General features: G+C 73.5%; 51 protein-coding genes and 1 riboswitch (1 of these 52 running past the window's edge). Of the genes, 33 read left to right on the forward strand and 18 right to left on the reverse strand.

Translation table 11 applies throughout. From position 1 onward, the window contains the following. Positions 1 to 279 precede the first annotated feature (279 nt). The 5 genes from nrdR to ASG49_RS04295 all read left to right on the forward strand — a co-directional run bounded on the left by nrdR (position 280) and on the right by ASG49_RS04295 (position 6,725). Positions 280 to 795, forward strand: a complete 516-nt coding sequence (gene nrdR, locus ASG49_RS04280; RefSeq protein ID WP_056537479.1) for a transcriptional regulator NrdR — start codon at positions 280 to 282, stop codon at positions 793 to 795. Between the two features lie 88 nt (positions 796 to 883). After that, entirely contained in the window at positions 884 to 3,808 is a 2,925-nt protein-coding gene (locus ASG49_RS04285; RefSeq protein ID WP_056539762.1) for a vitamin B12-dependent ribonucleotide reductase, read from the forward strand. 348 nt (positions 3,809 to 4,156) lie between these two features. After that, on the forward strand, positions 4,157 to 4,297 hold the full coding sequence (locus tag ASG49_RS19035; RefSeq protein ID WP_200936194.1) for a hypothetical protein: 141 nt from the start codon (positions 4,157 to 4,159) through the stop codon (positions 4,295 to 4,297). A gap of 233 nt (positions 4,298 to 4,530) precedes the next feature. Next, complete coding sequence (locus ASG49_RS04290; RefSeq protein ID WP_056537482.1) at positions 4,531 to 6,261, forward strand: ThiF family adenylyltransferase; 1,731 nt, start codon at positions 4,531 to 4,533, stop codon at positions 6,259 to 6,261. After that, a complete protein-coding gene (locus tag ASG49_RS04295) occupies positions 6,258 to 6,725 on the forward strand; it encodes a Mov34/MPN/PAD-1 family protein (RefSeq protein WP_056537485.1) in 468 nt (155 codons plus the stop codon). The genes ASG49_RS04290 and ASG49_RS04295 overlap by 4 nt, the downstream gene beginning before the upstream one ends. Positions 6,726 to 7,308: 583 nt before the next feature. Here the strand turns inward: ASG49_RS04295 and ASG49_RS18510 are convergent. Then, positions 7,309 to 7,464, reverse strand: coding sequence for a hypothetical protein (locus ASG49_RS18510; protein ID WP_156384178.1), 156 nt, complete (start codon positions 7,462 to 7,464; stop codon positions 7,309 to 7,311). Positions 7,465 to 7,540: 76 nt separating this feature from the next. Next, complete coding sequence (locus ASG49_RS04300; protein WP_056537488.1) at positions 7,541 to 8,320, reverse strand: GAF domain-containing protein; 780 nt, start codon at positions 8,318 to 8,320, stop codon at positions 7,541 to 7,543. A 192-nt stretch (positions 8,321 to 8,512) separates the two neighbouring features. Between ASG49_RS04300 and ASG49_RS04305 the strand changes: the two genes are divergently transcribed. Both ASG49_RS04305 and ASG49_RS04310 read left to right on the forward strand, forming a co-directional pair. Beyond that, the gene (locus tag ASG49_RS04305; protein ID WP_056537491.1) at positions 8,513 to 10,039 is read left to right on the forward strand and encodes an AbgT family transporter; all 1,527 of its coding nucleotides are present in this window, start codon (positions 8,513 to 8,515) and stop codon (positions 10,037 to 10,039) included. A gap of 26 nt (positions 10,040 to 10,065) precedes the next feature. Continuing rightward, positions 10,066 to 11,316, forward strand: a complete 1,251-nt coding sequence (locus ASG49_RS04310) for an amidohydrolase (protein WP_056537494.1) — start codon at positions 10,066 to 10,068, stop codon at positions 11,314 to 11,316. A 5-nt stretch (positions 11,317 to 11,321) separates the two neighbouring features. On the opposite strand, the gene ASG49_RS04315 is transcribed toward ASG49_RS04310, so the two are convergent. Next, the gene (locus ASG49_RS04315; protein WP_056537497.1) at positions 11,322 to 11,906 is read right to left on the reverse strand and encodes a hypothetical protein; all 585 of its coding nucleotides are present in this window, start codon (positions 11,904 to 11,906) and stop codon (positions 11,322 to 11,324) included. A 182-nt stretch (positions 11,907 to 12,088) separates the two neighbouring features. Between ASG49_RS04315 and ASG49_RS04320 the strand changes: the two genes are divergently transcribed. From ASG49_RS04320 to ASG49_RS04340, 5 genes are all read left to right on the forward strand, one after another. Further along, positions 12,089 to 13,450, forward strand: coding sequence for a HupE/UreJ family protein (locus ASG49_RS04320; protein ID WP_056537500.1), 1,362 nt, complete (start codon positions 12,089 to 12,091; stop codon positions 13,448 to 13,450). Then, positions 13,372 to 14,589 carry a threonine synthase gene (locus tag ASG49_RS04325; RefSeq protein WP_056537503.1) on the forward strand — a complete coding sequence of 406 codons (1,218 nt, stop codon included), beginning with the start codon at positions 13,372 to 13,374 and terminating at the stop codon, positions 14,587 to 14,589. Before ASG49_RS04320 ends, ASG49_RS04325 begins: the two co-directional genes overlap by 79 nt. 84 nt (positions 14,590 to 14,673) lie before the next feature. Further along, positions 14,674 to 15,471, forward strand: coding sequence for a hypothetical protein (locus ASG49_RS04330; protein WP_156384180.1), 798 nt, complete (start codon positions 14,674 to 14,676; stop codon positions 15,469 to 15,471). A gap of 96 nt (positions 15,472 to 15,567) precedes the next feature. Then, complete coding sequence (locus ASG49_RS04335) at positions 15,568 to 16,494, forward strand: hypothetical protein (protein WP_056537508.1); 927 nt, start codon at positions 15,568 to 15,570, stop codon at positions 16,492 to 16,494. A 58-nt stretch (positions 16,495 to 16,552) separates the two neighbouring features. Next, positions 16,553 to 18,025 carry a hypothetical protein gene (locus ASG49_RS04340; RefSeq protein ID WP_056537511.1) on the forward strand — a complete coding sequence of 491 codons (1,473 nt, stop codon included), beginning with the start codon at positions 16,553 to 16,555 and terminating at the stop codon, positions 18,023 to 18,025. Positions 18,026 to 18,066: 41 nt separating this feature from the next. On the opposite strand, the gene ASG49_RS04345 is transcribed toward ASG49_RS04340, so the two are convergent. Next, a complete protein-coding gene (locus tag ASG49_RS04345) occupies positions 18,067 to 18,396 on the reverse strand; it encodes a transglycosylase family protein (RefSeq protein ID WP_056537514.1) in 330 nt (109 codons plus the stop codon). A gap of 1 nt (position 18,397) precedes the next feature. Continuing rightward, positions 18,398 to 18,571, reverse strand: a riboswitch (cyclic di-AMP (ydaO/yuaA leader). Positions 18,572 to 18,755: 184 nt separating this feature from the next. Here ASG49_RS04345 and ASG49_RS04350 point away from each other — a divergent pair. Together ASG49_RS04350 and malQ are read left to right on the forward strand one after the other, a co-directional pair. Then, positions 18,756 to 19,067 carry a hypothetical protein gene (locus ASG49_RS04350; protein WP_056537517.1) on the forward strand — a complete coding sequence of 104 codons (312 nt, stop codon included), beginning with the start codon at positions 18,756 to 18,758 and terminating at the stop codon, positions 19,065 to 19,067. A 68-nt stretch (positions 19,068 to 19,135) separates the two neighbouring features. Beyond that, entirely contained in the window at positions 19,136 to 20,557 is a 1,422-nt protein-coding gene (gene malQ / locus ASG49_RS04355) for a 4-alpha-glucanotransferase (protein ID WP_056537520.1), read from the forward strand. Between the two features lie 11 nt (positions 20,558 to 20,568). On the opposite strand, the gene ASG49_RS04360 is transcribed toward malQ, so the two are convergent. Beyond that, positions 20,569 to 21,018: a hypothetical protein gene (locus ASG49_RS04360; RefSeq protein WP_056537522.1), complete on the reverse strand. Its 450-nt coding sequence runs from the start codon at positions 21,016 to 21,018 to the stop codon at positions 20,569 to 20,571. A 67-nt stretch (positions 21,019 to 21,085) separates the two neighbouring features. Between ASG49_RS04360 and ASG49_RS04365 the strand changes: the two genes are divergently transcribed. Then, positions 21,086 to 21,451: a hypothetical protein gene (locus ASG49_RS04365; protein ID WP_056537525.1), complete on the forward strand. Its 366-nt coding sequence runs from the start codon at positions 21,086 to 21,088 to the stop codon at positions 21,449 to 21,451. 10 nt (positions 21,452 to 21,461) lie between these two features. Here the strand turns inward: ASG49_RS04365 and ASG49_RS04370 are convergent, their stop codons facing one another. Continuing rightward, on the reverse strand, positions 21,462 to 22,385 hold the full coding sequence (locus ASG49_RS04370) for a hypothetical protein (RefSeq protein ID WP_156384181.1): 924 nt from the start codon (positions 22,383 to 22,385) through the stop codon (positions 21,462 to 21,464). 123 nt (positions 22,386 to 22,508) lie between these two features. On the opposite strand from ASG49_RS04370, the gene ASG49_RS04375 reads away from it, so the two are divergent. The 5 genes from ASG49_RS04375 to ASG49_RS04395 all read left to right on the forward strand — a co-directional run bounded on the left by ASG49_RS04375 (position 22,509) and on the right by ASG49_RS04395 (position 27,619). After that, positions 22,509 to 23,492, forward strand: a complete 984-nt coding sequence (locus ASG49_RS04375) for an ABC transporter ATP-binding protein (RefSeq protein ID WP_082533772.1) — start codon at positions 22,509 to 22,511, stop codon at positions 23,490 to 23,492. After that, a complete protein-coding gene (locus ASG49_RS04380; RefSeq protein ID WP_056537531.1) occupies positions 23,489 to 24,289 on the forward strand; it encodes an ABC transporter permease in 801 nt (266 codons plus the stop codon). Before ASG49_RS04375 ends, ASG49_RS04380 begins: the two co-directional genes overlap by 4 nt. A gap of 49 nt (positions 24,290 to 24,338) precedes the next feature. Then, complete coding sequence (locus tag ASG49_RS04385; RefSeq protein ID WP_056537534.1) at positions 24,339 to 25,589, forward strand: sensor histidine kinase; 1,251 nt, start codon at positions 24,339 to 24,341, stop codon at positions 25,587 to 25,589. Beyond that, complete coding sequence (locus tag ASG49_RS04390) at positions 25,586 to 26,194, forward strand: response regulator transcription factor (RefSeq protein ID WP_056537537.1); 609 nt, start codon at positions 25,586 to 25,588, stop codon at positions 26,192 to 26,194. Before ASG49_RS04385 ends, ASG49_RS04390 begins: the two co-directional genes overlap by 4 nt. A gap of 72 nt (positions 26,195 to 26,266) precedes the next feature. Next, complete coding sequence (locus tag ASG49_RS04395) at positions 26,267 to 27,619, forward strand: threonine/serine exporter ThrE family protein (protein WP_082533773.1); 1,353 nt, start codon at positions 26,267 to 26,269, stop codon at positions 27,617 to 27,619. Positions 27,620 to 27,634: 15 nt separating this feature from the next. Here ASG49_RS04395 and ASG49_RS04400 read toward each other — a convergent pair whose 3' ends face one another. Beyond that, positions 27,635 to 28,459 (reverse strand): matrixin family metalloprotease, encoded by an 825-nt coding sequence (locus ASG49_RS04400; protein WP_056537540.1) that lies wholly within the window; start codon positions 28,457 to 28,459, stop codon positions 27,635 to 27,637. 109 nt (positions 28,460 to 28,568) lie between these two features. On the opposite strand from ASG49_RS04400, the gene pcrA reads away from it, so the two are divergent. After that, a complete protein-coding gene (gene pcrA / locus ASG49_RS04405; RefSeq protein WP_056537543.1) occupies positions 28,569 to 31,010 on the forward strand; it encodes a DNA helicase PcrA in 2,442 nt (813 codons plus the stop codon). A 202-nt stretch (positions 31,011 to 31,212) separates the two neighbouring features. Here the strand turns inward: pcrA and ASG49_RS04410 are convergent, their stop codons facing one another. Continuing rightward, positions 31,213 to 32,196, reverse strand: coding sequence for a M23 family metallopeptidase (locus tag ASG49_RS04410; RefSeq protein WP_056537546.1), 984 nt, complete (start codon positions 32,194 to 32,196; stop codon positions 31,213 to 31,215). Positions 32,197 to 32,407: 211 nt separating this feature from the next. Here ASG49_RS04410 and ASG49_RS04415 point away from each other — a divergent pair, with 211 nt between their 5' ends. Then, on the forward strand, positions 32,408 to 32,848 hold the full coding sequence (locus tag ASG49_RS04415; protein ID WP_056537549.1) for a cobalamin B12-binding domain-containing protein: 441 nt from the start codon (positions 32,408 to 32,410) through the stop codon (positions 32,846 to 32,848). 13 nt (positions 32,849 to 32,861) lie between these two features. Here ASG49_RS04415 and ASG49_RS04420 read toward each other — a convergent pair whose 3' ends face one another. Beyond that, complete coding sequence (locus ASG49_RS04420; protein ID WP_056537552.1) at positions 32,862 to 33,743, reverse strand: alpha/beta fold hydrolase; 882 nt, start codon at positions 33,741 to 33,743, stop codon at positions 32,862 to 32,864. A 119-nt stretch (positions 33,744 to 33,862) separates the two neighbouring features. Here ASG49_RS04420 and sucC point away from each other — a divergent pair, with 119 nt between their 5' ends. After that, on the forward strand, positions 33,863 to 35,035 hold the full coding sequence (gene sucC / locus ASG49_RS04425) for an ADP-forming succinate--CoA ligase subunit beta (protein ID WP_056537555.1): 1,173 nt from the start codon (positions 33,863 to 33,865) through the stop codon (positions 35,033 to 35,035). Between the two features lie 3 nt (positions 35,036 to 35,038). Continuing rightward, positions 35,039 to 35,935, forward strand: coding sequence for a succinate--CoA ligase subunit alpha (gene sucD, locus ASG49_RS04430; protein WP_056537557.1), 897 nt, complete (start codon positions 35,039 to 35,041; stop codon positions 35,933 to 35,935). A 213-nt stretch (positions 35,936 to 36,148) separates the two neighbouring features. On the opposite strand, the gene kynU is transcribed toward sucD, so the two are convergent. Beyond that, on the reverse strand, positions 36,149 to 37,330 hold the full coding sequence (gene kynU / locus ASG49_RS04435) for a kynureninase (protein WP_056537559.1): 1,182 nt from the start codon (positions 37,328 to 37,330) through the stop codon (positions 36,149 to 36,151). Next, entirely contained in the window at positions 37,327 to 38,691 is a 1,365-nt protein-coding gene (locus tag ASG49_RS04440; protein ID WP_056537562.1) for a hypothetical protein, read from the reverse strand. Before ASG49_RS04440 ends, kynU begins: the two co-directional genes overlap by 4 nt. A 63-nt stretch (positions 38,692 to 38,754) precedes the next feature. Here ASG49_RS04440 and ASG49_RS04445 point away from each other — a divergent pair, with 63 nt between their 5' ends. The 5 genes from ASG49_RS04445 to ASG49_RS04465 are packed head-to-tail and all read left to right on the forward strand — an operon-like array spanning position 38,755 to position 43,468. Then, complete coding sequence (locus ASG49_RS04445) at positions 38,755 to 40,047, forward strand: DUF6350 family protein (protein WP_156384182.1); 1,293 nt, start codon at positions 38,755 to 38,757, stop codon at positions 40,045 to 40,047. A 13-nt stretch (positions 40,048 to 40,060) separates the two neighbouring features. Then, entirely contained in the window at positions 40,061 to 40,681 is a 621-nt protein-coding gene (gene purN / locus ASG49_RS04450) for a phosphoribosylglycinamide formyltransferase (protein ID WP_369814203.1), read from the forward strand. Further along, entirely contained in the window at positions 40,678 to 42,252 is a 1,575-nt protein-coding gene (gene purH / locus ASG49_RS04455) for a bifunctional phosphoribosylaminoimidazolecarboxamide formyltransferase/IMP cyclohydrolase (RefSeq protein WP_056537568.1), read from the forward strand. The genes purN and purH overlap by 4 nt, the downstream gene beginning before the upstream one ends. Positions 42,253 to 42,296: 44 nt before the next feature. Then, the gene (locus ASG49_RS04460) at positions 42,297 to 43,154 is read left to right on the forward strand and encodes a bifunctional methylenetetrahydrofolate dehydrogenase/methenyltetrahydrofolate cyclohydrolase (RefSeq protein ID WP_056539770.1); all 858 of its coding nucleotides are present in this window, start codon (positions 42,297 to 42,299) and stop codon (positions 43,152 to 43,154) included. A gap of 2 nt (positions 43,155 to 43,156) precedes the next feature. Continuing rightward, complete coding sequence (locus ASG49_RS04465; RefSeq protein WP_056537570.1) at positions 43,157 to 43,468, forward strand: DUF3017 domain-containing protein; 312 nt, start codon at positions 43,157 to 43,159, stop codon at positions 43,466 to 43,468. A gap of 1 nt (position 43,469) precedes the next feature. On the opposite strand, the gene ASG49_RS04470 is transcribed toward ASG49_RS04465, so the two are convergent. The 6 genes from ASG49_RS04470 to ASG49_RS04495 form a co-directional block, all read right to left on the reverse strand. Beyond that, a complete protein-coding gene (locus ASG49_RS04470) occupies positions 43,470 to 44,450 on the reverse strand; it encodes a nucleoside hydrolase (protein ID WP_056537573.1) in 981 nt (326 codons plus the stop codon). A gap of 212 nt (positions 44,451 to 44,662) precedes the next feature. Then, complete coding sequence (locus ASG49_RS04475) at positions 44,663 to 45,646, reverse strand: malate dehydrogenase (protein ID WP_056537576.1); 984 nt, start codon at positions 45,644 to 45,646, stop codon at positions 44,663 to 44,665. Positions 45,647 to 45,719: 73 nt separating this feature from the next. Then, positions 45,720 to 46,574 (reverse strand): carbohydrate ABC transporter permease, encoded by an 855-nt coding sequence (locus ASG49_RS04480; RefSeq protein WP_056537579.1) that lies wholly within the window; start codon positions 46,572 to 46,574, stop codon positions 45,720 to 45,722. Further along, the gene (locus ASG49_RS04485; RefSeq protein WP_082533775.1) at positions 46,571 to 47,680 is read right to left on the reverse strand and encodes a carbohydrate ABC transporter permease; all 1,110 of its coding nucleotides are present in this window, start codon (positions 47,678 to 47,680) and stop codon (positions 46,571 to 46,573) included. Before ASG49_RS04485 ends, ASG49_RS04480 begins: the two co-directional genes overlap by 4 nt. Before the next feature lie 4 nt (positions 47,681 to 47,684). Next, complete coding sequence (locus ASG49_RS04490) at positions 47,685 to 48,932, reverse strand: extracellular solute-binding protein (RefSeq protein WP_056537582.1); 1,248 nt, start codon at positions 48,930 to 48,932, stop codon at positions 47,685 to 47,687. A 35-nt stretch (positions 48,933 to 48,967) separates the two neighbouring features. Next, entirely contained in the window at positions 48,968 to 50,020 is a 1,053-nt protein-coding gene (locus ASG49_RS04495) for a LacI family DNA-binding transcriptional regulator (protein WP_056537585.1), read from the reverse strand. 57 nt (positions 50,021 to 50,077) lie between these two features. On the opposite strand from ASG49_RS04495, the gene ASG49_RS04500 reads away from it, so the two are divergent. The 4 genes from ASG49_RS04500 (at position 50,078) to ASG49_RS04515 (ending at position 56,525) form a co-directional block, all read left to right on the forward strand. Continuing rightward, on the forward strand, positions 50,078 to 52,165 hold the full coding sequence (locus ASG49_RS04500) for a glycogen debranching N-terminal domain-containing protein (protein WP_162244492.1): 2,088 nt from the start codon (positions 50,078 to 50,080) through the stop codon (positions 52,163 to 52,165). A gap of 15 nt (positions 52,166 to 52,180) precedes the next feature. Then, complete coding sequence (locus tag ASG49_RS04505) at positions 52,181 to 52,852, forward strand: DUF1707 domain-containing protein (RefSeq protein WP_056537590.1); 672 nt, start codon at positions 52,181 to 52,183, stop codon at positions 52,850 to 52,852. A gap of 42 nt (positions 52,853 to 52,894) precedes the next feature. After that, a complete protein-coding gene (locus tag ASG49_RS04510) occupies positions 52,895 to 55,114 on the forward strand; it encodes an NADP-dependent isocitrate dehydrogenase (protein ID WP_056537593.1) in 2,220 nt (739 codons plus the stop codon). 166 nt (positions 55,115 to 55,280) lie between these two features. Next, the gene (locus ASG49_RS04515) at positions 55,281 to 56,525 is read left to right on the forward strand and encodes an MFS transporter (RefSeq protein ID WP_056537596.1); all 1,245 of its coding nucleotides are present in this window, start codon (positions 55,281 to 55,283) and stop codon (positions 56,523 to 56,525) included. Positions 56,526 to 56,529: 4 nt separating this feature from the next. Here ASG49_RS04515 and ASG49_RS04520 read toward each other — a convergent pair whose 3' ends face one another. Further along, on the reverse strand, positions 56,530 to 56,886 hold the 3' end of the coding sequence (locus tag ASG49_RS04520) for a GNAT family N-acetyltransferase (protein ID WP_056537599.1). It continues 768 nt past the right edge of the window; only the last 357 of its 1,125 coding nucleotides appear in the window; the start codon falls outside the window, past its right edge — the gene reads right to left on this strand; it ends in the stop codon at positions 56,530 to 56,532.

A 56,886-nucleotide genomic window follows, 5' to 3' on the forward strand; every position in this document is an offset into this window, starting at 1 on the left:
GCCCTCCGTCACTGGGCCGCCCACTGTTTTCGGAGAACGTCTGCGGCCCTGACCTGCGGTAACGGCGCGGCCGACGAGGGTCCGAAGGATCGATCGGCCCGCCTGGTTGCACGTCGTCCGCAGCCGGGTCTACGGTTCCCCTACATCTAGTAGTTACACGGATGTAGTTATCCACATCTAGTCCCACAGGACAGGTCGGGTTACGCACAGCGAACCCCCGTCGTCCACACGGAATCCACAGCCCAGCACACAGGTTGAACACCTAGAGGGAGGTCCGCCATGCACTGCCCCTTCTGCCGCAGCACCGACACGCGGGTCCTCGACTCCCGGGTCGCCGAGGACGGTTCGTCCGTACGCCGCCGCCGCACCTGCCCCACCTGCGAGCGCCGGTTCTCGACCGTCGAGCTGATGCAGCTGATGGTCGCCAAGCGCAGTGGCGCCACCGAGCCCTTCACCCGCGACAAGGCCGTCGCCGGCGTCCGCAAGGCCTGCAAGGGCCGGCCGGTCTCCGAGGACGACCTGGCCCGCCTGGGGCAGCTGGTGGAGAACGACCTGCGCGCCGCCGGCTGGGCCGAGGTCCCCGCCCACGAGGTGGGGCTCGCCATCCTGGCGCCCCTCAAGGCGCTCGACGCGGTGGCCTACCTCCGCTTCGCCAGCGTCTACAAGTCCTTCACCTGCGCGGACGACTTCGAGAGCGAGATCGCGCTGCTGCGCGCCGCCTCGGTTGTCGGTGGTGACGGCTTGACTGGGTCCGACCCCGCCTCACGGGTCGCGACCCCTCAGCCCACGGGCTGACCCGATCAGCCCCGTGCGCTGTGGGGAAGCAGCGCGCGGGGCCACCACGTAAGACCAGATGAGCACCACCAACCAGGGAGCACGGGACATGACCGAAACGGTGAGCAGCACCGGCACAGCACGGGGACGTCGCAAGGGCGGCCTGAAGATCGAGCAGACCTTCTCGACGCCCGGGGTCCACCCCTACGACGAGCTCACCTGGGAGCGACGCGACGTCGTCCAGACCAACTGGAAGACCGGCGCCACCGTCTTCGAGCAGCGCGGCGTGGAGTACCCCACGACGTGGAGCGTCAACGCCTCCACGATCGTCACGACCAAGTACTTCCGCGGCGCTGTCGGCACCGACGCGCGCGAGTGGAGCCTCAAGCAGCTCGTCGACCGCGTCGTGAAGACCTACACCGCCGCGGGCCGCGACCACGGCTACTTCGCCAGCGAGAAGGACGCCGAGGTCTTCGAGCACGAGCTGACCTGGCTGCTCGTGCACCAGTACTTCTCCTTCAACTCCCCGGTCTGGTTCAACGTGGGCACCCCCAGCCCGCAGCAGGTCTCGGCGTGCTTCATCCTCTCCGTCGACGACTCGATGGACTCGATCCTCAACTGGTACAAGGAGGAGGGGTTCATTTTCAAGGGCGGCTCCGGCGCCGGCCTCAACCTCTCCCGCATCCGCTCCTCCAAGGAGCTGCTCTCCTCCGGCGGCACCGCCTCGGGCCCGGTCTCGTTCATGCGTGGCGCCGACGCCTCCGCGGGCACCATCAAGTCCGGTGGCGCCACGCGTCGCGCGGCCAAGATGGTCGTCCTCGACGTCGACCACCCCGACATCGTCGAGTTCGTCGAGACCAAGATGAAGGAGGAGGACAAGATCCGGGCGCTGCGCGACGCCGGGTTCGACATGGACCTCGGCGGCGCCGACATCACCTCCGTCCAGTACCAGAACGCCAACAACTCGGTCCGCGTCAGCGACGAGTTCATGCGTGCGGTCGAGGACGGCACCACCTTCGGCCTGCGTGCCCGCGACACCGGCGAGGTCATCGAGAGCGTCGACGCCCGCGAGCTGTTCACCAAGATCAGCGAGGCCGCCTGGGCCTGCGCCGACCCCGGCCTGCAGTACGACGACACGATCAACGACTGGCACACCAACCCCGAGACCGGCCGCATCACCGCGTCCAACCCCTGCTCGGAGTACATGTCGCTCGACAACTCCTCGTGCAACCTGGCCTCGCTCAACCTGCTCAAGTTCCTCAAGGACGACGACACCTTCGACGCCCCGCTGTTCGCCAAGGCCGTCGAGCTGATCATCACCGCGATGGACATCTCGATCTGCTTCGCCGACTTCCCGACGGAGCCCATCGGCGAGACCACCCGCAACTACCGCCAGCTCGGCATCGGCTACGCCAACCTCGGCGCCCTGCTGATGGCGATGGGTCTGGGCTACGACTCCGACGGCGGCCGCGCGATGGCCGCGACCATCACCTCGCTGATGACCGGCCAGTCCTACAAGCGCTCGGCCGAGCTCGCCGCCGTGGTCGGCCCCTACGCCGGCTACGCCCGCAACGCCGACGCCCACAAGCGCGTCATGCGCAAGCACCAGGCCGCCAACGACGTCGTGCGCACCCTCGGGGTCCACGACGCCGGCGTCCACAAGCTGGCCACCAAGGTCTGGGACGACGTCCAGAAGCTCGGCGAGAAGAACGGCTTCCGCAACGCGCAGGCCTCCGTGCTCGCGCCCACCGGCACCATCGGCTTCATGATGGACTGCGACACGACCGGCATCGAGCCGGACTTCTCGCTGGTCAAGTTCAAGAAGCTGGTCGGCGGCGGCTCGATGCAGATCGTCAACCAGACGATCCCGCGGGCGCTGAAGAAGATGGGCTACCAGACCGAGTCGATCGAGGCGATCGTCGAGTTCATCGCCGAGAACGGTCACGTCATCGACGCGCCCGGCCTCAAGACCGAGCACTACGAGGTCTTCGACACCGCGATGGGCGCCCGCGCGCTCAAGCCCATGGGCCACGTGCGGATGATGGCGGCCTGCCAGCCGTTCCTGTCCGGCGCGATCTCCAAGACGGTCAACCTGCCCGAGTCGGCCACGGTCGAGGAGATCGAGGACGTCTACCTGCAGAGCTGGAAGCTCGGCCTCAAGGCGACCGCGATCTACCGCGACAACTGCAAGGTCGGTCAGCCGCTGTCCGACGGCAAGTCCGAGTCCTCCAAGAAGGACCAGGGCCTGTCCACCGCGACGGTCGCTCCCGAGGTCGTCGAGAAGGTCGTCGAGGTCCACAAGCCGTTCCGCAAGCGCCTCCCCAAGAGCCGCGCGTCGCGGACCACCAGCTTCACGGTGGGTGGCGCCGAGGGCTACATGACCTCCGGTGCCCACGACGACGGCGAGCTCGGCGAGGTCTTCCTCAAGCTCGGCAAGCAGGGCTCGACCCTGGCCGGCGTGATGGACGCGTTCTCGATCGCGGTCTCGATCGGCCTGCAGTACGGCGTCCCGCTGGAGACCTACGTCTCGAAGTTCACCAACCTGCGCTTCGAGCCCTCCGGCCTCACCGACGACCCCGACATCCGGATGTCGCAGTCGCTGATGGACTACGTCTTCCGCCGGTTGGCGCTGGACTACCTGTCCTTCGAGGACCGCTCGATGCTCGGCATCTACTCCGCCGAGGAGCGGCAGCGTCACCTCGAGACCGGCTCCTACGAGCCGCTCGAGGAGACCGGTGGGTCGGGCGAGCTGCTCGCCGAGCCGACCGTCGCCGTCGTGGAGGCCAAGGCGACCGGGCGTGACCACGACGACCGTGCCGACGACCTCGAGACCAAGGACACCCACGGTGCCGAGGCTCGTCAGGTCCCCGCCCAGGTGACGACGCAGGAGGCCCGCACCTCGGCCGAGCTCCTGGAGAAGATCACCGGCACGGCCGTCGACTCGCCGCTGTGCATGACCTGCGGCACGAAGATGCGCCCGGCCGGCTCCTGCTACGTCTGCGAGGGCTGCGGCTCCACCAGCGGCTGCAGCTGATGTCGAGTTGCACGAGAATGGCACGTGTGAGTTGCGTCTGATGGCAGCGATTGCGCTTGTGCCAGAAGGTATGAGTATCACCTTCCGAGGTGATACCCCGACCTGATGATGCCGACCCGGCTCCCGACATGGGGGCCGGGTCGGTGTGCTTCAAGCTCAGGCCCTGAGATGTCAGAGGGGCGTGATCGAGTAGGACTTCGGGCCAACCGGTCCGGGAAAAGCACGAAGGCCCGGCAGGGCCGGGCCTTCGTGGGCACAGACGGTGATCGTCCGTACGCGGTGTAGGAACCCGTATGACACCACCCTCCGTGCCACCAACGCAAGACGGCACGGAGGGAGGTGGAGCAGATGCCGAAGAACCCCAAGCAGACCAGTGCGAAGGCCGCCAAGGCGGCCAGCAAGGTGCTGCGCGACGGGCGTACCAGCAAGGCCAGCAAGACGGCCGCTGGGAGCGCCTTGGCGCAGTCGCCCAAGCGCCGCGGTCGCTGACGAGGTCGGCCCCGCCGCAGCGGCGGGGCCGGCCCTCGGTTCAACCACCTGGCACCAACCGGTGGCAGGTGCATCGCTCACAGTACGGAGATCCGAACATGGCTAAGCCCGAGCACCCCCAGCACCCGGAGCACCCGGAGCACCCGGAGCACCCGGAGCACCCGCCCAAGCCCCCGACCCCGGGGCCGGCCGACCCGCCCGACACTCCCGGCGACCGCCCGGTCGCCTAGGCAGTGGCCTGGTTCGAGGAGAACCCTGACCTCCTCCAGCGCGAACTCCACGCGCTGGAGGCGGCGGGCCTCTCCTGCACCGTCGACGAGAGCGCGCGTCAGGACGAGCACCTGCTGAGGCTGGAGGTGTCCGGCACGATCGAGGGCGACACCCACACCTGGATGTGCGCGTTCCCCGACGCCTACCCCTACTTCCCGCCGTTCGTCACCGGCCCTGACCGCGGCTACCGCTACCACCATCACCCGGACACCGGCCAGTACTGCCTCCTGCGAGACGGGGACGGCGGTTGGAAGCCGAGCATGACCCTGGCTCAGCTCCTGCGCGAGCAGTGGCCGAAGTTCCTGGCGGCACAGCGGGCTTCGTCCTCCTCGGAAGCGACCCCGGCGCTGGAGGTGCAGCAGGCCGAACCCTGGACCCAGTACCTGCAGTACGAGGATTCGAGGCAGTCCGTGTTGTGGGATGCCACGCTCGAGCCGCCGGAGTCGGAGTCCGCCGGGTTCATCGAGGGCGTGCCGTTGGGCAAGTACAACGGCTTCAAGTGGTTGGCGCTGGTCAGGTCCGACCTTGGTGGCCAGCACGTGGCAGGTCGCGACCTTGGCGAGGTTGCTCGAGAGATCTACGCCGCCGGGCGGGAGGAAACCATCCCGTGGGTCAGGCTGGCGTCTGCCCCCGGTGGGACCGATCCTGCCGCCTGGTGGGAGGAGGCCGCCAGAGCGTGGGAGGTGGTCCGGCCCGCGGTGATGGCAGGGAAGAAGAAGAGCGGCGGGGCGGTCACGCAGCTCCTGGTCACCTTCCCCGAGGAGGTCGGTCATCGCGAGCTGGGATGGGGTTGGGTCCTTGTCCGCGCCCAACGACGGGGGAAACCCAAAACGATCCCGCCCACATTCCAGCGCGTCGTTCGCGTCGGCCCAGACGACCTCGCGCGGCGCGCGCCTGCGTTGGCGCCCATACAAGATAGACGTGTCCTGGTCGCAGGGCTCGGAGGCCTGGGTTCACAGATCGTTCGGCTGCTAGCCCAGACTTCCCCGGCAGAGCTGGTCCTGTGGGACCCCGACGTGGTCGAGGCCGACACCGCGGTGCGGTGGGCGGGAGCATTGGCCATGGACGGCGTCCCGAAGGCCGTGGCGCTCGCCCACGATGTCCTCGACACCCAGGCTCACACCAGGCTTGAGCTGCTCGGTGCCCGCGTCGGTCACACCCGCGGCAGCATGGGCCAGCAAGCGAACAGTGTTGGCGACCAGCATGGGGACCTGGTGAGGCGGCTGCCTGACCTCGACCTGGTCGTAGACGCCACCGCCAACCGATCGGTGCAGCACTACCTCTCGGTTCAAGCTCGGGACCACGGGGTCGCCTACATGCGCGCCGACGCGCAGTACGGCGTGTGGTCGGGCCTGGTCGGCCTCCAGCGACCGGGCGGCGAGGTCTGCTGGATGTGCTGGATGCATCACGTCAACGACCAGACCATCCCCACGCTGCTCAGCGACCCCGACGGCGAGATCCAGCCGCCCGGGTGCGGTGCGCCGACGTACGTCGGCACGGCTTTCGACCTGGCCCCGATCGCGGCGGAGTCCGTCCGGATGGCGACGTCGTACCTCACGGAGACGGGGGAGGCGGACCGCCACCCCTTCGACGTCATGACGCTGCGGCTACGTGATCACGACGGAAGGCTGACGGTCCCCACCTGGGAAGGACACGAGCTCGAAAGGCACCCGGCGTGCCCCAACCACGGGTGACGACCGCCTGGCTGGAGCCGGCGGGTCTCGTCGAGCTGGTGGGTGAGGCTGCCCGGCATCGTGACGAGGAGACAGGCGGGATGCTCCTGGGGTACCGCAACGACGGCGCCATCGTGATCACCGATGTCGTGGGTCCGGGACCCGCCGCCCGCCACGGACGGTTCACCTTCCGCCCCGATGCCCAGTGGCAACAGGGTCAGGTCGCGAAGACCTACGCGGCCAGCGGTCGGACGACGACCTACCTCGGCGACTGGCACACCCATCCTGGCGGGAGCACCACGCTGAGCCGTCGCGACATTCGAACGCTGCGTGGCATCTCGCGGGCCAAGGGTGCCCGCCAGCCGCAGCCGCTGATGGCCGTACTCGCCTTCGATGACGACCCCCAGGACGGCCGCCTGGTGGTGTGGGAGCTACCGGGCCGCTACCGACGCCCCGTGCCGTGCCGCCTTCAGGTCATGCACTAGGCCGAGCGCCGACTACTCCGCGTCAGCGGTAGCTGTCCGCGTCGTCAGACGAGCAGCAACGAGTAGCGCACCTCGTCGGACAGGGTCGTCCCGCCCGACGGCGTGCGCACGAGAAGACCCGCGTTGACCAGCTCGGCGGCGGTGACCTGCTGATCGTTGGTCAACGACTTCGAGCGCCGGCGGCACGGCGCCTGCTGCAAGAGTCGGACCTGGCCGAGTTCGAGACCACGCCGAGCCAGGTGAGCACGCCATGTGGAGCGCAGGACGTCGTGGGGGACGGCGCCCAGACGAGTGAGCGCTCGCAGACGTCCGTGTGCCACACCCTCGTTGCTGGAGCGTCACGAAAGCCCAGTTCAGAGACCTGTAGGACCGCCAGGTGACATTTGGAGTGACGTTTGGATGACATCTGACAGCTGAGGTCCAGCAGCAGGTCCGGCGTTCTCGGCCACCACGTCCGGCTGGTGCGGGAGTCGGGCCAGCTGGTCCGTGAGGTCGCCTGGACGCGCTTGCCGGGCATCGCGGAGGAAGCCAGGACAGGTCGGGCTCGGCTGTGCCGCCGGTCCGACGCGTTGGTCGGGTCGGGTCAGGCGGGTCGGGGGAGCTGGCGGTCGGCCTGACGACGCTCGGCGCGGACCTCGGCGCGGGCGGTCTGGCGGGCCCGCTCGAAGTAGGCCTTGGGGTCGCGCAGGATCTGCTCGACCCGCTCGTCGAGGCGCTTGCCCGGGATCTTGATGGCCACGATCGTCCTCCTTCTCCGTTGTCCAGTGTGCCTCAGTGACACGTCCGAAACTAGGTCAACCCACCGACATCCCCGCTCAGGGGATGCTGAGCGCCACCGCCAGGACGCCGGCCATCAGCCGCAGCAGGGCCTTGTCCTCGGCGTCCAGGCTGTCCGGCTCGACCGCGTCGAGCGTGAGCATCCCGTACGCCGTGTCGCCGGCGATGACCGAGACCGAGATGAAGCAGCGGTAGTCACGGTCCTTGGCCTGGTCCCACCCCGGCGGGGGAGCGGCCTCGAGGTCGACGCACAGGAGGTCCTCGTCGGCCAGGACCAGACCGATGGCGGCGTCGCCGGCGGGTGTGCCCGCGACGAACGTCGTGGTGGGCGAACCGGCCCGTCCAGCGGCCGAGTCGGGCTCGAGGGTCATCGGGGGGCCGGCCTCGAGCCGGAACCAGCACGCCCGGGCGCGTTCGGGGCCGATGAACTCCGCCGCGGTCAGCAGCACGAGCGGGATGGCCTGCGCCCGTCGCTGGTCACGCAGGACAGGGTCGTCCTCGAGGGCCAGCTGGCCGAGCAGCCGCAGCACCGGGTCGAGGGCGTCGTTCATCGCCACCCGCGTCTCCACGCGTACGTCGATCTCGCGCTCCTCCGCCGTGGCCTCCCGGCGGCTCGCCACCAGCTGTCGCCACTGCGGGATGCCGAAGGCCAACCCCGTCGCCACCGCCTGGGTCACCACCAGGAACGTGAACCAGAGGTCGGTGGCCGACCGGGAGAGCGCTGCGGTGACGGGCGAGACGACGGCGAACACGAGCGCGACCAGCAGCCAGGCCGTCGCCCGCCCGCGGGTCTCGTCACCCTCGTCGCGCTGCGTCATCGTCGTCCTCCTCCCGAGGGCCACATCATCACAGCCGCCTCGGACAGTCGGGGGGGTCGCGCGGGCACCCCGCCGGACGCGGCCCGTCCCGACCCTCGAACCCCGTCCGACACCCTCGCGCCTGCGGTGGCAAACTCGTGCGAGTCGATCGACGCGGTCGGGTTCGCGTCCACCACCACTCGGGGAGCGACGATGACCACTGCCACCACGACGCGGCTCGACCGTGTGCTCGGCGCCGTCGAGCGCGTCGGCGACAAGGTGCCCCATCCGTTCGTGCTGTTCGCCTGGCTGCTCGCGGTCGTGGCGGTGGCCAGCACGGCGCTCGACCTGGTCGGCGTCCGGGTCACCGTGCCGGGCTCCGACGAGGCCACCGCGGTGCAGGGGCTGCTCACCCCCGACGGCGTGGCCTGGTTCCTGACCAGCTTCGTCGAGAACTTCATGTCCTTCCCGCCGCTCGGCAACGTCCTGGTGATGCTGCTCGCGGTCGGGGTGGCCGAGCAGAGCGGCCTGCTCAAGGCCGCCGTCCAGGCGGTCTTCGCCCGGGCGCCGCGGTCGGTGCTGCCGTACGTCGTGGCCTTCGTCGCCGCGCAGGGCCACGTGATGTCCGACCCCTCGATGATCGTGATCCCGCCGCTGGCGGCCCTGGTCTTCCTCGCCGCCGGCCGCCACCCGCTCGCCGGCATGCTCGGGGCGTTCGCCTGCACCACGGCCGGCTACGCCAGCGGCATCCTGATCGGCTCCCTCGACGCGCTCCTGGCCGGCATCACCACCTCCTCGGCCGAGATCGTCTCCGACCTCGACACCACCCCGGTCACCATCGCGAGCAACTGGTGGATCTCGATCGCCACCGGCATCCTGCTGCCGCTGGCCGGCGGCTTCCTGATCGACCGCGTCATCGAGCCGCGGCTGCCGGCGTTCCAGCGGCCCGACGAGGACGAGACGGGGGTGCTCGACGCCCGGGAGCGCCGCGGCCTGGTCGCCGCCACCGTCGTGGGGGTGCTCCTGCTGGCGGCGGCGTTCGGTGGCTGGCTGGTGCCCGGCAGCCCGTTGCGCGGCGAGGGCGGCGACCTGGTGCCATCCCCGTTCCTCGACGCCATCGTGCCGATGCTGGCGCTGCTGTTCCTGGCTACCGGCATCACCTACGGGGTCGTCACCCGCGTCGTCGAGCGGGCCTCGGACGTGCCCGAGATGATGACCGAGGCGATGCGCGGGCTGGCCGGCTACGTCGTCTTCATCTTCATCGCGGCGCAGGTCATCGCGATCTTCACCTGGAGCGGCCTGGGCACGGTGGTGGCCGTGGAGCTGGCCGAGGGGCTCGACGCGGTCGGCATCACCGGTTTCGGCGCGGTCGTCGGGCTGGTCCTCATCGCCTCGGTGATCAACCTCTTCATCACCTCCGGATCGGCGATGTGGGCGCTGATGGCGCCGGTCATGGTGCCGACGTTCGCGCTGCTCGGCTTCGAGCCGGGCTTCGTGCAGGCGGCGTACCGCATCGGTGACTCGGTCACCCAGGTCATCACCCCGCTCAACCCCTACCTGATCGTGCTGCTGGGCTTCGCCCGCCGCTACGAGCCGAGCCTGACCTTCGGGGCGTTGATCGCCCGGATGGCGGTCTTCGTGCCCGTCTTCCTCGTGGTGTGGCTGGCCGCCCTGGCGGTCTTCTACGTCACCGGCACCGACGTCGGCCCCGGCATGCCGATCCGCCTGCCCGACAACTGACCCGTCCCCCCACCCCGAGGAGAACCGTGACGCTCGACGTCGTGGCGCTGCGCCGCGAGATCCACGCCCACCCCGAGACCGCGTTCCGCGAGGTGCGCACTACGGCCCGCGTCGCCGAGGTCCTCACCGGGCTCGGCCTCGAGCCGCGCACCGGCAGCGGTGTCCTCGAGCGCGACGGGATCGTGGACTACCCCGACGACGCGACCCTCGACGGCGACGCCGAGCGTGCGGTCGCGACCGGGGCCGACGCCACCTGGGTCGAGGCCGTACGCCGGGACGGCGCCGCGCTCGTCGTGGACGTCACCGGCAGCCGGCCCGGACCCACCTGGGCGCTCCGCTTCGACACCGACGCGCTGCCCATCGTGGAGTCCGAGGAGGCCGGCCACGTCCCGGCCCGCGAGGGCTTCCGCTCCACCTTCGCCCGAGGCATGCACGCCTGCGGCCACGACGGCCACGTCGCGATCGGTCTCGGGCTGGCCGAGCGCCTCCGCGACGACCCCGACTTCGCCGGCACCGTGAGGTTCCTGTTCCAGCCCGCCGAGGAGGGTGGCCGCGGCGCCCGGGCGATGCTGGCCGGCGGGGCGCTCGAGGGCGTCGACCGGTTCGTGGCGCTCCACCTCGGCCTCGACCTGCCGCTGGGGCACGTCGTCGGCGGAGCCGTGGGCGCGTTCGCGACCACCAAGCTGCGGGCGCGCTTCACCGGCGTCGCCTCGCACGCGGCGGCCGCGCCGCAGGACGGCCGCAACGCGCTCGCCGCCGCGGCCGCGGGCACGCTCGCCGTGCTCGCGCAGCCGCGCTGGTCGACCACCGACACCCGGGTCAACGTCGGCACCCTGCGCGCCGGCGACGGGGTCAACATCATCCCGGCGTGGGCCGAGCTGACCGCAGAGACACGGGCCCTCGACGCCGCGGTGCAGGACGAGATGACCGCACGGGTCACCGCGGCGTTGCAGGGGGCTGCGGCGTCGTACGGGTGCGAGGTGACGGTGACCCCGACGGGCGGCTCGACCACGATGGAGTCCGACGAGGCGGTCGCCGACGCGCTGCGCGGCCACGCCGCCGACCTCGGCCTCACCGCGGAGACGTTCGGGCCGATGGGCGGCAGCGACGACGCCAGCCTGTTCCTCGCCGAGGTGCAGCGTCACGGCGGCTCCGGGAGCTACGTGATGGTCGGCGCCGACAACCCGGCGCCGCACCACAACCCCGCCTTCGACGTCGACGAGCGGGCGCTGGCCCACGGCCTCGACCTGCTCGAACGGCTGGTGCGCGCGGGCTGAGCGGCTCAGGCGTCGACCCCGGAGAAGGTCGGCGTCTGCTCCTGGCCGTCCCAGCTGATCCGCCAGCTGAACGCCTCGGCGAGCGCGTCCTCGTAGGCCGCTGCCTGGGTCTCGGTGATGTTCCCGGCCGCCAGCGTGGCGTCCACGGCAGGGCTGTCGAGCTCCACGAGCGCGTCGACCAGCGTCTGCGGGTCGATGCCGAGGTCCTCGGCCACGGCGGCGAGGTTCTGGCCCTGCTCCTCCATCCGGACGTGGAGCTCGTCGTGGGTGATGCCGAGCACCTCGTCGAGCACCGACTCGATCGGCTGGTGGCCGCGGTGCAGGCCGAGGGAGGCCTCGCCGTAGGCCTCCTGCACCAGGGCGTCGAGCTGCTCCTGCGTCGTCACCGAGCTGACGTCGGTGCCGCCCGGCCCGCCCTGGCCGCCGCCCTGGCCGCGGCCGGAGTCGGTGGCGTCCTGGGCGGTGGTCCCGGAGGCGGTGGTGGTGCCGGTCGCGGCGGTGTCGCCGTCGGAGGCGGACACGCCGCACGCGGCCGCGGTGGCCAGGAGCGGGGTGATCACGAGGGCGGCGAGGGTGCGTCGGAGCGTCATGGGGGACTCGTCTCTGGGTCGTGGGAGGCGTACGCCGATCGGTGCCGGCGAGCAGGACGGTGCCGACCCCGCCCACGACCGGGGTGTGCGCCACCTGTGCGTCCCGTGTGAGCCCCCGGGCCCTCGACGACCCACAGGGCGGACACACGTGGCGCACAGGCGCGGGCGTCAGGTTCTCCGCCATGACCGACGTACGCCGCCGCCCGGGGCTCGCCCGCCTGGCCGGTGCCGCCGGCCTGGCCGCCGCCGGGGTGCTGCTCGTGCCCGCCGCCGCCGAGGCCCACAGCCTGGACAGCAGCACCGTCTCGGTGCACCTGGGCGAGGACGGCGCCGACGCCACCGTGACCGTCGCGCTGGCCACCCTGGACGCGGCCGTGGACGCCGACCTCGGGGCCGCCGCCGACGTCGGCACGCATGCCGACGAGGTGGTGGCCTACCTCGCCGAGCACGTCGCGGCCACGGGTGCCGACGGGACGACGTGGGCGGAGTCCTGGTCGCAGCCCACCGTCGAGACGGTCGAGGGCATCGAGTCGGTGAGCCTCGACGTCGTCTGGGACACCGCCGGGGCCGACCCGTCGTCCTTCGTGCTCGCCTACGACGCGGTGGTGGAGTCCGACGCGACCCACGAGGCGGTGGTCGTGCTGACCGACGCCGCCGGTGACATCAGCGCGCCCGGGGTGCTGGACGCGACGCACGGCACCCTGCGGATCGGCGAGGCCGCCGAGGTCGGGGTGGCCGACATGGTCCACCTCGGCCTCGAGCACGTGCTGTCCGGGGCCGACCACCTGCTGTTCCTGGTGACCCTGCTCCTGGTCGCGCCGGCGGCCGCGGTGGCCGGTGGGTGGCGGCCGCGACCCGGCGTACGCCCCAGCCTCCGGTCGGTCCTCGGCGTGGTCACCGCCTTCACGGTCGGCCACTCGGTGACGCTGCTGGCCTGCGCACTGGGGTGGGTGACGCCGCCCTCCACGCCCGTCGAGGTGCTGATCGCGGTCTCGGTCGGGGTCTCCGCTGTGCACGCCCTCCGGCCGCTGGTGCGTCGCGGCGAGCAGCTCATCGCGGGCGGGTTCGGGCTGGTGCACGGGCTCGCCTTCGCCGGCATCCTCACCGACCTCGGCCTGCAGGGCCGCACGTCGGTGCTGGCCCTGCTGGCGTTCAACCTCGGGATCGAGCTGGCGCAGCTGCTGGTCGTGCTGCTGGTGTTCCCGTCGCTCTACCTGGCCTCCCGGACCCGGTCGTACGCCGCGCTCCGCACCGCCGGCGCCGTCGTCGCCCTGGTCGCCGCCTCGGCGTGGGCGCTGGACCGGCTCGGGGTGCGGGCCGACCCGTTCGCCGGGGTCGAGGACGCGGTCGTGGCCCACCTGTGGACGGTGCCGGTCGCGCTCGCCGGGGTGGCCGTGCTGGCGTGGGCGGCCGGGGCCCTCGTTACGGTGACCGGGCCCCTGACGCCGCTTCCCCCGGAGGACCCGTGCCCTACTCCTCGCTGTCCCACCTCGAGTGCTCCGCCACCGGCGAGCGCCACGACGCCGACCAGGTGCAGGGGGTGAGTGCCGCCGGCAAGCCGCTGCTGGCGCGCTACGACCTCGACGAGGTCCGGGCGGGGCTGACCAAGGAGGAGGTCGCGTCGCGGCCGCACGACCTCTGGCGCTACCACGAGGTGCTGCCGGTGCGGGACCCCGCGCACGTCACCACCCTGGGCGAGGGGATGACGCCGATGCTGCCGCTGCCGGCGTACGGCGCCTCCATCGGCGTTCCCGGGCTGCTGATGAAGGACGAGGGCCTCGTCCCCACCGGCTCGTTCAAGGCCCGCGGCGCCGCCGTCGGCGTCTCCCGCGCCCGCGAGCTGGGCGTACGGGCCGTGGCGATGCCGACCAACGGCAACGCCGGCGCCGCGTGGTCGGTGTACGCCGCCCGCGCCGGCATCGGCTCGCTCATCGTGATGCCGGTCGACGCCCCCGAGATCACCCGGCGCGAGTGCGTGGTCGCGGGTGCCGAGCTCTACCTCGTCGACGGCCTGATCAACCACGCCGGGGCGCTGGTCAAGGCGGCGGTCGAGCAGCGCCCGGGCTACCAGGAGGTGTCCACGCTCAAGGAGCCCTACCGCATCGAGGGCAAGAAGACGATGGGCTACGAGATCGCCGAGCAGCTCGGGTGGGAGGTGCCCGACGTGATCCTCTACCCGGCCGGGGGAGGGGTCGGCCTGATCGGCATCCACAAGGCGATGCGCGAGCTGCAGGAGCTGGGCTGGATCGGCGAGAAGCTGCCGCGGCTGGTGTGCGTGCAGTCCACCGGCTGCGCCCCGATCGTGGACGCCTTCCACGCCGGCCTCACCGAGAGCACCCTCGTCGAGGGCACCCACACGCTGGCCTTCGGCATCAACGTGCCCAAGGCGCTCGGCGACTTCCTGGTGCTGGAGGCGGTGCGCGAGTCGGGCGGCACGGCGATCGCGGTCAGCGACGAGACCATCCTCGCCGAGACCACCGCCCTGGCCCACGCCGAGGGCACCTGGATCTGTCCCGAGGGTGCGGCCTGCATGGCGGCGGCCCGTGAGCTGCGCGAGAGCGGGTGGATCGGCGAGCAGGAGCAGGTCGTCGTGCTCAACACCGGCACCGGCCTGAAGTACCCCGACACCGTCACTGTCGACGTCCCCACCCTGGCCCGCGACGGGGTGGTCCCCGCCCGCTGACCGGGCGGCTCGGGCAAAGCGCCGGCACCCGGCCGTCGGCCTCACTACCCTGGGCCGACGGGTCAGACGCCGATCGGGGGCAGCATGGCGCAGCAGCAGGGGACACCACCACCGCCGTGGGTGCCGGGCGAGGAGCCGCCGCCGGTGCCGCGACGCCGCGCCTCGACCGGGCTCAAGGTGTTCGTCGTGGGCCTCGTCGTGGTGCTGCTCGCCGGCGTCGTCGGTGTCGGAGTGCTGGTGGTGCGGGTCGTGGGAGACCTGCAGGCCACCGGAGGTGACGACGCCCCCGTCGCCTCGGGCGACCGCGACCCCGGCTCCGGGTCCGGCGACAACGGCGGTTCCGGGGACGGCGGGTCGACCGCGACGGCCCCACCCGGCGACGTCCCGCTGCTCGCCGAGCAGTGGCAGGACGGCGACGACACCTTCGTCTTCGAGCTGGAGGGGCTGGCCGACTCGTTCCGCGGGCCCGACCACTGGGGGTGCGCCCGGATGGACGCGACGGCGACGTCGAGCCGCTGGGCGTGCACCGACGAGGGCGGTAGCTTCCCGCCGAAGCCGAGGAACGACCCGCCCACGGTCGGCCGGATCGAGACCCACGCCTGCCCGGCGCCCTGCGCGATCGCCGACGAGGCGTCGCTGGAGAGGTACGCCGGCTCCTTCGCGCCGCTCGTGGGCCGGCTGCGGCAGCTAGACGACCGCACCTGGTGGCTCGACGCGCCCGCCGACGACCGGGGCCTGACGCCGATGGTCATGGCCCGCAACTACGACAGCGACGACGACCAGCAGCCCGACCAGGTGCTGTTCGCCTTCTTCTCGGCCTCCGCGCCCGACGTAGAGATGGCCGGCAAGACGATGCGCGACCTCTACGACCGCCAGCGCTGACCCCCGACGACCGCGCGGCGTACGCGCACGCCGACGGTCACGCCCCGTGTCGGTGCCGCCCCCTACATTGAGGTGGACGACAGAGGGGGTGGTCGGGTGAGCCCGAGCTTCGACGACGTGGTCGAGCGGTCCTGGCAGCAGTTCGAGCGCGACCTCGGCGCCCGGCTGGCGCACCTCGAGGGCGAGCTCGCGGTGGTCTGCCCGGCCGGTCTCGACCAGGACACCGGCCCGCGCGTGGTGCTGAGCCGTCTCGGCGAGCTGGTCATGGCCGAGGTGCGCGAGCCCGAGAGGTCCCGGTCGGAGACCTCGGGGTCCGCGACGTCCGGGCCCGAGGGGTGGGGGCCCGCCGGCCGGGTCCCCGCCGACGTCGAGCGCGGGCTGGTCTCGCTGGGCTGGGAGGCGCCCGACCACCTCGCCCACCCGGCCTGGTGGTGCGGGGCCCTCGTCGACGACCTCTCCGCGCTCTGCACCGTCCTCGCCGACACGCTGCGGATGGCGTTCGGCGTGGTGCACCCCGACTTCCTCGTCGAGGCGGGCTCCGGGCCGGGGGACGCGGGCTGGCTCGCCGAGGTCGCGCGCGAGGCCGGGTCCCGCGGTGAGCTGCTCGAGCTGGTCGCGCAGGCGCTCGCCCCGTCCTACGGTCCCGAGGTCAGGCGCGACGACGAGGGCGACTTCCCTGTCTTCACCGGGGTGGTGCCGATCTGGATCCGCGTGCTCGAGGACCGGCCCACGCTGCGCTTCTTCAGCCACGTGGTCTGCGAGGTCTCCGACACCAGACGCGCCCGGCTCGAGGTCGAGATCCTCAACCGGCGCACCCCGATGCTGAAGTTCCAGCTCGCCGACGACCTCGTGCTGGCCTCCTACGAGCTGCCTGCCGACCCGTTCGTGGCCCACCAGGTGCTCGGCGTCCTGGAGTCGCTCTCGGACTCCCTCAACGAGCTGGCGGTCGACCTCGCCGACCGCGTCGGCGGGTCGCTGTTCTTCGACGCCCTCGAGGAGAGCACCGACGACGACCCGGGCTGACGCGGGTCCGCTCCGCGACGGACCGGGACGTCCCACCGGCTGCCGGCGATGGTGCAGGATGATCGACGTGGTGGACGAGCACGGCCTGGTGTTCCCGGCCGACGACGAGGGCAGGCGCAGCACGTCACGCACGGGCCGGGGGGTGGTGGCCGACGCGTTGCGCGGGGTCGACCCCACCGGGGCTCGGGCGGCCGAGCAGGAGACCGCGTGGCGCACCGGCTACCTCCCGCACTTCCGGCGTCTCGTCGAGGCGGGCCTCGACGGGCCCGACGCGGCGGTGACGGTGGCCCGCGACGGCCTGGACTCGCTCCACCGTCGGATGCGCGTGGTCGACCCCGACGGGCAGGAGCGCACGCTCACCGACTGGCCCGACGACGGTGCGGCGGTGCGCTCGGTCGAGGTCGCCGGCGAGGGGGAGGCGGTCCGCGAGCTGGTGCTGCCCTACCACGGCGAGCGGCTGCGCGGGCCCGGCATCCGGCGTCGTCTGGGCGGCTGGGTCGAGCGCGGCGTGGTGGAGCCCAGTGTCGCCGAGGCCGTCGACCGGGTGCTCGACAACCCCGACTGGCTGCGGCTCGAGGGCCACACGGTCGCCGTCCTCGGGGCCGGCGCCGAGATGGGTCCGCTGCCCTCGCTCGTGCGGTGGGGCGCCCGGGTCGCGGCCGTCGACCTGCCCCGGCCCGACATCTGGCAGCGCGTGCTGACGCTCGCCCGCAACGGGGCCGGCACCGTCGTCGTCCCCACGCTGCACGACGACGACGGCCGCGCCCTGGACGACGTGGCCGGCCTCGACCTGCTGGCGCAGGTGCCCGCCATCGAGCGGTGGCTGGCCGAGCAACCGGGCACGCTGGTCGTCGGCAACTACGTCTACGCCGACGGCGCGACCAACACCCGGGTCAGCACCGCCGTGGACGACCTGAGCCGCCGGCTGATGGCCGACCGTGGCGACACCGCGCTGGGCTTCCTGGCCACGCCCACCGACGTGTTCGTGGTGCCGGGGGAGGCGGTCGCGCACTCCACGGCGGCCTACGAGAGCCGGTCGGGCCGCTCCAAGACGCTGGGGCGGCCGCTGCGCACCCTCTCGGGCGGGCGCCTGCTCCGCCGGCAGTACGTCGCCGGCTCCGACCCCGGCGTCAACGACTCGCTCGTGCCGCAGCAGGGCCCCAACTACGCCCTGGCCAAGCGGGTGCAGCGCTGGCGCGCCACGGTCGCACGCCACGACGGCGTGACGGTGTCGATGAACGTCGCGCCCCCGACCCGCACCCGTTCGGTCGTGAAGAACCGTGCCCTCGCGGCGGCGTACGCCGGGGCGCACCGCTTCGGCGTCGAGGTCTTCGAGCCGGCGACGTCCAACGTGCTGATGGCCGCGCTGCTGGTCCACGACCTGCACACCCAGGGCGGCCCGCGTCACGAGCAGCCCTGGCAGGACGAGGCGTACGCCGCGTGCCACGGCGGGCTGTGGCGCACCGCCTACGCCCCGCGCAGCGCGCTCGGCCTCGCCGCGCTGCTGGGGTACGGCGCCGCCCGCGGCTGACGCCCGACCGGGGGACGGGCGTCAGCCGGCGCTGCGTCGGGTCAGCGCACGCCGATGGCGCGCGAGCAGTGCGGCCACGCGCCCCAGCCCTGCGAGCGCTTGATCCGCTCGGCCACGCGGATCTGCTCGGTCTTGGTGGCGCGGTGCGGCAGCGAGGCCAGGCGTGCGCCACCGAAGGCACGCCAGGTGCGGGGGCTGATCTGCAGACCGCCGTAGTAGCCGTTGCCGGTGTTGACGTGCCACCGGCTCGTCGACTCGCAGTGGGCCATCCGGTTCCAGGTGCGCGTGGTCGCGGCCTCGGCGGCGGGACCGGTGAGCACCGGGGCCATCAGGACGAGGGCAGCGAGCAGCGACAGGACGAGCTTGCGCATGAGGGTTCCTCCACGCGCCTGCGAGGTTAGCTGTCGGGTTCGGGCCGGAGAGCCCGGTCACTGTCGTGACTTCACCCCGAGGACCGCGGTGCGGTCCGGGAAACCTGGGTTCCCCGCTCCTGCCCGAGCTGTCATCGAGACCCCCCGCGCGGGCAGGACTCGGCGGTCGCGGGGGGACGCCCCGCGACGCGGGACGAGACACCCTAACCCTGCGGGGAGGAGGTTGTCGCTGGCACGAGCGGGTGGTCGGTCACGGCACCGACGTACTACTCCGGTGCGGAGCGAGATCGCGGGTCGAGACTCTTAACAAGAGTGATTCACTAGAGTTACTCTGGAAGCCCGCTCCCCAGGAGGTCCTCGTGACGCACACCGCCCTGCTCGACAGCCCGGCCGTCCAGACCCACGCCCCGACCCCCGCCCCGACCGACGGCCCGGCTCTCCGGCAGGCGCTCGCCGGGCTGGTCTCCTGGCAGGAGTCCTGGCACCGTCACTGCGCGGCGCGGCTGGGCGTGCGGGTCGACGGCGTCGAAGTCAGCCCGGTGCTCGGGGTCGACGGCGAGGTGCGGTTCGACGTTCGGCTGAGCGGGCCCGAGCCCAGCGAGCGGTACGCCGCGGTGCTGGCCGCGGCCCACGAGCACGCCCCCGTGCTCGACCTCGTCACCGGCGGCTGAGGGTCGCTCCTCGGCCACTAGGCTCGTCGAGCACGCGGCCGCCGGGTCGCGCCGTCCCCGGGAGAGCCATGACCGACGCCCAGGAGCTCCACGAGGCGGCTCCGTCCCCGCTCGGGAGCCGTCGCGCGGGCGTGCTGCTGCACGTCACGTCGCTGCCGGGCGGCGACCTCGGCCGCTCGGCGTACGAGTTCGTGGACTGGCTCGCCGACGCCGGTGCGAGCGTGTGGCAGCTGCTGCCGCTGGTGCCGGTGCACGAGGACGAGGCCTCGCCCTACAACTCGCTCTCGGCCATGGCCGGCAACCCGCTGCTGATCAGCGCCGAGCTGCGGCGTGAGCACGGCCTCGGCACCCTCGCCGAGCTGTCCGCCGAGCAGCGCAGCCAGCACGACGCGTGGTGCGAGCAGCAGGCCGCGTGGCTGGAGCCGTACGCCGAGTTCACGGTGCTGCGCGAGCTGCACGACCGCGCCCCGTGGACGACCTGGGAGCCCGGGCTGCGCGACCGCGAGCCGGCGGCCGTCGCCGAGGCGCTGGCCCCCCACGCCGACCGTCTCGACGCCGTCCGGCTCGACCAGTGGGTCTTCGACGAGCAGTGGCGCGCGCTGACGACGTACGCCGCGGAGCGCGGGGTGCTGACCTTCGGCGACCTCCCGATCTTCGTGGCGCCCGACAGCGCCGACGTGTGGGCCGACCGCGCGATGTTCCGGCTCGACGCCGAGGGGCGCCCGACCACGGTGACGGGCGTGCCGCCGGACTACTTCGCCGCCGACGGGCAGCGCTGGAACAACCCGCACTACGACTGGGAGGCGATGGCCGCCGACGACTTCGGCTGGTGGCGTCGCCGGATCGCCCGGCAGCGCGAGCTGTTCGACCTCGTCCGCATCGACCACTTCCGCGGCTTCGAGGCCGCCTGGCACGTGCCGGTCGACGCCCCGACCGCTCGCGACGGCGCCTGGGTCGAGGGGCCGGGCCACGAGGTGCTGGCCGCGCTCGTCGAGACCGCGGGCGAGGGCACCCTGGTCGCTGAGGACCTTGGCGTGATCACGCCGGCCGTCGACGAGCTGCGCACCTCGGCCGGGCTGCCCGGGATGAAGGTGCTGCAGTTCGCCTTCGACGGCGGGCGCGGCAACCCCTACCTCCCGCGCTTCCACGGCGAGGACTCCGTCGTCTACACCGGCACCCACGACAACGACACCACCCTCGGTTGGTGGTCGGAGCTCGACCGCAACGCCCGTCGTCGGGTGCGCCGGCACCTGCCCGCCGGCGAGCCGATGCCGTGGGCCCTGGTGCACCTGGCGCTCACCTCCACGGCCCGCCTGGCCGTCGTACCCGCCCAGGACCTGCTGTCCCTGGGCTCCGAGGCCCGCATGAACACCCCCGGCACCGCCACCGGCAACTGGGGCTGGCGGGCCGAGCCCGGCTCGTTCACCCCCGACCTCGCCGCCCGGCTCCGGTCGGTCGTGGAGGAGACGGACCGGCTCCCCGGCGACTGACTCGGGCGCCGTCAGGCCGCCAGGTCGTCGGGCGTGACCGGCAGGAGCCGGACGTCGTCGGCGACGTGGACGGGGTGGCAGCGGATCCCGGCCCCGCGCGCGCCGGTGAGCAGCGCCCGGGCGAGCCGGCGGTCGTCGTCGACGAGGCCGGCCCGGCCGGGGCGCACCACGAGGAACGCGACCCCGAGGCCGTCGAGGCCCTCGCCCAGCGCGTGCGTGAGGAGCTCGAACAGTCCCTGCACGCCCTCGTCCGGGGCCTCGTCGGGCAGCTCGCCGATCTCGAGGAGCTGGGGGAGCGGGCGGCCGTCGGGATCGAGGAAGGTCACCCACAGCGATCGGGTCGCGAAGCCGAGCGGCGCCATGAGCAGCTCCCAGAGCCGCTGCAGGTCCTGCTGCCCGCTCACGACCAGGCGGTCGAGCTCGGCGCGGAGGTGGTCGGGGTCGGGTGGTCGCGGTGTCATGGGCCCAGGCTGCCCCGCGGGACGGGCCCGTGGGGCGTCGTCCACAGGCCAGTTCCGCATCGGTACGGTGCCGCTCGCGGAGATCCTGCGACTGGTCCTGCTGTTCGTGCACGTCCTCGGCTTCGTCGCCCTCGTCGGCGGTCTGCTGGCACAGCTGCGCGAGCCCGAGCGCCGCATCACCTGGCTGGTCCGCGACGGGGCGGGCACCGCCGTCGTCGCCGGCCTGCTCCTGGTGGGGGTGCTCGAGGCGGGCGACGAGCCGGTCGACCACGCCAAGATCGGCGTCAAGCTGGTGGTCGGCCTGGTGGTGCTCGGGCTCGCGATGGCCCACGTGCGGAGGCCGCGCATCAGCACGGGCGTGTACGCCGCGCTCCTGGGGCTGAGCGTCCTCGACATCGCGGTCGCCCTGTTCTGGGCGCCCGTGCACACCTGAGCCCGGGCCGCTACCCGCACGCCTCGTCGAGGAACGCGAGCAGGCGGTCCTGCTGCGCGGGGGTGGGGCTGACCACCCGTGCGCGGGGCTCGGCGTCCCCGACCGCGAGCCACACCCGCCACACGAAGGTCTGGGTGCTCTGGCTGCGGCCGTGCTCGTCGCAGCGTCCGGGGCGTAGGCGCAGCGGCAGCGCGGCACCATCGGCGTCCGCGGGCAGCGTGGTGGGCCCGGTCAGCGTGAGGTCCATCAGCACCGAGCCCTGCACCTGGTCGACCCGCACGGGCTGGGTGCCGCCGCGACGGCGCAGCACCAGGGAGCCGTCGAGGGCGGCCGCGAGCCCGTCGCCGGCCGTGCGGTCGCGGGTCCAGCGGTCGGCGTACGACACGGAGACGGCGCGTCGCAGCGTCCGGGCGTCGCAGTCGGCCCGCCACAGCCGGTCGAGGAAGCGTCGGCCCTCGGCGTCCACCGGTCGACGCAGCGTGCGGTTCCGGCCGCCCTCGCGGACGACGGCGACGCCGGTCGGCCGGTCGCGGCCTGCCGCAGGGGCGCAGGCGGCGCGGGGGAGCAGGTAGCGCAGGTCGACCACGCTGCGCCCCGGGACGTCGTAGTCGACGCGGTGCAGCCGGAGCGGGTACGCCGCCCAGTCGACGCCCACCGACACCACCCGCATCGCACGGGGCTCCCCGTTGGCCACCCGCACGCCGGCCCGCCGGGTGCCCTCGTCGAAGCGCTGCTGCACGAACGAGAGCCGCACCCCGGCGGGCAGGGGGTCCGGACGGGCCGTGACGGTGCGGCCGGGAGACGGGCGTCCGGAGGGGGCGGCGGGGTCGGAGGCGTCGGGGGACGACGACGCGTCCGGGGAGCCGCCGCACCCGCCCAGCAGCGCGAGCGCCGCGACCAGCGCGACGGCCCGCCGGCGCACGAGGACTCCCACCCGCCCACGCTCCCACGACGCGACTCCGACATGACAGATGTCATCGCGGGTCCGTGATCGACCCCCGTCGACCGGTGACGCCTGGCACTACTGGCCGGGCGCCGCTGCCAGCAGGGTGGAGCCATGACCACGAGAGCAGACCAGCCCGCCGTCTCGATCCGGGGCCTGCGGCGTCGCTACGGCACCGGCGCGGACGCCTTCGAGGCCGTCCGCGGCATCGACCTTGACGTCGCCCCCGGCACCATCCACGCCCTGCTCGGCGTCAACGGCGCCGGCAAGACCTCGACGCTCGAGGTCGTCGAGGGGCTGGCGCCCGCGAGTGCGGGGGAGGTGCGGGTGCTCGGGCTCGACCCGGTGACCGACCGTCCCGCCGTACGCCGCCGCACCGGGGTGCTGCTCCAGCGCAGCGGCTTCGTGGGCGACCTGACGGTCCGCGAGACCCTGCGGATGTGGGCCGCCACGGTGACCTCGCCGCGACCGGTGGAGGAGTCGCTCGCGCTGCTCGACCTGACCGACCGGGCCGACGTGCGGATGCGTGGGCTGTCGGGCGGCGAGCACCGCCGCGTCGACATCGCCTGCGCGCTGATGGGCCGTCCCGAGGTCGTGATGCTCGACGAGCCCACCACCGGCCTGGACCCCGAGAGCCGGCGTGCTGTCTGGGCGCTGGTGCGCGACCTGCGCCAGCAGGGCGCCACGGTGCTGCTGACCACGCACTACCTCGACGAGGTCGAGGCGCTGGCCGACCGCGTCTCGATCATGCGGGCCGGCGAGATCGTCCGCGAGGGCACGGTCGCGCAGATCGTGGCCGACCACCCCTCCCAGATCTCCTTCCGTACGCCGGACCACGCACTGCCGCTCCCGGACGGCGACCGCGACCAGGACGGCGAGCTGACCGTGCTGCGGGTCGCCGACCTGCAGCCGGCGCTGACCGAGCTGCTGGTGACCGCCCGCGACCGGGGGGTGGTGCTCGAGCGGCTCAGCGCCCGCACCGCCAGCCTCGAGTCGGTCTTCCTCGACGTCGCCGCCGAGCGCGACCGCGTCGCCGACCACCCCCACCCCGCCCACCCCCACCCCGAGCACGACGCCGTCCTGGAGGACGCCCGATGACGACCACGACCGCTCCCGCCGCCAGGCCCCGCCACGCCGGCCTGCGCCGCACGCTCAGCCTCGGCCGCAGCAACTGGACGCTGATGGTCCGCAACCGCACCACGATGCTCTACGCCTTCGCACTCCCGCTCTTCCCGCTCGTGCTGCTCTTCACCGCCGAGCGCAGCGGCGGCGACGTCAACGCCGGGGTGGCTGCCATCGGCACCACGCTGGTGATGGCGCTGACCTTCCCCGGCTACTACAACCTGCTCTCGATGTTCGTCACCCGCCGCGACGAGCTGGTGCTCAAGCGGCTGCGCACCGGGGAGGTCCGTGACCGCGAGCTGCTCGTCTCGATGGCGCTCCCCGGGGCCGCGATCGTGCTGGCGGTGGCCGTGATCTGCGTCCCGGTCGCGCTCGCCGGCGGGCTGGAGCTGCCGCTCAACCCGCTGCTGCTGCTCCTCGGGGTGCTGCTCTCGATCGTTACCTTCGCGGCGTTCGCGCTGTGGACCGCCGCCTGGACCCGCAACGCCGAGGCCGCCCAGCTCACCAGCGGCCCGATCATCCTGCTCGCCTTCCTGGGCTTCATGCTGCCGGCCTTCCCCGAGGACCTGCACCGGTGGATCGAGCTCCTCCCCGGCGCGGCCGTCAACGAGCTGCTCCGGGTGGCGTGGTTCGCCCAGGACTCCGGGGGTGCGTCACTGTCGTTCCTGCAGACCTGGGGCGCCGCCACCCAGCCCGTGCTCGTGCTGGTCGCCTGGACCGCGCTGGCCGTGCTGCTGGCCCGCCGCTCGCTGCGCTGGGAGCCCCGGGCCTGAGGGCCGTCGGACCCCCGCCGCACCCACCCCGACCTGAGAGGATCGCCCCGTGAGCCGCACCCTGTCGCTGCGCGTCCCCGGCTGGACCGGCCGGTCCGACGTGGCGCGCGTCGACCTCTACACCCGCGGCTCGCTGTACGCCGTCGCCTGGTTCCTGCTGGCGATGGGCCTGCTCGCGGCCGGTGCCCGGCTCGGCGACACGCCCCGGGCCGCCGTCGCCGGGCTGGCGTGCCTCGTCCTGGGGACGCTGGCCACGCTCGTGCTGCGCCACGGGCTCGACGCCCGCCACGCGGGCCACCTCCGCGGGGCGCCCGACGTGCCGTGGCGGCTCCTCGGCCCGATGGCCGTCGTCTCGGTCGGGCTGTGGGCCTGGGCGCTGGCGCTGCCCGGCGTCGAGTCCGGGCCGCTGGTGGTGATCGCCTTCGGCAGCCTGGCCTTCGCGGTGGGCGCGCTGGCGACCCCGTGGTTGCACTGGTCCGTGCTCGGCGCGGCCGCCGTCGCGGCGTACGTCGCCTCGGGCAGCCTGGGCGTCGCGGCGTACGCCGTCGGCATCAGCGCCTTCTTCCTCTTCACCGTGCAGAGCTCGCTCTGGCTGCTCGGCGTGGTCACCGAGCTCGACCGCGGCCGGCGCCACCAGGCCGCGCTGGCCGTCGCCGAGGAGCGGCTGCGCTTCTCCCGCGACGTGCACGACGTGCTGGGCCGGCGGCTCTCGACCATCGCCGTGCAGGCCGAGCTGGCGGCCACGCTGGCCCGCCGTGGCGACGACCGTGCGGCCGACCGGATCCTCGAGGTGCGGTCCACAGCGCACGACGCGCTGCGCGAGGCCCGTGAGCTGGCCCGGGGCTACCGCCCGCTCGACCTGCGCCAGGAGCTCGACGGCGCGGTCTCGCTGCTCCGCTCCGCCGGCATCGCCTGCGACGCCGAGCTCGACGACCTGCCCCAGGCCTGGCACGAGCCGGCCGCACGGGTGGTGCGCGAGGCGGTCACCAACGTGCTGCGCCACTCCACCGCCACCCACGTGCGGATCCGGTGCGACGCCGCCGGCGTCGAGGTCGTCGACGACGGAGGCCCCTCCGCGCCGTCCCCCGGCGACGGCAGCGGCCTGCGGACCCTCGCCGTCGACCTCGCACCGCTCGGGGCGCGGCTGGAGTCGGGCTCCACCGAGGCGGGCTTCGCGGTGCGGCTCCGGCTGGAGGGCGACGCGCCGGGGGCGGCCGGGTCCGCGCCCGACGCAGCCACCGACCCTGCCCCGGGCGCTGCCCCGGGCGCAACGCCCGCGCCCGCCGGGGAGGTCCGGTGATCCGCGTGCTGCTGGCCGACGACGAGCACCTGATCCGCGGTGCCCTGGCCCAGATGCTCGAGCTGGAGGACGACCTCACGGTGGTGGCGCAGGCCGCGACCGGCGACGAGGCGCTCGCCGCCTGCCGCCGCGAGGCCCCCGACGTCGCCGTCCTCGACCTGCAGATGCCCGGGCTCGACGGCCTCGAGGTGGCCGAGCGGATCCACCGGGAGCAGCCCGGGGTCGCCTGCATGATCGTCACCAGCCACGGTCGGCCGGGCCACCTCAAGCGCGCGCTCGCGGTGGGGGTGCGCGGCTTCCTGCCCAAGACGACGTCGGCCGTGACCCTGGCCGAGGTGGTGCGCACCGTCCACACCGGCGGACGCCACGTCGACCCCGAGCTGGCCGCGGAGGCGATCGCCGCCGGGGACACCCCGCTGACGCCGCGCGAGGCCGACGTGCTGGAGGCCGCGGCCGACGGGGCGCCGGTCGACCGGGTCGCCGGCCGGGTCCACCTCTCGCCCGGGACGGTCCGCAACTACCTCTCCACGGCCGCCGCCAAGCTCGGCGCGGCCAACCGTCACGAGGCGGTCGCGACCGCCCGTCGGATGGGCTGGATCAGCTGAGCTGCCACCGCGTGTGAGACCACTCACGGGTGCCGCGTCACGCTTCCGCGGCCCACCCCGGCGGCCCCCACAATGGCGGGCGTGAGTGATGCGCGCGAGACCTACAAGGTCCTCGACCTGGCGCTCCGGGTCGGGGAGATCCTGCTGTCCTCCGGTGCCGGGGCGGCCGACGTCACGGCGACCATGCTGGGCCTGACGCGGCACTGCGGCCTGCCCAACGCCGACATCGACGTCACCTTCACGCTGCTGCGGATGAGCTACCAGTCCGACCCCGACGAGCCGCCGGTCCTGCTGACCCGCAACGTCGCCCAGCGCGACATCGACTACGACGACCTGACGCGGGTGCAGGGCCTGGTCAACGACGTGATGCGCGACCGCGTCGACGTCGCCGAGGCGCGTCGCCGGGTGGCCTGGATCAACTCCACCGACCACTACCTGCCCGTCTGGTCGGCGGTCGTCGGCAGCGGCGTCGTCGGCGCCGGCATCGCGCTGCTCCTCGACGGCGACGCCCTGGTGACCTCGGTGGCGTTCCTCGCCGGCGTTGCCATCACCGTGCTGATGCGGACCCTCAACCGGCAGCGCTGGCCGATGTTCTACCAGCAGGCGGCCGGCGGCCTGGTCGCCACGGTCCTGGCGCTCGTGGCCGCGGTCCTGGCCGAGCGCGCCGAGATGGGCGTGGACGTGTCCCTGGTCATCACGGCCAACATCGTGATGCTGCTGTCCGGGATCGGCTTCATGGGGGCGATCCAGGACGCCCTGAGCGGCTTCTACCTGACCTCCGGGGCCCGGATCATCGAGGCCCTGCTGGCCACCGCCGGCCTCATCGCCGGCGTCTCCGCCGGGCTGGCGCTCGCGCCCGGGCTCGGCATCAGCACCGTCGGCCTGCGTCCCGGCCTGATCGAGCTGGCCCCGCCGCCGCTGGTGCTCGTCGGCGCGGTGGTCGCGGCGTGCGCCTTCGCGTTCACCAGCTACGCCCCGCTGCGGGCGCTGCCCGCCATCGCGATGAGCACCGTCGCCGGCCACCTCGGCTACCTCGCGGTGCTCGACCCCCGGGACGCACGCCCCTGGGCGGCGGCGGTCGCGGCGGTGATCATCGGGCTGCTCAGCTATGCCGTGGCCGGACGGGTGCGGGTCCCGCCGCTGGTCGTCGTGGTGCCGGCGCTCGTGCCGATGCTGCCGGGCCTGACGATCTACCGCGGCCTGAGCTACATGTCCGACGGCGACACCCTGGGCATCCTGCAGCTCTCGGCGGCGGCCGCCACGACCATCGCGCTGGCCGCCGGCGTGATCCTGGGGGAGTACGTCGCCCAGCCGCTGCGCCGCAACGCCCGGCGCATCGAGGACCGGCTCTCCGGGCCGCGCATGGTGGGCGTGATGCACGGCCACCTGGCGCGTCGTACGCGCGGCACCAGCGCCGGCGCCTGAGCGCGCCGCGAGGTCTCAGGCGCAGCGTCCACGGCCCAGGGCCTGCAGCCCCCGCAGGTCGCCGGGGCCGAGGTCGCGCTGCGTCGTCGTGGTGGCGTGCATCAGCTCGCGCGGGTCGTCGACGTGGTCGAGACCGACGAGGTGGCCGAACTCGTGCAGCGTGATCGCCGCGGCGACCGCGTCGCCGTCGGGACGGTCCTCGAGCTCGGCGAAGGCGTCGCGGTCCAGCGTCACCTGACCGGTGAGGTAGCGCCGCCAGCCGCCGCGCTCCACCATCACGCTCCCGCCGAGGCCGGCGACCCGTCCCTCCAGCGCCGGCACCTCCTCGGCGTCGGCGAAGGTGACCAGCACCGGGTCGGGGTCGCCGAGGTCGGCCGGGCCGAGCTCGACCCGGCCCTCGCCCCAGCGGGGGCGGGCCGAGGAGCGGCCGGCGTACTCCAGGCGCAGGCCGGTGGCCTCGCTGATCCGGGCCATGGCCCGTCGCACGTGGTCCAGGCCGACGCGGGCGTCCGGGGCGCCATCGAGGTTGACCTCGACCCGCACCGGGTCGCAGCTGCTGTAGGTCACCGGAACCCGGGGCCGCCCGCGCTGGGTGGCGGCGAAGGCGAAGCTGCCGGGCCCCGAGGCCGCGGTCCCGGCCGTGCCGGCGTCCTCGCCGCCGACGAGCGGTCGCAGCACGGCGGGCAGCAGGGTCGGCACCGCGACGGCGAGGCCGCCGACCAGCACCACGGTCAGCAGCGTGACGAGCAGGTTGCGCAGCCCGCCGGATCCGGCCTCGTCCCGCGGGTGGTGTGCCGTGCCCGACGGTCCGCGGGGCGGCGTACGACGTGGGGCAGGCACCCCCTGATCGTCCCAGACCGGGCCAGACCGTCTCGGTGGGCGACGACGTCCCGGGACCGTCGAGGCGGCCCACGGCGCTGTCGGAGCGCGGACGTAGTGTGGTCGGGACATGAGCGCGCAGTTCCCCCTCCCCGGTCTGGCCCCCGCCCCCGAGACCGCGCCCACCGGCGGCCGACGCGGACGGCCCACCCGTGAGCAGCTGCTCGACGGCCTCAACGACCCGCAGCGCGAGGCGGTCGTCCACGAGGGCTCGCCGCTGCTGGTGGTCGCCGGTGCCGGGTCGGGCAAGACCCGGGTGCTGACCCGACGGATCGCCTGGCTCATCTCCGAGCGCGGCGCCCACCCCGGCTCGATCCTGGCCATCACCTTCACCAACAAGGCCGCCGCCGAGATGCGCGAGCGGGTCGAGGAGCTGGTCGGGGGACGCGCCCGCATCATGTGGGTCTCGACCTTCCACTCCGCGTGCGTGCGGATCCTGCGCAAGGAGATCGACAAGTTCGGCTTCAAGTCCAACTTCACGATCTACGACGCCGCCGACTCCAAGCGCCTGATGACGCTGGTGTGCAAGGACCTCGACCTCGACGCCAAGCGGTTCCCGCCGCGCGCGATCCTCAACTGGGTCAGCAACGCCAAGAACGAGCTGCAGGACCACGAGGACGCCGCCAAGGCGGCCGAGAACACCCAGGAGGAGGTCTACGCCTCGGCCTACGCGGAGTACCAACGACGCCTCACCCAGGCCAACGCGCTCGACTTCGACGACCTGCTGATGCTCACCGTCCACCTGTTCCGGGCCTTCCCGGCGGTGCGCGAGGGGTGGCGGCGTCGCTTCCGGCACGTGCTCGTCGACGAGTACCAGGACACCAACCACGCGCAGTACGCCCTGATCCACGAGCTGTGCGCGCAGCGGCTGGAGGAGCCCACGACCGGACCGACGCCGGGCGGCGAGGAGGTGCCGGCCGCCGAGCTGATGGTGGTGGGCGACGCCGACCAGTCGATCTACGCGTTCCGCGGGGCCAACATCCGCAACATCATGGACTTCGAGCAGGACTTCGTCGACGCGCGCACGATCCTGCTCGAGCAGAACTACCGCTCCACCCAGACCATCCTCACCGCGGCCAACGCGGTGATCAGCCGCAACGAGAGCCGCAAGCCCAAGCAGCTGTGGACCGACGCGGGCCAGGGTAGCGGCATCGTGGGCTACGTCGGCGACGACGAGCACGACGAGGCCCGGTTCGTGGCCGAGGAGATCGACCGGCTTACCGACGACGGGCACGCCCGGGCCGGCGACGTGGCGGTGTTCTACCGCACCAACGCGCAGTCCCGCGTGTTCGAGGAGGTCTTCATCCGCGTCGGGCTGCCCTACAAGGTCGTCGGCGGGGTGCGCTTCTACGAGCGGCGCGAGGTCCGCGACGCGCTGGCCTACCTGCGGGTCCTGGCCAACCCCGCCGACTCGGTCTCGCTGCGCCGCATCCTGAACACCCCCAAGCGGGGCATCGGCGACCGTGCCGAGGCCTGCGTCGAGGCGCTGGCCCAGCGCGACCGGCTCACCTTCTGGGAGGCGCTGCAGCGCGCGCAGGACGCCCCGGGCATCGCCACCCGCTCGCTGAAGGCGATCCAGGGGTTCGTCGACGTCGTCGAGCAGCTGCAGCAGATGGTGGCGGCGGGGGAGCGCGTCGACGTGGTGCTCGAGCAGGCGCTGACCCGCAGCGGCTACCTCAAGGAGCTCGAGGAGTCCGAGGACCCCCAGGACGAGACCCGGGTGGAGAACCTCGCCGAGCTGGTGGCCGTGGCCCGGGAGTTCTCCGAGGACCCGGTCGTCGGCCCGTCGGCCGACCCGGCCGAGGTCGAGGCGGGCGAGGCCGACCCGCCGGGGCTGACCGACTTCCTGGAGCGCGTCGCGCTGGTGGCCGACTCCGACCAGATCCCCGACAACCCGCCCGACGGCGAGGGCGACGACGCCCCGGTGCCCGGGGTGGTGACGCTGATGACGCTGCACACCGCCAAGGGCCTGGAGTTCCCGGTCGTCTTCCTCACCGGCCTCGAGGACGGTGTCTTCCCCCACCTGCGCTCGCTGGGCGACAAGGTCGAGCTCGAGGAGGAGCGGCGACTGGCCTACGTCGGCCTCACCCGCGCCCGCGAGCGCCTCTACGTCTCCCGGGCCGTCGTCCGCTCGGCGTGGGGCGCCCCGCAGCACAACCCGGCCTCGCGCTTCGTCGACGAGCTGCCGGTCGACCTGGTCGACTGGCGCCGCACCGAGGCGGCGATGACGTCGTGGAACCGCCCGCAGCTCGGCTACGGCTCACGCCGGGCGGCGGCGCCCCAGCGGCAGTTCGGCACGGTCACGGCCAAGCGCGACGCCGCGCAGAAGGCCAAGGCGAGCCGGCCGGTGCCCTCGCTCGACCCGGGCGACCGGGTGCAGCACGACAGCTTCGGCCTTGGCACCGTCATCGCCCTCGAGGGCGCCGGCGACAACGCCGTGGCCTCGGTCGACTTCGGCACCGAGGGCGTCAAGCGGCTGCTGCTGCGCTACGCGCCCGTCGAGAAGCTCTGACCCCTCCGACCCCCGGTCCTGCTTCTCGGCCGTAGGGCTGCGCCCACGTGTCGGACCAGGCCACCGATCGGGCTAGTCCGAGACGAACGGCACCGGCGAGACGGCCCGGACGGTGCTTTTCGTCTCGGACTACCTCGTCGGCGGCCTGGCGTCCCGACCACCTGGCCGAGCGGGTGGGGTCGGGGAGGGAAGAGCTGGGCGGTTACGGCTTGAGGCCGTGGAACGTCAGTGCCTGGTAGGGGTCGACCGGGTCGCCGCCGCCGGGGCGGACCTCGAGGTGCAGGTGGGGGCCGGTGCTGTTGCCGGTGCTGCCGACGGTGCCGATCTGCTGGCCCGCGATGACCTTGTCGCCGGGGGAGACGCCGATCGTGGTCTGGTGGCAGTAGTAGACCTCGGTGCCGTCGGCGAGGGTCATGATCGTGCGGTTGCCGTAGGCGCCGGCGTAGCCGGTCTCCTTGATGGTGCCGGTGGCGACGGCGACGATCGGGGTGCCCGCGGGGGCGGCGAAGTCGAGGCCGGTGTGGTCGGAGGACCAGAGGCCGCCGGCCATGCCGAACCGGGCGGTCAGGCGGTAGCCCGTGGTCGGCAGGACCCAGGCGTTCTCGGCCTTCTCGGCGATCTCGCCGGCGCGCGCCTCGGCCGCACGACCGAGCTGCTTGAGCTCGGCGTTGCGCTCGGCGGCCTGCTCCTCGGCCGCACGCTGCAGCCGGACCTCGGCGGCGTCCTGCAGGGCCTGGCGCTCGGAGTCGCGGCTGATGGCAGCCTCGCGCTCGTCGACCTGGGTGCTGCGGACGACACCCTGGGCGTCGGTGCCGGCGGAGATGGCACGGGCCTGGGCGGCGGCGGTCACGGCCTGGCGGCCGGGGACCTCCTCGCCGGCCGCGACCGCACCGGTGCCGGCCGCGACCAGGGCCACCACGCCGAGAGCGCTCGGCAGCACCGTGAGGCGGTGGCGCCAGCGGGGCCCGGCGGCGGCGCCGACCGAGGTGGCCAGCGCCGACAGCGACGGCACGGCCCCACGAGCACCGGTCACCACCGAGGAGGACGCCCGCGCCAGCAGCGACGGCGGGGTCTCGGCGCGACGGCGGCCTCCGGCGACCGGGGCGACCGGAGCCGCGGCACGGGCATCGCGAGCGCGGCGGTCACCGCGGTGCGACGCCCGGTGCTGTCCCCGGTGCTGTGCCATGTGTCGGCCTCTCCTGCGTGTGGGCGGGAACGGAGTGGGTACTCCGTCCGGTTGGTAGAAGGTCAAACGACCCGCCACGATAGCCAGGAGTCGGCCCGAGACGAAATCGAGGCGTGGTCAGTGTGGATCAACGGCGCCTCCTCCGCAGGGGAACGCCCGCCTCGCTGTGGGGCGGCTCACAGGACCTTCGACCTCGGCTAGCCTGCCTGGCATGTTGCGCATCGTGGTGGCCAAGCCCGGACTCGACGGGCACGACCGGGGCGCCAAGGTGGTCGCGAGAGCACTCCGCGACGCGGGCCACGAGGTCGTCTACACCGGCCTGCACCAGACCCCGGAGCAGATCGTGGAGACCGCCCTGCAGGAGGACGCCGACCTGATCGGCCTCTCCGTGCTGTCGGGGGCCCACATGACGCTGTTCCGCCGCATCATCGAGCTGCTCGAGGAGCGCGACGCCCGCGACATCGTCGTCTTCGGCGGCGGCATCGTCCCCGAGGAGGACGTCGCCCCGCTCCAGGAGCTCGGCGTGGCCAAGATCTTCACCCCGGGTGCGACCACCGGCGAGATCACCGGCTGGGTCTCCGAGCACTTCGCCGAGGAGACCCAGGAGACCCAGCAGACCGGCCGGACCGGGGGAGACGACACCCCCGCCTGAGCGGGCCGGCGGATCAGCCGCCGTGCGCGCGGACGTGGTCGGTGACCAGCCCGGCCAGCCGCTCGGGCTGCGAGCGCGGCACCCAGTGGCCGGTCTCCAGCCGCACCCGCACGACGTCGCTGCAGCGTGCCCCCAGCCCGTCGAGGCTGACCGGGTGGATGAACGTGTCGTGGCGGCCCAGCACGACGAGGACCGGCACGTCGGTGCGCCACGCAGCAGGACGACGGCGCAGGTTCTGGCGGTAGAGCGACAGGCCCGGCAGCGCGGCCCGGCCCAGGTCGGGCCCCCACGCCAGCAGGTGGGAGGTCGGGTCGAGCCGCTCGCCCAGCCGTCGCAGCACCGACTGGCCACGCCCCCACAGCCACTCCGGCACGCGAGGGAGGCAGAAGACGTAGGCGTACCAGCTGTGCAGAAGCTGGGGGAGCAGCGCCAGCCGGTGCGGGCCGTCGGCGAGCCGGGCGTAGAGGTGGTCGAGCGGGAAGCCGCTGACCGAGGTGAAGGAGACCAGCCGGTCGCGCAGCCGGGGGTCGCGGGTGGCGGCGGCCACGACGTCCCACCCGATGATCGCGCCCCAGTCGTGGCCCACCAGGTGGAAGGCCTGGCCGTCCGGGACGGTCGCCTCCACGACGGCCACCACGTCCTCGACGAGCAGCGCCACGTCGTACGCCGCAGGCTCGGTCGGGACGTCGGACCGGCCGGCGCCCCGCATGTCGGGCACCACCAGGTGCCAGTCGGTGGGCAGCCGGGGCACGACGTCGTCCCACAGGGTGCGGTCGTCGGGGTAGCCGTGCAGCAGCACCACGTGGGTGCGTGAGGCGCGGTCGCCGTGCTCGGTGAGACGGAGCGTCAGGGCGGGGGCCGCGGTCGCTGTGACCTCGGTCTCGGTGGGCTGCACGGGGCGACCCTACGGTGCCACGAGGGCCCGAACCGGTCTAAGGTCGCTCGGAGGTGGCCGCCGGCTCCGTCCAGCGCGTGCCGCCACAACCGACGAGAACTCGAAGGAGCGGTCGACCCGTGGACCTGATGGAGTACCAAGCGAAGGAGCTCTTCGCCAAGCATGGTGTGCCGACCACACTCGGCACGGTCGTCACGACCGCCGAGGAGGCCAAGGCCGCCGCCGAGGAGATCGGTGGCGTCACCGTGATCAAGGCGCAGGTCAAGGCCGGCGGTCGCGGCAAGGCCGGTGGCGTCAAGATCGCGAAGACGCCGGAGGAGGCCCAGCAGCACGCCGAGGCGATCCTCGCGCTGACCATCAAGGACCTGCCGGTCAACCGCGTCCTGGTGACGCCGGCGACCCCGCCGGTGGAGGAGTACTACTTCTCCTTCCTGCTCGACCGGTCCAACCGGTCCTACCTGTGCATCGCCTCGGTCGAGGGCGGCGTGGAGATCGAGGAGGTCGCCAAGACCAACCCCGACGCCGTCAAGCAGATCGCGATCGACGCCGGCACCGGCGTCGACGAGGCCAAGGCCACCGCGATCGTGGACGAGGTCGGCTTCCCGGCCGAGCTGCGCGACCAGGCCATCGCCATGGTGCAGTCGCTGTGGACGGTCTTCACCGAGGAGGACGCCACCCTGGTGGAGGTCAACCCGCTGGCCCGCCTCGAGGGCGACAAGCTCGAGGCGCTCGACGGCAAGGTCTCGCTCGACGAGAACGCCGACTTCCGCCAGGCCGAGCACGAGCAGTTCGAGGACAAGGACGCGGCCGACCCGCTGGAGGCGAAGGCGAAGGCCAAGGGCCTGAACTACGTCAAGCTCGACGGCTCCGTCGGCATCATCGGCAACGGCGCCGGGCTGGTCATGTCGACCCTCGACGTCGTGGCGTACGCCGGGGAGGCGCACGGCGGCCAGAAGCCGGCCAACTTCCTCGACATCGGGGGCGGCGCCTCGGCGCAGGTGATGGCCGACGGCCTCGACGTCATCCTCAACGACGAGCAGGTCAAGAGCGTGTTCGTCAACGTCTTCGGCGGCATCACCTCCTGCGACGCGGTCGCCAACGGCATCGTGAGCGCGCTCGACATCCTGGGCGACGAGGCCAACAAGCCGCTCGTCGTACGCCTCGACGGCAACAACGTCGAGGAGGGCCGCCGCATCCTCGCGGAGGCCGACCACCCGCTGGTGGTCATCGAGCAGACCATGGACGGCGCGGCCGACAAGGCCGCCGAGCTCGCTGCGAAGGCTGGTGCGTGAGAGATGTCGATCTTCCTCAACAAGGACTCCAAGGTCATCGTCCAGGGCATCACCGGCGGTGAGGGCACCAAGCACACCCGCCTGATGCTCAAGGCCGGCACCAACATCGTGGGCGGCGTCAACGCCCGCAAGGCCGGCACGACCGTCACCCACCAGGACCCCGACGGCAACGACGTCCAGCTGCCCGTCTTCGGCTCGGTCGCCGAGGCGATCAAGGAGACCGGCGCCGACGTGTCGGTCGCCTTCGTGCCGCCGGCGTTCACCAAGGACGCCGTCATCGAGGCCATCGACGCCGAGATCGGCCTGCTGGTGATCATCACCGAGGGCGTGCCGGTGCAGGACTCCGCGGAGTTCTGGGCCTACGCGCAGGGCAAGCAGACCCGGATCATCGGGCCCAACTGCCCCGGCATCATCACCCCCGGCGAGGCGCTGGCCGGCATCACGCCCGCCACGATCTCGGGCTCCGGCCCGGTCGGGCTGGTCTCGAAGTCGGGCACGCTGACCTACCAGATGATGTTCGAGCTCAAGGACTTCGGCTTCTCGACCGCCATCGGCATCGGCGGCGACCCGATCATCGGAACCACGCACATCGACGCCCTCGAGGCGTTCGAGAACGACCCCGACACCAAGGCGATCGTGATGATCGGCGAGATCGGTGGCGACGCGGAGGAGAAGGCCGCGGCGTACATCCAGGAGCACGTGACCAAGCCGGTCGTCGGCTACGTCGCCGGCTTCACCGCCCCCGAGGGCAAGACCATGGGCCACGCCGGCGCCATCGTCTCCGACGGTGCGGGCACCGCCCAGGGCAAGAAGGAGGCCCTCGAGGCCGCCGGGGTCAAGGTCGGCAAGACGCCGTCCGAGACCGCCCAGCTGATGCGGGAGATCCTGCAGGCGCTCTGACCCACCTCGACGCGAGCCCCCCTCCGCCCCGGCGGTCGGGGGCTCGCGCGCGTCCGGGGGGTCGTGGGGCTGCCGTCGCGCGGAGACGCGCGGACACAAGTTCTCAGAGCCGTCCGGATCGTCCCGGTCCGTCCCGCGGGTCGCGCGCGCCTGGCGGACTTGTGTCCGCGCGTCTACGAGGCAGCGCCTCCCGGTCGGCACCCGGCGCCGGGTTCAGGTGACGGCGTTGCGGGAGGCGTACGCCGGGTCGAGGTGCTCGTCGTGCTCCAGCACCAGCACCAGCCGCTCCACGGCCGTCTCGACGTCGGCGAGGGTGTTGTAGAGCGGGGCGAAGCCGAACCGGGCGATGTCGGGGTCGCGGAAGTCGCCGATGACGTCGCGGGCGATCAACGCCTGCACCACGCCGTACGCCGCGGGGTGGCGCAGCGAGACCTGGCTGCCGCGCCGCTCGTGATCGCGCGGGGTGACCACCTCGACCCGGTTCTGCAGGTGCTCGTCGACCAGGGCGATGAAGCGGTCGGTGAGGGCCAGCGACTGCGCGCGGAGCTCGGCGACGGTGACGTCGTCGAAGGCCTCCAGCGAGGCCTCGAGGGCCGACAGCGCCAGCACCGGCGGCGTGCCCGACGCGAACGAGCCGACGCCCTCGCGGGGCTCGAAGTCGCGGGACATCGCGAACGGGGTGGCGTGGCCCATCCAGCCGGCGATCGGCTGCCGGGCCGCGGCCTGGTGGCGCGGCGCGACCCACAGCCAGGCGGGGGAGCCGGGGCCGCCGTTGAGGTACTTGTAGGTGCACCCGACGGCGAGGTCGGCGCCGGCCGCGGTCAGGTCGACGGGCACGGCTCCCGCGGAGTGGCACAGGTCCCACAGCACCAGGGCGCCGCGCTCCTGGGCCTGCGCGGTGATGCCGGGCAGGTCGAAGAGCGCGCCGGTGCGGAAGTCGACGTGGGTCAGCGAGAGCAGCGCGGTGTCCTCGTCGACCGAGGCGAGCGGGTCGGCGGGGTCGCACCAGCGCAGCTCGAGGCCCAGCAGCTCGGCCACCGCCGCGGTGACGTAGCCGTCGGTCGGGAACGTCGTCGGCTCGAGCACGAGCACGCGGCGGTCGGGACGCAGCCGGGCCGCGGCGACGGTGGTCTTGAACAGGCTCACCGTGGTGCTGTCGCCGAGGTGGAGGTCGGCGGCGTCGACGCCGAGCAGCGGCGCGAGCCGGGCGGCGACCCGCTCGACCAGCTGCATCCAGCCGGCGTCGTTCCACGACCGGATCAGGCCGCGGCCCCACTCGGCGCGCACCACCTCCGAGAGCCGGTCGGCGACGCCGTGGGGCAGCGCACCGAGGGAGTTGCCGTCGAGGTAGACCAGCCCCTCGGGCAGGTCGAAGCGGCCGGGCCCGGGGATCATCGTCGGGGTCCGGTCAGCCCGAAGAGCCGGTCGCGGGCCCGGACGACGAGCGCCTCGAAGGTGGCGGCGTCGACGTCGGCGCGGGCCACCGGCGTCAGCAGCACCTGCGTCACCCAGCGGCCCACCCGCGCGACCCCCATCCAGTAGCCGACGCTCGTGTCCTCGCGGACCTCGCTGTCCAGGCGCCACGAGGAGGAGACCGAGTCGCGGGGGCCGGGCCGGTCGACCTGCGCCGCGCTGACGGACGCCGACAGGTCGTCCTTCTCGCACCGCGCCATCGCCGCCTCGACCCGGTCGACGAGGCGCTGGGCGCGCGCCACGGTCGGGAACCGGCCGTAGGTCTGGCTGACGCCGAACCGCTCGTCGACCCGCGCGCCGGGCACCAGGAAGGTGCGGGTGCGGGCCCGCGGGGCTCCGGAGCGGACGAAGTCGGCCTGGTCGCAGGTGGTGGCCGAGGGGTTGGGGCGGGCGGGCACCGGGCGGGTGCCGACCCACGGCCGGTTGATGCTGCCGACCACCGGCAGGTCGGCCGCGGCGAGGGTGCCGAGCGCCTCGCCCGAGCGCGGCGGCAGCACCGGCGTCGCCCGCACCTCGCCGGGGCAGTCCCCGGCGGGGTCGGTCTCGCACAGCCCGGTGACGGCCGTGGTGAGCACCCGCGCGGCCGCGTCGTTGGCGACCGCGTCGCCGCCGCGGGTCATGGCGACGGTCGAGACCGTCAGCGCCCCCGTGCGGACCACGCCGACCACGAAGGTCCGGGTCAGCGCCGGGCGGCGGGCGTCGGGCAGCCGGAGCCGCAGCAGCTGCGCCTCGTCGCCGAGCCCGTCGAGGCGGTAGGTGCCCTGCAGCTGCAGCCGGGCGACCCGGCACCCGGCGAACCACCCCAGCGTCGTGTTGTACGCCGCCTCGGCGGCCTGCGCGCTCGCGGAGATCTCGACCGTCTGCAGCAGCGTCCGCCGCGGGGCGTTGGTGGTGGCGAAGCTGCGGACGAAGGTGCCCTCGCCCTCGGGGTCGGCGAAGCGGCTCTCCTGGCACACCGTGTTGATGCCGGTGCCGCCGGTGTTGTCGGTGGTGCCGACCAGGCGCCAGCGCTGGCGCGGGGCGGCCTGCTGCGCGTCGGTCACCCCGAGCAGCGTGGCCACCGTGACGGGACGGGGTGCGGGCGAGGCGCTCGGCGACCCGCCCTCCACGGCCTCGACGGCCGCGTCGAGGCCGCCGTCGCGACGCACGAGCAGCGTGACGACCACGGCGAGCACCACCAGCACCACGAGCAGCGCCACCCAGGCGCGCCGTCCGCCGGGCAGGCGACGACCGCGGGAGGTGCCCGCGGCGTCCTCGCGCGGGGCCTGCGAAGTGGGGCGCACGAGGGAGCAGGCTACCCGCGTGGCGGGACCACCTCGCGTCCGCTTCGGTTCAAGATGGTGGCGATGACCGACCTGCTGAGCCGCCCGCCCCACCTCGACCCCGACGACCCCCGTCGTCGGGACGGTCGCGGGCGGCGTCGCGGCGGTGCGGCGTCGCGCGCCGTGGCCTCGGTCCTGGCCGGGCTCCGGGGCGAGCAGGAGCGCACCCTGGCCGGCGCCGCTGCGCTGGCCGCCGCCGGTGCCGTCGCCGCGGGGCTGCTCGGGCTGATGGCGGTGGCGCTGGTCGGCTGGTACCTCGCCGACGGTGGCGCCCACGGCTCCACCCGTGACGCGCTGCGCGTCGGCGCCGACCTGTGGCTGGTCGGCCACGGCTCCGGCGTCAGCCTCGGCGGCGTCCCGGTCGGGCTGGTCCCGCTGGCCCTGCCGGTCGGTCTGGGGTGGCTGGCCCACCGGCTGGCCGTCCGGGCCGGTCGCACCGCCCGGCCCGCCGACGACGACCGCACGGTCGTGCAGGCGGCCGTCACCTTCACCGGCGTCTACCTCGTGCTCGCCGTGCTGACCTGCGTGCTGGCCGGCACCGACGACGTCAGCCCCGGCCTGGGCCGCACCGTCCTCGGGGCACTGCTGCTGCCCGGCGTGCTCGGCACCCTCGGCCTGGTCCGGGGGACCGGCCGGCTGGGCGCCTGGCGCGACCTGGTGCCCGGGTGGGTCCGCTCGGTGGTCCACGGCGCCACGACCGCCGTCGTGCTGCTGCTCGGTGCCGCCGCCGCGCTCGCCCTGGTCGCGGTGCTGCTCGGCACCAACGACGCGATGGCGGTGCTGGCCGGGCTGCGCCTGTCCGGCGGCGACTACGCGGCGTACGCCGTGGCGACCGCGCTGCTGCTGCCCAACGCGGTGCTGTGGGCGGCCGCCTACCTCGTCGGCCCCGGCTTCTCGGTCGGCGTCGGCACCACCGTCTCCCCGGGCGTGGTCAGCCTCGGTCCCGTCCCCGCCTTCCCGCTGCTCAGCGCGCTGCCCGACGCCGGTCCCACCCCGTCGTGGCTGATGGGCGTCCTGGTCGTCCCCGTCGTGGTGGCGGCCGTCGGGGCCCGGCGGGCCCAGCTGGCCTACGGCGTCACGGCGTACGACTCCTCGGCGCTGCGCGGCTTCGGCTCCGGCGTGCTCGCGGGCGTGCTGACGGCGCTGCTCACCGGGCTGGCCGGCGGGTCGCTCGGCACCGGCCGGCTGGCCCACGTCGGACCCTCGGTCCTCGAGGTCGGGGCGGCCGCCGTGGCCGCGATGGGGCTGGCCGGGCTGCTCGCCGGGCTGGCCACCGCCTGGTGGCAGCGCCGCTCGTCGGAGCCGGTCGAGCACTGAGTAGCCTGTGGCGGTGCTGCCCGCCGCCGAACGCCGACTCGTCGTGCTCGTCTCCGGCGGCGGCACCAACCTGCAGGCCCTGATCGACGCCGGCACCGACCCGTCGTACGGCGCCCGCGTGGTCGCCGTCGGGGCCGATCGCGACGACATCGAGGGACTGGCCCGCGCCGAGCGCCACGGGCTTCCCGGCTTCGTCCACCGGCTGCGCGACGCCCCCACCCGCGAGGCCTGGGACGCCGGCCTGGCCGACGCCGTCGCCGCCCACGAGCCCGACCTGGTCGTGCTGGCCGGCTTCATGAAGCTCGTCGGCCCGGCCTTCCTGGCCCGCTTCCCCGGCGCCGTGGTCAACACCCACCCGGCGCTGTGCCCGAGCTTCCCCGGCACCACCGGACCGGCCGACGCCCTGGCGTACGGCGTCAAGGTCACCGGCGCGACGCTCTTCGTCGTCGACGACGGGGTCGACACCGGCCCGATCGTCGCGCAGAGCGTGGTGCCGGTCGAGGACGACGACGACGTCGACTCACTCCACGAACGCATCAAGGTCGCCGAGCGGGCCATGCTCGTCGACGCCGTGGGCCGCCTGGCCCGCGAGGGCTACACCATCACCGACAGGAAGGTGCGGATCGGCGCATGACCGAGAGCACGCTGCCCCAGGACCGGATCGCGCTGAAGCGGGCGCTGGTCTCCGTCTACGACAAGTCCGGGCTCGAGGAGCTCGTCCGCGGCCTGCACGACGCCGGCGTCGAGCTGGTCTCGACCGGCGGCTCGGCCCGGCTGATCTCCGAGCTGGGCCTGCCCGTGACCAAGGTGGAGGACCTCACCGGCTTCCCCGAGTGCCTCGACGGACGCGTCAAGACGCTGCACCCCAAGGTCCACGCCGGCATCCTGGCCGACCGGCGGCTGCCGGCCCACGTCAGCCAGCTCGACGAGCTGGGCGTGGAGCCGTTCGACCTCGTCGTGTCCAACCTCTACCCCTTCACCGCGACCGTCGCCTCGGGCGCCTCTCCCGACGAGTGCGTGGAGCAGATCGACATCGGCGGGCCCTCGATGGTGCGCGCCGCGGCGAAGAACCACCCCTCGGTCGCCATCGTCACCTCGCCCGACCGCTACGCCGACGTGCTCGCGGCCGCGGCCGCCGGCGGGTTCACCTACGACGAGCGCAAGCGCCTCGCCGCCGAGGCGTTCGTGCACACCGCCTCCTACGACGTCGCCGTGGCGAGCTGGATGGGCTCGGTGCTCACCGACACCTCCGACGGCGCCGGGTTCCCGGCCTGGGTCGGCGGCACCTGGGAGCGCGAGTCGGTCCTGCGGTACGGCGAGAACCCCCACCAGGCGGCGTCGATCTACCGCAACGACGTCGCCCCCGGGCTGGCGCAGGCCGAGCAGCTGCACGGCAAGGAGATGTCCTACAACAACTACGTCGACGCCGACGCGGCCCGCCGGGCGGCGTACGACTTCGACGAGCCGGCCGTGGCGATCATCAAGCACGCCAACCCCTGCGGCATCGCCGTGGGGGCCGACGTCGCCGAGGCCCACCGCCGCGCCCACGAGTGCGACCCGGTCTCCGCCTTCGGCGGCGTCATCGCCGTCAACCGGCCGGTCTCGGTCGCGATGGCCGAGCAGGTGGCCGAGGTCTTCACCGAGGTCGTCGTGGCCCCGGGCTACGACGACGGCGCCGTCGAGGTGCTCACACGCAAGAAGAACGTCCGGCTGCTAGTCGCCGAGCCCGCCGAGCGCGGCGGCGTCGAGATGCGCCCGATCTCCGGTGGCCTGCTGGTGCAGCAGCGCGACGCGGTCGACGCCGACGGCGACGACCCGGCGTCGTGGACGCTGGCCACGGGAGAGGCCGCCTCCGAGGCGGTGCTCGCCGACCTCGCCTTCGCCTGGAAGGCGTGCCGCGCGGCCAAGTCCAACGCCATCCTGCTCGCCAAGGACGGCGCCTCGGTCGGCATCGGCATGGGCCAGGTCAACCGGGTCGACTCCTGCCGGCTGGCCGTGGACCGTGCGGGGGAGCGGGCCGCCGGCTCGGTCGCCGCGTCGGACGCGTTCTTCCCCTTCGAGGACGGTCCGCAGATCCTCATCGACGCGGGCGTGACCGCGATCGTGCAGCCCGGCGGGTCGATGCGCGACGCGCTGACGATCGAGGCGGCGAAGGCGGCGGGCGTGACGATGTACTTCACCGGCACCCGTCACTTCGCTCACTGAGCGCCTGTCACGAGGCCGGCACGACCGATGAAAGGATGCGGCACGTGACTGCACAGAAGCTGGACGGCACCGCGACGGCCAAGGCCATCAAGTCCGAGCTCACCGAGCGCGTCGCCGCGCTGCGGGAGCGGGGGGTCGTCCCGGGCCTCGGCACGGTGCTCGTGGGCGACGACCCCGGGTCGCGGTGGTACGTCAACGGCAAGCACAAGGACTGCGCCGAGGTCGGCATCGCCTCGTTGCGCGAGGACCTGCCGGCGACGGCGACGCAGGAGGAGGTGCTGGCCGCCGTACGCCGCCTCAACGAGGACCCCGCCTGCACCGGCTACATCGTGCAGCTGCCGCTGCCGAGGGGCATCGACGAGAACGCCGTGCTGGGGGCCATCGACCCGGCCAAGGACGCCGACGGCCTGCACCCGACCAGCCTCGGCTGGCTGGTGCTGGGCGAGGAGGCGCCGCTGCCGTGCACGCCGTACGGCATCGTGGAGCTGCTGCGTCGCCACGGCGTCGACATCGCCGGGGCCGAGGTCGTCGTGGTGGGCCGCGGCGTCACCGTCGGACGCCCGCTCGGCCTGCTGCTGACCCGACGCTCGGAGAACGCCACCGTCACGCTGTGCCACACCGGCACCCGCGACCTCGCCGCCCACACCCGCGACGCCGACATCGTCGTCGCCGCGGCCGGGGTGCCGGGCATCATCACCGCCGACATGGTCCGCGAGGGCGCGGCCGTGCTCGACGTCGGTGTCTCCCGGGTCGACGGCAAGCTCGCCGGTGACGTGGCCGAGGACGTCTGGGACGTTGCCGGCTGGGTCTCGCCGAACCCCGGGGGAGTGGGCCCGATGACCCGCGCGATGCTGCTGTCCAACGTGGTGGGCCTGGCCGAGCAGGCCGCGGCTCCCGCCTGACCGTGACCGCGCCGACCCCGCCGCCGCCCGCTCCCCGTCGGCGTCCCTCGACCCTCGGGGGGCTCGTCTACCTGCTGGTGGTGGCGGCCGCCGGGGTCGGGCTGCTGGTGGTGGCGCTGGGACCGTGGCGCCGGGGCGTGACGCTCATCGGCGTCGCCCTGCTGGTCGGCGCCGTGATGCGGACCCTGCTGCCGGAGAACGAGGCCGGCATGCTGCGCGTGCGCCGCAGCCGCTGGATCGACCTGGTGATGCTGGCCGGGGTGGGCGCGGCGCTGATCGTGCTGGCCGTGGTGATCCCCGACCAACCCGGGTGACTCAGGACCGGCCCGAGACCGTCCCGTGCCAGAGCCGGGCGTAGCGCTCGCCGTCGACTCCGAGCGCGACGTCGACGTTCGCCGGCGCCTGTCCGTGCGGGTCGTGGGCGAGGTCGCCCGACCAGTCGCGCCGGTCCACGATGGTGCGGCCGCGCGACCAGGTGCCGGCCAGCTCGACCCGGATCGGCAACCGCCGGCTCGTCAGGCCCTCGGGGTCGATGACGGCGCACACCGCGCCCGCGTCGCCGATCGTGGCCGACGGGCGCTCGAACCGGTCGCACTGGAAGACGACCAGCTCGCCGGCCAGCCCGGCCGGGCCGCCGAGCGCGGCCAGCGCCTCGCCCTGCTCACGGGTGACCTGGGGGCCGTAGAACACGTCGAGCCCGTACATCGCCACCTCGATGCCGAGGTCGGTCGCGGCGTCGAGCACGACGGCCGCCGCCTCGGGGTCGTGGAAGACGTTGAACTCCGCCGACGCGGTCGCGTTGCCGACCTCGGCGGCCCCGCCCATGAACACGATCCGCTCCAGCCCCGCCGCGACGGCCGGGTGGGTGCGCAGCAGCAGCGCCACGTTGGTCAGCGGTGCCAGTGGGACCAGCGTGACCGGCTCCCCGCGCTCGGCGGCGTCGAGCAGCACGTCGCGGAGCAGCTCGACCGCGTGCCGGGGGTCCGGCTGCCGGGTCGAGCGAGCGCGCCCGAGGTCGCCCATCCCGTCCTGGCCGTGCACGTGCCGGGCGTCGCCGGGCGGCTCGAGCAGCGGCAGCGCGGCCCCGGCGGCCACGGGCACGTCCTGGCGTTCGCAGACGTCGAGCACGGTCAGGGTGTTGGCCACGACGTCGGCCAGCGGGGCGTTGCCGCCGACGCAGGTGACGGCCCGGAGGTCCAGCGCCGGGTGCAGCGCGGCCAGCAGCAGGGCACAGGCGTCGTCGACCCCGGTGTCCACGTCGAGAACGACCGGCGTGCGGCGTACGGGCTGGGTCACGGCGTCGCTCGCTTCCCGTGGGTTGCTGGTGCTTCCCGGGTGATGTTCCGGCCGGGGTGTGTGGGTTTCACAGGGGACCCTGTGGAACTGGCGAGTGGCCGTCGTACGCCCGACCCACCCGCCGGGAGCCAGACCCAGACAGCAGGACCACGGCCCCGGAGCAGCGACGGTCCCCCGGGTGGACCCGGGAGACCGCCGCGACAGGTGGAGGCTCAGATCAGCCCGAGCCCCTTGACCGCGTCGCGCTCCTCGGCGAGCTCGGCGGTGGACTTGTCGATGCGACCGCGGGAGAAGTCGTCGATGTCCAGGCCCTGGACGATCTCCCAGTCGCCGTCCTTGGTGGTGACGGGGAAGGAGGAGATCAGGCCCTCGGGGACGCCGTAGGAGCCGTCGGAGACGACCGCCATGGAGACCCAGTCGTCCTGGGCGGAGCCGTGCAGCCAGTCGCGGGCGGCGTCGACGGTGGCGGACGCGGCCGACGCGGCCGAGGAGGAGCCCCGGGCGTCGATGATCGCGGCGCCGCGCTTGGCGACGGTCGGGATGAAGGTGTTCTCCAGCCAGTCCTGGTCGCCGACGGCCTCGGCGGCGTTCTGACCACGGACCTCGGCATGGAACAGGTCGGGGTACTGCGTGGCGGAGTGGTTGCCCCAGATCGTCATCTTCTTGATCTCGGTCACCGAGGCGCCGGTCTTGGCGGCCAGCTGCGAGATCGCCCGGTTGTGGTCGAGGCGGGTCAGCGCCGAGAACCGCGAGGGGTCGATGTCGGGTGCGTTGGTCATGGCGATCAGCGCGTTGGTGTTGGCCGGGTTGCCGGTGACGCCGATGCGGACGTCGTCGGCGGCGACGGCGTTGAGCGCCTTGCCCTGGGCGGTGAAGATCGCGCCGTTGGCCTCCAGCAGGTCGCCGCGCTCCATGCCCGGGCCGCGGGGACGCGCGCCGACGAGCAGGGCGAGGTTGACGCCGTCGAACACCTTCTCGGCCTCGTGGCCGATCTCGATGCCGGCCAGGCCGGGGAACGCGCAGTCGTCGAGCTCCATGACCACGCCCTCGAGGGTCTTGAGCGCGGGCTCGATCTCCAGCAGGCGCAGCTCGATCGGCCGGTCGCCGAGCGCTCCGCTCGCGAGACGGAAGAGCAGGCTGTAGCCGATCTGGCCGGCGGCACCGGTGACGGCGACCTTCAACGGAGTGGGGCTCACGGTTTCTCCTGGTACGACGGGGGCGCGGACCCGTCCGACGCTAGCAGCGCCTCGCCGGCCTGCGCCCCCGGCCTCACTCCTTGACCGCCCCGGTGGTGGTGTTGACGATGCGCTTCTGGAACACGAAGAACACCAGTGCCACCGGCAGCGTCATCAGCAGCGCCGCGGCCAGCTTGAGGGGGTACTGCGTGCCCTGGCTGAGCGCGCCCGACGCGAGCTGGGCGACGCCCTTGGTGAGGGTGAACAGTCCCGGGTCCTGGCTGGCCACGATGAAGTGGTTGAGCTCGTTCCACGACGCCTGGAAGGACAGGATGATCACCGTCATCACCGCCGGCCGCGCCATCGGGAGCACCACCGACCAGAAGATCCGGAACGTGCCGGCGCCGTCGATGCGGGCCGCCTCCTCGACGCTGGCCGGGATGGACTCGAAGAAGCCCTTCATGATGAACACCGCGGACGCGTCGGCCAGCAGCGGGATGATCAGGCCGGCGTAGGAGTCGTAGATGGCCAGCTGGTTGATGACCAGGAACTTCGGGATCAGCAGCACCACGTTGGGCACCGCCATGATCGCCACCAGCACGGCGAAGGCCAGGGCCCGGCCGCGGAACGGCACCCGCGCGAGCGCGTAGCCCGCCATCGAGCAGAACAGCACCCGCCCGGTGGTGACGACGAGGGTCACGATCACCGAGTTGGCGAACCACGTCGGCAGCGGCGAGTCGGAGAACAGGGTGCGGTAGGCCTCGGCGGTCGCCGTCGAGGGCACCAGGGACAGCGGGTTGGCGGCGGCGTCGGCCTCGGTCTTGAACGACGTCGCGACCTGGATCAGGAACGGCATCACGTAGACGACCGCGAGCAGCGCCAGCACGGCGTACGTCACGTAGGTGCCGGTCGCGCGCGCCCGCGGCGCGGTGGTCGTCGCGGTGCTCATGCCGCACCCCCGGCGACGCCGCCACCCTGCTGGCGGGCGGTGACGCCCGCGCGGACGGCGTCGGCCCGGGCGCGCTCGCCCCGGGACCCGCGGTCCTCCGAGAGCACCCACCGCTGCACCAGCGTGAGCACCACGATGATCGCGAACAGCACGAACGCGATCGCCGCGCCCTGGCCCCACTGCTGGTTGACGAAGGCCGACTGGAAGGAGAGGTACGCCGGGGTGAGGGTCGTCTTCGCGGGGCCACCCTGGGTGCCGGTGTAGATCTGGTCGAACACCTGCCAGGTGCCGATCAGGCCCAGCGTGAGCACCGTGAACAGGGTGGGTCGCAGCATCGGCAGCGTCACGAAGCGGAACCGCTGCCAGGCGTTGGCGCCGTCGATGAGGCCCGCCTCCTCGATCTCGTCGCCGATGTTGTTCAGGGCCGCGATGAACAGCAGCATGAAGGTGCCCGAGGTGGTGAACACCGCCATCAGCACGAACGCGCTCATCGCCACCGAGGGGCCGGCCACCCAGTCCCACCAGGTGATGCCGAGGAAGCCGTTCTCGCCCAGCGCCGCCGGGGCCCGGTCGACCCCCACCGCCCCGAGCAGCAGGTGCAGCACCCCGCGCGGGTCCTGGAACCAGGCCGGGCCGTTGAGCCCGAACCAGCCCAGGATCTTGTTGACCACGCCGGTGGTGCTGAACAGGAACAGCCACAGCACCGTGATCGCCACCGAGCTGGTCACCGAGGGGAAGTAGAACGCCGTGCGGAAGAAGCCCCGCCCGCGCAGCGACCGGCGCGTCACCAGGACGGCCAGGAGCAGCGCGATCATCGTCTGCAGCGGCACCACCAGCACGACGTAGAACAGGTTGTTGCGCAGCGAGGTGCCGAAGTCGCGCTCCGCCAGCCCGCCGCCGGCGAGGATCTGGCGGTAGTTCTCCAGGCCGACGAAGCCGACGTCGCCGCCGAACGGGCTGCCGTTGCCGCGCCAGTCCGAGACCGAGACCCACAGCGCCATCAGCACCGGCGCCACCAGGAACAGCCCCAGCAGGACGACGACGGGCAGCATCAGGACCCAGCCGTCGCGGCTCTGCCCGCCGCGACGGCTGCGTGGACGCGCCATCCGGCTACTGCCCCACGGTCGCCTGCAGCGACTGCTGCACCGACTCCAGGATGGCGGCGGGGTCGCCGTCGGCGAGGCCCTCGAGCTGGGAGTTGAAGTCGGTGATGACGTCGGCCGCGCCCACCGTCGACGGCGGGTTCTGCGCGTAGTCGGCGCCGTCGATGAACGGCGCGACCTCCGGCGACTCCTCCTTGTAGGCCGCGGCAGCGGACTCGACCGACGGGATCACGCCGAACGCCTGGGCGAACGCCGCCTGGTCCTCGGCGGAGGTCAGCTTCTCGACGAGGTCGACGGCCTGCTCCTGCTCGGGGCTGGACTCGGCGATGCCCCAGCAGTTGGTGAACGCCAGGGTGCCCTTGCCCTGCGGGCCCGCGGGCAGCTCCGCGACGGTGTAGTCGACGTCGGGGAAGTCGTTCTGCATCGCCCCGACCAGCCAGTTGCCCTCGATCGTCATCGGGGCGAGCTCCTTGCCGAAGGCCTCGCCGCCCCAGCCGGCGCCCAGGGTGGAGGAGTACTGCGCCGACCCGTCCTGGAGCAGCTGCTGCACGTAGTCGAGCGCCTCCTGGTTCTCCGGGGTGTCGACGGTCGCCTCGGTCTGCTGCTCGTCGGTCATCGCGCCGCCGGCCTGGGGGAAGAACGCCCCGACCCGCTGGTACTCCGGGCTGAAGGCCAGGCCCGGCTGCTCGCCCTGCTTCAGCTCGGCCGCGACGTCGGCGAGCTCCTCCCAGGTGGTCGGGACGTCGGCGTCGGTCAGGCCGGCGGCCTCCCACTTCGTGGTGTTGATCCACAGCGCGAGCGTGGAGAAGTCCTTGGGTGCGCAGTAGAACTCGTCGTCGACGGTGAAGGCCTGACGCAGGTTGGGGTAGAAGTCGTCGGCGTTGCTGAGCTGGTCGCCGTACGCCAGGAGCGAGCCGTTCTCGACGTAGCCGCCGAGCTGGTCGGTGCTCATGTAGAACACGTCGGGCGGGTTGTTCGACGCGAAGCCCTGGCTCAGCTGCTGGTTGAGGTCGGAGGCCACGGTGACCTCGGCGTCGGTGCCGCTCTCCTGCGACCAGTCGGCGACGGCCTTCTCCACGGCCTTGGTCTCGGCGTCGCCGGAGGAGCCGATCAGCACGGTGATCTTGCCGTCGCCGCCCTCGCCGGAGGACCCGCCGTCGTCGAAGCCGGACCCGCCGCCGCAGGCGGACAGGGTGAGCAGGCCGGCGCAGGCGGCGGCGGCGACCGAGGCGAGGGAGGTGCGGTTGCGGGACATGGGTTCTCCAGGTGGTGGGTGAGGAGGGGGACGGGTCAGCGGGCCAGGCTGGAGTCGCGGACCACCAGCCGGGGTGGGAGCAGGGCGTGCGTGGCCGAGGGGCGTACGCCGCTCAGCTCGGCGTCGATCAGGCGCATCAGCGCCGCCGCCACGTCGGCGAGCGGCTGGTCGACGCTGGTCAGGCCGGGGGTGGTGAGCGCGGCCGACGGCGAGTTGTCGAAGCCGGTCACGGCGACGTCGCGGCCCGGCCGGAGCCCGCGCTCGGACAGGGCGCGCAGCACCCCGAGCGCGAGCGTGTCGGAGACGCACACCAGTGCGGTGGGGACCGGGCCCCCGCGGGGGGCGTCCAGCAGCCGGTGCGCGGCGTCGCGGCCGGCGTCGAACTCGTCGACCACGTGGGCCTGCACCCGGGCGGGCAGGCCGAGGTCGGCGCAGGCCTCGCGCCAGCCCCGCTCCCGGTCACGACCCAGGTCGGAGTCGGCTGGCCAGCCCACCAGACCGATCTCGCTGTGCCCCTGCCCGGCGAGGTGCTCGACCGCCGCGCGGATGCCGGCGGCGCCGTCGACGTCGACCCACGGGAAGGCGCCGGGGGATTCGGGATCGGGGTCCCACGAACGGCCGAAGCAGGCGAAGGTGACGCCCTGCTCGCGCATCCAGCGCATCCGCGCGTCGTCGCGGTGGGCGCCGGTGAGCACGAAGGCGTCGACCGCCGTGGTCTGGCGCAGCTCCTGGTAGGCCGCCAGCTCGGCGGTGTCCCCGGCGGCGTGGCACACGATGAGGTGGTAGCCCAGTCCCGAGGCCGACTCGGCCAGCGCGTGCAGGAACTGGTCGAGCAGCAGCGCCGCGCGGTCCTGACGCGAGCGCTCGACCCGGACCCCCACGAGCCGCGAGGTCTGGCTGCGCAGCGTGCGGGCGGAGCGGTTGGGGCGGTAGTCGAGGTCCTCGATCGCCGACCGGACCCGGGCCAGGGTCTCGTCGCTGAGGCGGTCGGGGTGGTTGAGCGCGTTGGAGACCGTCATGGCCGAGACCTCGGCCCGGCGCGCGACGTCGTCGAGCGTCGCGCCGCGGTGGCGGCTCGGTCCTCGCACGGGCTGACTCCTTCGTCGTGGTTGCGTCGCGGCGGTGTTTTAGCGCTAAAATCAAGTGTGACCGAACGTACAAAGGCGGGTGCTCCACCGTCAACCCTGCGTCCGCGGCGGCTGCAGCCGCTGCTCCACGACCTCGCCACCGCCGTGGCCGCGCCGGGCCTGGTGCTGGCCGAGCCGGACGGCTGCGTGCGGCCGCGGCCGACCGGGGGCGTGGCGGGCTGGTACGTCGCCGACGTGCGGCTGCTGCGTCGGCTCGAGCTCTCCGTCGACGGCTCCGGCCTGGAGCTGGTGCGGGCCGACGCGACCGGCACCCGCCACCACGAGTTCGTCCACGTCGCGCGCGGCCTCGGGGACGAGCAGCCCGACCCCACGGTGGTGCTCCGCCACGTGCGCGACCTCGGCCCCGACACCCTGACCGAGCGGGTGCGCGTGCGCAGCACCGCCCAGGCGCCGGTGCAGGTGGTGCTCCACCTCGACGTCGAGGCCGACCTCGCGCCGGTGCACGAGGTCAAGCAGGGCGGCCGCCCCGATGCCGTCACCCCGGCGACCGACGGCGACGGCGCCCTGCGCTGGGCCGCCCGCGGCCGCGACGTGCGGCTGGTCGCCGACGGCGCCACGGTCGAGGTGGCCGAGCGTGGCGCGCGGCTGACCTGGACGCTCGACCTGGCGCCGGGCGAGCACGCCGAGGTGGAGGTGCGGGCGCACGCCGAGGGGCCGGTCCGCTTCGCCTCCGGAGCGGCCGAGGAGGGCGGCGCCTGGACCGACCGGGTGGGCGTCGGCGCCCCCGACCCGCGGCTCGCGCGACTGGTCGGGCGCAGCCTGGGCGACCTCGACGGGCTGCTGCTCCGCGACGCCCCCGACGGGGGCGACCGGTTCCTCGCCGCCGGCAGCCCGTGGTTCCTCACCCTGTTCGGCCGCGACTCGCTGTGGGCGGCGCGGCTGCTGCTGCCGGTCGACGTCGACCTGGCGCTCTCGACGCTGCGGGTGCTCGCCCGACGCCAGGGGGAGCGCGAGGACCCCGCCACCGAGGAGCAGCCCGGCAAGATCCTGCACGAGGTCCGCGATCCCGAGCTCGACCACCTGCTGCCGCCGCTCTACTACGGCACCGTCGACGCCACCCCGCTGTTCGTGTGCCTGCTCGCCGACGCCGCCCGCTGGGGCGCCGACCCCGACCAGGTCCGGGCGCTGCTCCCGGCGGCGCGCCGCTGCCTGGAGTGGCAGCTGGAGCAGGCCCGCGAGACCGGCTGGCTGCGCTACGTCGACCACTCCGGGACCGGCCTGTCCAACCAGGGCTGGAAGGACAGCCACGACTCGGTGCAGTTCGCCGACGGCCGGCTGGCCGACGCGCCGATCGCGCTGTGCGAGGTGCAGGCCTACGCCTACGAGGCCGCGGTCGCGGGAGCGGCGCTGCTGGCGGCGTACGACGAGCCCCCGGTGCCCGGCCTGACCGGCTGGGCCGAGGACCTGCGCACCCGCTTCCGTCGCGACTTCTGGGTCGGCACCCCCGAGGGCGGCCACGTCGCCATCGCCCTGGACCGCGACGGCGTCCGGGTCGACTCCGTGACCTCCAACCTCGGCCACCTGCTCGGCACCGGCATCCTGAGCGAGGCGCAGTCGGCCCGGGTGGCGGCGCTGCTCGTCGGCGAGCTGCGGTCGGGCTTCGGCGTGCACACCCTGACGCCGCGCTCGCCGCGGTTCTCCGAGCTGAGCTACCACGGCGGCTCGGTGTGGCCCCACGACACCGCCATCGCGGTGCGCGGCCTGGCCGCCGAGGGCCACCACGCCGAGGCGGCCCTGCTCGCCGCCGACCTGGTCGCCGCCGCCGACGGCTTCGGGCACCGCCTGCCCGAGCTGTACGCCGGGGACAGCGCCGACGTCGTCGCGGCCCCGGCCGCCTACCCCGCAGCCTGCCGGCCCCAGGCCTGGTCGGCCGCCGGTGCGGTCGCCGCCCTCGTCGCCGCCACCGGCGTGCGTCCCGACGGGCGCGGGGGCGCCCAGGTGCCCGAGCGGGTGGGCACCGCCCTCGGTCCGTTCCGGCTGACCGGGCTGCGCGTCGCCGGCGGCGACCTCGGGGTCGCGGTCGACGCCGACGGCCGGGTGGCGCTCGACCCCGTCCCGACGTCCGTGGCCGACGCCGCCGGGTGACCTAGGCTGGCCGGCATGGAGCCGGTCGACCCGAGCAGGTTGCGCATCTCCGACGCCGACCGCCACAAGGTCGCGGAGTTCCTGCGCCAGGCCGCGGGGGAGGGGCGCATCGACCTGGACGAGCTCGACGACCGGCTCGAGGCGACGTACGCCGCGAAGACCTACGGCGACCTGGTCCCGCTCACCGTGGACCTGCCCGGTCACCAGGGCGCCACCCCCACGGTGCCGCCGCGGCCGGCGGGGTCACGCCCGCCCGCCCCGCGCACCGGGGGCGTGCCGGCCGGGCTCTCGCTGCCCGTCCACCACGGGTCGTCGGCCGTGCTGGGCGAGGTCAAGCGGCGCGGCGCGTGGGCGATCGGCGAGAGCCACACCGCCCTGGCCGTGATGGGCAACGTGCTGCTCGACCTGCGTCAGGCCCGCTTCGACGCCCCCGAGGTCGTCATCACGGCCAACGCGGTCATGGGCGAGGTGCTGGTGGTCGTCGACGCCCGCACCGTCGTGGTGGTCGAGGGCACCGGCGTGATGGGCACCTTCGAGGAGTCCCGGTCCTCGGTGGCCCCCGACACCGACGCCGACTCGCCCGTGGTGCGGGTGCGCGGGATCGCCCTGATGGGCAGCGTGCGGGTCCGGCGCAAGGGCCCACCGGGAGAGCTGCGCAAGCGGCTGCTCGGCCACGGCGGTCACTGAGCACCCCGGGCACGCCGTCGGCGGGCGCGATAGTTTGGCCCGGTGACCGACTCCAAGATCATCTACACCCAGACCGACGAGGCGCCCGCCCTGGCGACGTACTCCTTCCTCCCCGTCATCGCCGCGTACGCCGCGAAGGCGGGCGTGGACGTCGAGACCCGCGACATCTCGCTGGCGGGCCGGATCATCGCGGTGTTCTCCGACCTGCTCCCCGAGGACCAGCGGGTCGACGACGCGCTGGCCGAGCTCGGTGCCCTGGCCAAGACCCCCGAGGCCAACATCATCAAGCTGCCCAACATCTCCGCCTCGGTGCCGCAGCTCAAGGCCGCCGTCGCCGAGCTGCAGGAGCAGGGCGTCGCGCTGCCGGACTACCCCGACTCCCCGCAGACCGACGAGGAGAAGGACGTCCGCGCGCGCTACGACAAGGTCAAGGGCAGCGCCGTCAACCCGGTGCTGCGCGAGGGCAACTCCGACCGCCGCGCGCCCGAGTCGGTCAAGAGCTACGCCCGCAAGAACCCCCACTCGATGGGCGCCTGGACGGCCGACTCCAAGACCAACGTCGCCACGATGTCCGGCGACGACTTCCGCCACAACGAGCAGTCGGTCGTCATCGACGAGGCCGGCTCGCTGCGCGTCGAGCTCGTGACCGACGGCGGCACGCAGGTGCTCAAGGAGTCGATCCCGGTCGAGGCCGGCGAGGTCGTCGACACCACCTTCATGAGCACCAGTGCGCTGCAGGACTTCCTGCGCGAGCAGATCGCCCGTGCCAAGGCCGACGACGTGCTGTTCTCGATCCACCTCAAGGCCACGATGATGAAGGTCTCCGACCCCATCCTGTTCGGCCACGCGGTGCAGGCCTTCTTCCCCTCGCTGTTCGCCGACAACGCCGACGCGCTGCTCGAGCACGGCCTGGACCCCAAGAACGGCCTGGGCGCGATCGTCTCCGGCGCCGAGAAGGTCGGCGGCGAGGTCGCCTCGGCGATCAAGGCCTCGGTCGAGAAGGACCTCGCCGACGGCCCCGCGATCGCGATGGTCGACTCCGACAAGGGCATCACCAACCTGCACGTGCCGAGCGACGTGATCGTCGACGCCTCGATGCCGGCCATGATCCGCACCTCGGGCCACATGTGGGGCCCCGACGGCGGCGAGGCCGACACGCTCGCGGTGATCCCCGACTCCTCCTACGCCGGGATCTACCAGGTCGTCCTCGACGACTGCCGCGCCCACGGCGCCTACGACCCCGCGACGATGGGCTCGGTGCCCAACGTCGGGCTGATGGCCCGTGCGGCCGAGGAGTACGGCTCCCACGACAAGACCTTCGAGGTCGCCGAGGCCGGCACCGTGCGCCTCGTCGCCGCCGACGGCACCGTGCTGACCGAGCACCAGGTGCAGGCCGGCGACGTGTGGCGCGCCTGCCAGACCAAGGACGTCCCGATCCAGGACTGGGTCAAGCTCGCCGTGACCCGCGCCCGCGCCACCGGCGACCCGGCGATCTTCTGGCTCGACGAGACCCGCGCCCACGACCGCAACCTGATCGCCAAGGTCGAGCAGTACCTCCCCGAGCACGACACCGACGGCCTCGACATCACGATCCAGTCGCCCGTGGACGCGATCCAGGTCAGCGTCGACCGCATCCGCAGGGGCGAGGACACCATCTCGGTCACCGGCAACGTGCTGCGCGATTACCTCACCGACCTGTTCCCGATCCTCGAGCTGGGCACCTCGGCCAAGATGCTCTCGGTCGTCCCGCTGATCAACGGCGGTGGCCTGTTCGAGACCGGCGCCGGCGGCTCGGCGCCCAAGCACGTGCAGCAGCTGGTCAAGGAGAACTACCTGCGCTGGGACAGCCTGGGCGAGTTCCTCGCGCTCTCGGAGAGCTTCAGCCACCTCGCGACCACCGGCGACAACCTGCGCGCCAAGCTGCTGGGGGAGACCCTCGACCGGGCCACCGGCCGGCTGCTCGAGGAGGGCAAGTCGCCGCAGCGCAAGCTCGGCACCATCGACAACCGCGGCAGCCACTTCTACGTCGCGCTGTTCTGGGCCGAGGAGCTGGCCCAGCAGACCGAGGACGAGGCGCTGGCCGCCGACTTCGCGGAGCTGGCAAAGCGCCTGCGCGCCGAGGAGGAGACCATCACCGGCGAGCTGATCGGCGTCCAGGGCTCGCCCGCGGACATCGGCGGCTACTTCCGCCCCGACCCCGAGAAGGCCGCCGCCGTGATGCGCCCCTCCACCACCTTCAACGAGGCGCTCGCCTCGCTGTAGGGCCGCCTCGACGGGTAGTCCGAGACGAGGAGCACCGGATGCCGGCCTCCGGCGGTGCTTTTCGTCTCGGACTACCCGGCGTGGGGCGCGGGCGGACGGTGACGCACGCCACCCACGGGTTTCGGCGGATCGGGAACACGAGGAGAACCTCGTCGTTGTCGCAGGGGTGACCACGACGATCGAGGACCCCCGCCTGGCGGCCACCGACGCGACTGACGGTGGTGTCGCCGCGCGACGGCGCACGGCCGGGCTCGCGCTGCTGGCGCTGGCCACGGGCGCGTTCGCGATCGGCACCACCGAGTTCGTCTCGATGGGGCTGCTGCCGCAGCTGGCCAGCGGCGTCGGCGTCGACATCCCGACCGCCGGCCACGTCATCTCGGCGTACGCCGTGGGCGTGGTGGTCGGCGCGCCCGTGCTCGCCGTGCTCGGTGCCCGGCTGCCCCGACGCGGGCTGCTGCTGGCGCTGATGGGCGTGATCCTGCTGGGCAACGCGCTGACCGCGATCGCCCCGAGCTACGGCGCCCTGATGGGGGCGCGGTTCGTCTCCGGCCTCCCGCACGGCGCGTTCTTCGGTGTGGCCGCGCTGGTGGCGGCCGACCTCGTCGCCCCGCACCGACGCGCGCAGGCCGTCAGCCTGGTGATGACCGGCCTGACCGTCGCCACCCTGCTCGGCGTGCCCGCCGCGACCTGGCTGGGCCAGGGCCTGGGCTGGCGCGCGGCGTACGGCCTCGTGGTCGCGCTCGCCGCGCTCACGCTCGTCCTGCTCGCGCTGCTGGTGCCGCGCGTGCCCGCCGACCGCGGGGCCAGCGGCCGCACCGAGCTGCGCGCGCTCAAGGAGCCGCAGGTCCTGCTCACCGCGCTGGCCGGTGCCATCGGCTTCGGCGGCATGTTCGCGATCTACACCTACATCGCGCCCACCGTCACCGAGGTGGCCGGCCAGCGCGAGGGCATGGTGCCGGTCTACCTGCTGGCGTTCGGCGTCGGCTCGGTGCTGGGCACGCTGGTCGGCGGCCGGCTGGCCGACTGGTCGATCCTGCGCTCCACGGTGCTGGGTGCGGCCGCGATGGGCGTGCTGCTGGCGGCGTACGCCGTGACCTCGCAGTGGCTCGTCCCCGGCATGCTGACCGTCTTCCTGATCTCCGCCTCGGGCGGCGTGTTCACGATCGGGCTGCAGATGCGGCTGATCCAGGTGGCCGGCAAGGCCCGCACCTTCGGCGCGGCGCTCAACCACTCCGCGCTCAACGCCGCCAACGCGCTCGGCGCCTGGCTCGGCGGCGTCACCGTCGCCGGCGGCCTGGGCTACCCCTCCACCGCATGGGTGGGCGTGGGCCTGTCGCTGCTCGGCCTGCTGGTGCTGGCCGTCTCGGTCACCCTGCAGCGTCGTACGACGCTCGCGGCGGCCACCGCTTGACGCGTCAGCGCCACTCCTCGACCAGGACGTCGAAGCGGGTGGTGTCGCTCCAGGTGCCGTCGGCCAGCAGCGCGTCGCTGCGGGTGGTGCCCGTCTCGCGCAGCCCCGCCGCGGCCAGCACCCGGCACGACGCGGCGTTGGCCGAGGCGGCGTGCGCGTGGACGCGGCGCAGCCCCAGGCCGCCGTCGTCCCACGGCACGAAGGCGTGGCGCAGCGCCACCCGGACGGCGCGCGTGGTCAGGCCGCGACCGCGCGCGTCGGGGTGAGCCCAGAAGCCCAGCTCGGCCTGACGGCGGTGGTGCAGGTGGTAGAGCTGCACCAGCCCGAGGTGCGCGTCGGTCCCGGGGTCGGCCACGGTCCA

The sequence above is a fragment of the Marmoricola sp. Leaf446 genome (assembly GCF_001424755.1).
GTDB lineage: Bacteria > Actinomycetota > Actinomycetes > Propionibacteriales > Nocardioidaceae > Marmoricola.

What these genes read in the sequence shown, in the direction of transcription:
- ASG49_RS04480 (WP_056537579.1), bottom strand. Translation starts at nt 46,574, where the DNA reads ATGAGCACCGCGACGACCACCGCGCCGCGGGCGCGCGCGACCGGCACC.
- ASG49_RS04490 (WP_056537582.1), bottom strand. Translation starts at nt 48,932, where the DNA reads ATGTCCCGCAACCGCACCTCCCTCGCCTCGGTCGCCGCCGCCGCCTGC.
- purH (WP_056537568.1), top strand. Translation starts at nt 40,678, where the DNA reads ATGACCGAGAGCACGCTGCCCCAGGACCGGATCGCGCTGAAGCGGGCG.
- ASG49_RS04415 (WP_056537549.1), top strand. Translation starts at nt 32,408, where the DNA reads ATGTTGCGCATCGTGGTGGCCAAGCCCGGACTCGACGGGCACGACCGG.
- ASG49_RS04320 (WP_056537500.1), top strand. Translation starts at nt 12,089, where the DNA reads ATGACCGACGTACGCCGCCGCCCGGGGCTCGCCCGCCTGGCCGGTGCC.
- ASG49_RS04485 (WP_082533775.1), bottom strand. Translation starts at nt 47,680, where the DNA reads ATGGCGCGTCCACGCAGCCGTCGCGGCGGGCAGAGCCGCGACGGCTGG.
- ASG49_RS04315 (WP_056537497.1), bottom strand. Translation starts at nt 11,906, where the DNA reads ATGACGCTCCGACGCACCCTCGCCGCCCTCGTGATCACCCCGCTCCTG.
- malQ (WP_056537520.1), top strand. Translation starts at nt 19,136, where the DNA reads ATGACCGACGCCCAGGAGCTCCACGAGGCGGCTCCGTCCCCGCTCGGG.
- ASG49_RS04360 (WP_056537522.1), bottom strand. Translation starts at nt 21,018, where the DNA reads ATGACACCGCGACCACCCGACCCCGACCACCTCCGCGCCGAGCTCGAC.
- ASG49_RS04410 (WP_056537546.1), bottom strand. Translation starts at nt 32,196, where the DNA reads ATGGCACAGCACCGGGGACAGCACCGGGCGTCGCACCGCGGTGACCGC.
- kynU (WP_056537559.1), bottom strand. Translation starts at nt 37,330, where the DNA reads ATGATCCCCGGGCCCGGCCGCTTCGACCTGCCCGAGGGGCTGGTCTAC.
- ASG49_RS04330 (WP_156384180.1), top strand. Translation starts at nt 14,674, where the DNA reads ATGGCGCAGCAGCAGGGGACACCACCACCGCCGTGGGTGCCGGGCGAG.
- ASG49_RS04380 (WP_056537531.1), top strand. Translation starts at nt 23,489, where the DNA reads ATGACGACCACGACCGCTCCCGCCGCCAGGCCCCGCCACGCCGGCCTG.
- ASG49_RS04285 (WP_056539762.1), top strand. Translation starts at nt 884, where the DNA reads ATGACCGAAACGGTGAGCAGCACCGGCACAGCACGGGGACGTCGCAAG.
- ASG49_RS04375 (WP_082533772.1), top strand. Translation starts at nt 22,509, where the DNA reads ATGACCACGAGAGCAGACCAGCCCGCCGTCTCGATCCGGGGCCTGCGG.
- ASG49_RS04445 (WP_156384182.1), top strand. Translation starts at nt 38,755, where the DNA reads ATGACCGACCTGCTGAGCCGCCCGCCCCACCTCGACCCCGACGACCCC.
- nrdR (WP_056537479.1), top strand. Translation starts at nt 280, where the DNA reads ATGCACTGCCCCTTCTGCCGCAGCACCGACACGCGGGTCCTCGACTCC.
- pcrA (WP_056537543.1), top strand. Translation starts at nt 28,569, where the DNA reads ATGAGCGCGCAGTTCCCCCTCCCCGGTCTGGCCCCCGCCCCCGAGACC.
- ASG49_RS04305 (WP_056537491.1), top strand. Translation starts at nt 8,513, where the DNA reads ATGACCACTGCCACCACGACGCGGCTCGACCGTGTGCTCGGCGCCGTC.
- ASG49_RS19035 (WP_200936194.1), top strand. Translation starts at nt 4,157, where the DNA reads ATGCCGAAGAACCCCAAGCAGACCAGTGCGAAGGCCGCCAAGGCGGCC.
- ASG49_RS04345 (WP_056537514.1), bottom strand. Translation starts at nt 18,396, where the DNA reads ATGCGCAAGCTCGTCCTGTCGCTGCTCGCTGCCCTCGTCCTGATGGCC.
- ASG49_RS04505 (WP_056537590.1), top strand. Translation starts at nt 52,181, where the DNA reads ATGGAGCCGGTCGACCCGAGCAGGTTGCGCATCTCCGACGCCGACCGC.
- ASG49_RS04300 (WP_056537488.1), bottom strand. Translation starts at nt 8,320, where the DNA reads ATGACGCAGCGCGACGAGGGTGACGAGACCCGCGGGCGGGCGACGGCC.
- ASG49_RS04340 (WP_056537511.1), top strand. Translation starts at nt 16,553, where the DNA reads ATGATCGACGTGGTGGACGAGCACGGCCTGGTGTTCCCGGCCGACGAC.
- ASG49_RS04395 (WP_082533773.1), top strand. Translation starts at nt 26,267, where the DNA reads ATGGCGGGCGTGAGTGATGCGCGCGAGACCTACAAGGTCCTCGACCTG.
- sucD (WP_056537557.1), top strand. Translation starts at nt 35,039, where the DNA reads ATGTCGATCTTCCTCAACAAGGACTCCAAGGTCATCGTCCAGGGCATC.